Origin of the sequence: Duganella sp., assembly GCF_039595735.1 — a bacterium.
Taxonomy (GTDB): Bacteria; Pseudomonadota; Gammaproteobacteria; order Burkholderiales; family Burkholderiaceae_D; genus Rugamonas.
Map to the genome: position 1 here is coordinate 1 of NZ_JBCNLB010000013.1, position 57,671 is coordinate 57,671.

At 63.8% G+C, this 57,671-nt stretch carries 35 protein-coding genes (1 of these 35 running past the window's edge); 27 read left to right on the plus strand and 8 right to left on the minus strand.

Annotated elements, in window-relative coordinates:
* Positions 1-430 precede the first annotated feature (430 nt).
* Genes ABDW57_RS19515 through ABDW57_RS19565 form a run of 11 tightly spaced genes read left to right on the plus strand, consistent with a single transcriptional unit; the run spans position 431 to position 9,752 of the window.
* The gene (locus tag ABDW57_RS19515; RefSeq protein ID WP_343731842.1) at positions 431-985 is read left to right on the plus strand and encodes a hypothetical protein; all 555 of its coding nucleotides are present in this window, start codon (positions 431-433) and stop codon (positions 983-985) included.
* Positions 978-1,502 (plus strand): hypothetical protein, encoded by a 525-nt coding sequence (locus ABDW57_RS19520; RefSeq protein WP_343731843.1) that lies wholly within the window; start codon positions 978-980, stop codon positions 1,500-1,502. Before ABDW57_RS19515 ends, ABDW57_RS19520 begins: the two co-directional genes overlap by 8 nt.
* A gap of 3 nt (positions 1,503-1,505) precedes the next feature.
* On the plus strand, positions 1,506-3,860 hold the full coding sequence (locus ABDW57_RS19525; protein WP_343731844.1) for a cohesin domain-containing protein: 2,355 nt from the start codon (positions 1,506-1,508) through the stop codon (positions 3,858-3,860).
* A 5-nt stretch (positions 3,861-3,865) separates the two neighbouring features.
* Positions 3,866-4,360 (plus strand): prepilin-type N-terminal cleavage/methylation domain-containing protein, encoded by a 495-nt coding sequence (locus ABDW57_RS19530; RefSeq protein WP_343731845.1) that lies wholly within the window; start codon positions 3,866-3,868, stop codon positions 4,358-4,360.
* A 1-nt stretch (position 4,361) separates the two neighbouring features.
* Positions 4,362-4,733 carry a prepilin-type N-terminal cleavage/methylation domain-containing protein gene (locus tag ABDW57_RS19535; protein WP_343731846.1) on the plus strand — a complete coding sequence of 124 codons (372 nt, stop codon included), beginning with the start codon at positions 4,362-4,364 and terminating at the stop codon, positions 4,731-4,733.
* Between the two features lie 2 nt (positions 4,734-4,735).
* Complete coding sequence (locus ABDW57_RS19540; RefSeq protein ID WP_343731847.1) at positions 4,736-5,227, plus strand: type II secretion system protein; 492 nt, start codon at positions 4,736-4,738, stop codon at positions 5,225-5,227.
* A complete protein-coding gene (gspG, locus tag ABDW57_RS19545) occupies positions 5,224-5,646 on the plus strand; it encodes a type II secretion system major pseudopilin GspG (protein WP_343731848.1) in 423 nt (140 codons plus the stop codon). The genes ABDW57_RS19540 and gspG overlap by 4 nt, the downstream gene beginning before the upstream one ends.
* A 15-nt stretch (positions 5,647-5,661) precedes the next feature.
* A complete protein-coding gene (locus ABDW57_RS19550; RefSeq protein ID WP_343731849.1) occupies positions 5,662-6,843 on the plus strand; it encodes a type II secretion system F family protein in 1,182 nt (393 codons plus the stop codon).
* Between the two features lie 8 nt (positions 6,844-6,851).
* Positions 6,852-8,498, plus strand: coding sequence for a GspE/PulE family protein (locus tag ABDW57_RS19555; RefSeq protein ID WP_343731850.1), 1,647 nt, complete (start codon positions 6,852-6,854; stop codon positions 8,496-8,498).
* Positions 8,479-9,237 (plus strand): hypothetical protein, encoded by a 759-nt coding sequence (locus ABDW57_RS19560; protein WP_343731851.1) that lies wholly within the window; start codon positions 8,479-8,481, stop codon positions 9,235-9,237. Before ABDW57_RS19555 ends, ABDW57_RS19560 begins: the two co-directional genes overlap by 20 nt.
* The gene (locus ABDW57_RS19565) at positions 9,237-9,752 is read left to right on the plus strand and encodes a hypothetical protein (RefSeq protein ID WP_343731852.1); all 516 of its coding nucleotides are present in this window, start codon (positions 9,237-9,239) and stop codon (positions 9,750-9,752) included. Before ABDW57_RS19560 ends, ABDW57_RS19565 begins: the two co-directional genes overlap by 1 nt.
* Positions 9,753-9,978: 226 nt before the next feature.
* Here the strand turns inward: ABDW57_RS19565 and ABDW57_RS19570 are convergent, their stop codons facing one another.
* From ABDW57_RS19570 to ABDW57_RS19580, 3 genes are all read right to left on the minus strand, one after another.
* Positions 9,979-10,503 carry a PEP-CTERM sorting domain-containing protein gene (locus ABDW57_RS19570; protein ID WP_343731853.1) on the minus strand — a complete coding sequence of 175 codons (525 nt, stop codon included), beginning with the start codon at positions 10,501-10,503 and terminating at the stop codon, positions 9,979-9,981.
* Between the two features lie 123 nt (positions 10,504-10,626).
* Positions 10,627-10,902, minus strand: coding sequence for a zf-TFIIB domain-containing protein (locus ABDW57_RS19575; RefSeq protein WP_343731854.1), 276 nt, complete (start codon positions 10,900-10,902; stop codon positions 10,627-10,629).
* 1 nt (position 10,903) lies between these two features.
* Entirely contained in the window at positions 10,904-11,869 is a 966-nt protein-coding gene (locus ABDW57_RS19580) for a TerC family protein (protein ID WP_343731855.1), read from the minus strand.
* A gap of 111 nt (positions 11,870-11,980) precedes the next feature.
* Here ABDW57_RS19580 and nhaR point away from each other — a divergent pair, with 111 nt between their 5' ends.
* The 11 genes from nhaR (at position 11,981) to ABDW57_RS19635 (ending at position 42,845) form a co-directional block, all read left to right on the plus strand.
* Positions 11,981-12,877, plus strand: a complete 897-nt coding sequence (gene nhaR / locus ABDW57_RS19585) for a transcriptional activator NhaR (RefSeq protein WP_343731856.1) — start codon at positions 11,981-11,983, stop codon at positions 12,875-12,877.
* A 143-nt stretch (positions 12,878-13,020) separates the two neighbouring features.
* The gene (locus tag ABDW57_RS19590) at positions 13,021-13,533 is read left to right on the plus strand and encodes a sigma-70 family RNA polymerase sigma factor (protein ID WP_343731857.1); all 513 of its coding nucleotides are present in this window, start codon (positions 13,021-13,023) and stop codon (positions 13,531-13,533) included.
* Positions 13,534-13,624: 91 nt separating this feature from the next.
* Positions 13,625-13,843, plus strand: coding sequence for a DUF4880 domain-containing protein (locus ABDW57_RS19595; protein WP_343731858.1), 219 nt, complete (start codon positions 13,625-13,627; stop codon positions 13,841-13,843).
* A 105-nt stretch (positions 13,844-13,948) separates the two neighbouring features.
* The gene (locus ABDW57_RS19600) at positions 13,949-14,179 is read left to right on the plus strand and encodes an MbtH family NRPS accessory protein (protein WP_343731859.1); all 231 of its coding nucleotides are present in this window, start codon (positions 13,949-13,951) and stop codon (positions 14,177-14,179) included.
* Between the two features lie 5 nt (positions 14,180-14,184).
* Positions 14,185-14,916: an alpha/beta fold hydrolase gene (locus ABDW57_RS19605; RefSeq protein ID WP_343731860.1), complete on the plus strand. Its 732-nt coding sequence runs from the start codon at positions 14,185-14,187 to the stop codon at positions 14,914-14,916.
* Positions 14,894-15,571 carry a 4'-phosphopantetheinyl transferase superfamily protein gene (locus ABDW57_RS19610; protein ID WP_343731861.1) on the plus strand — a complete coding sequence of 226 codons (678 nt, stop codon included), beginning with the start codon at positions 14,894-14,896 and terminating at the stop codon, positions 15,569-15,571. The genes ABDW57_RS19605 and ABDW57_RS19610 overlap by 23 nt, the downstream gene beginning before the upstream one ends.
* A gap of 4 nt (positions 15,572-15,575) precedes the next feature.
* Positions 15,576-16,553, plus strand: a complete 978-nt coding sequence (locus ABDW57_RS19615) for a TauD/TfdA family dioxygenase (RefSeq protein ID WP_343731862.1) — start codon at positions 15,576-15,578, stop codon at positions 16,551-16,553.
* A 56-nt stretch (positions 16,554-16,609) separates the two neighbouring features.
* On the plus strand, positions 16,610-27,331 hold the full coding sequence (locus ABDW57_RS19620) for an amino acid adenylation domain-containing protein (protein ID WP_343731863.1): 10,722 nt from the start codon (positions 16,610-16,612) through the stop codon (positions 27,329-27,331).
* Positions 27,324-30,233, plus strand: coding sequence for an amino acid adenylation domain-containing protein (locus ABDW57_RS19625; protein ID WP_343731864.1), 2,910 nt, complete (start codon positions 27,324-27,326; stop codon positions 30,231-30,233). Before ABDW57_RS19620 ends, ABDW57_RS19625 begins: the two co-directional genes overlap by 8 nt.
* A gap of 3 nt (positions 30,234-30,236) precedes the next feature.
* On the plus strand, positions 30,237-36,710 hold the full coding sequence (locus ABDW57_RS19630) for an amino acid adenylation domain-containing protein (protein ID WP_343731865.1): 6,474 nt from the start codon (positions 30,237-30,239) through the stop codon (positions 36,708-36,710).
* 3 nt (positions 36,711-36,713) lie between these two features.
* Complete coding sequence (locus ABDW57_RS19635; protein ID WP_343731866.1) at positions 36,714-42,845, plus strand: amino acid adenylation domain-containing protein; 6,132 nt, start codon at positions 36,714-36,716, stop codon at positions 42,843-42,845.
* A 45-nt stretch (positions 42,846-42,890) separates the two neighbouring features.
* Here the strand turns inward: ABDW57_RS19635 and ABDW57_RS19640 are convergent, their stop codons facing one another.
* Positions 42,891-45,050 (minus strand): TonB-dependent siderophore receptor, encoded by a 2,160-nt coding sequence (locus ABDW57_RS19640; protein WP_343731867.1) that lies wholly within the window; start codon positions 45,048-45,050, stop codon positions 42,891-42,893.
* A gap of 50 nt (positions 45,051-45,100) precedes the next feature.
* Complete coding sequence (locus ABDW57_RS19645; RefSeq protein WP_343731868.1) at positions 45,101-46,570, minus strand: diaminobutyrate--2-oxoglutarate transaminase; 1,470 nt, start codon at positions 46,568-46,570, stop codon at positions 45,101-45,103.
* Positions 46,571-46,723: 153 nt separating this feature from the next.
* Between ABDW57_RS19645 and ABDW57_RS19650 the strand changes: the two genes are divergently transcribed.
* Positions 46,724-49,054 (plus strand): penicillin acylase family protein, encoded by a 2,331-nt coding sequence (locus ABDW57_RS19650; RefSeq protein ID WP_343731869.1) that lies wholly within the window; start codon positions 46,724-46,726, stop codon positions 49,052-49,054.
* On the opposite strand, the gene fhuF is transcribed toward ABDW57_RS19650, so the two are convergent.
* A complete protein-coding gene (gene fhuF, locus ABDW57_RS19655; RefSeq protein WP_343731870.1) occupies positions 49,032-49,796 on the minus strand; it encodes a siderophore-iron reductase FhuF in 765 nt (254 codons plus the stop codon). The genes ABDW57_RS19650 and fhuF overlap by 23 nt on opposite strands.
* Positions 49,797-49,942: 146 nt before the next feature.
* On the opposite strand from fhuF, the gene ABDW57_RS19660 reads away from it, so the two are divergent.
* Positions 49,943-51,595 carry a cyclic peptide export ABC transporter gene (locus tag ABDW57_RS19660; RefSeq protein ID WP_343731871.1) on the plus strand — a complete coding sequence of 551 codons (1,653 nt, stop codon included), beginning with the start codon at positions 49,943-49,945 and terminating at the stop codon, positions 51,593-51,595.
* Complete coding sequence (locus tag ABDW57_RS19665) at positions 51,592-52,848, plus strand: PepSY-associated TM helix domain-containing protein (RefSeq protein ID WP_343731872.1); 1,257 nt, start codon at positions 51,592-51,594, stop codon at positions 52,846-52,848. The genes ABDW57_RS19660 and ABDW57_RS19665 overlap by 4 nt, the downstream gene beginning before the upstream one ends.
* Here ABDW57_RS19665 and fahA read toward each other — a convergent pair.
* Complete coding sequence (gene fahA / locus ABDW57_RS19670) at positions 52,845-54,155, minus strand: fumarylacetoacetase (protein ID WP_343731873.1); 1,311 nt, start codon at positions 54,153-54,155, stop codon at positions 52,845-52,847. The two genes, ABDW57_RS19665 and fahA, sit on opposite strands and share 4 nt — an antisense overlap.
* Positions 54,152-55,423: a homogentisate 1,2-dioxygenase gene (hmgA, locus tag ABDW57_RS19675; protein ID WP_343731874.1), complete on the minus strand. Its 1,272-nt coding sequence runs from the start codon at positions 55,421-55,423 to the stop codon at positions 54,152-54,154. Before hmgA ends, fahA begins: the two co-directional genes overlap by 4 nt.
* A 95-nt stretch (positions 55,424-55,518) precedes the next feature.
* Here hmgA and ABDW57_RS19680 point away from each other — a divergent pair, with 95 nt between their 5' ends.
* Both ABDW57_RS19680 and ABDW57_RS19685 read left to right on the plus strand, forming a co-directional pair.
* A complete protein-coding gene (locus ABDW57_RS19680) occupies positions 55,519-56,430 on the plus strand; it encodes a LysR family transcriptional regulator (RefSeq protein WP_343731875.1) in 912 nt (303 codons plus the stop codon).
* 201 nt (positions 56,431-56,631) lie between these two features.
* Positions 56,632-57,671: the 5' portion of a hypothetical protein gene (locus ABDW57_RS19685; RefSeq protein ID WP_343731876.1), read on the plus strand. 373 nt of this gene lie beyond the right edge of the window; the window shows 1,040 of its 1,413 coding nt (coding positions 1-1,040); the start codon lies at positions 56,632-56,634; its stop codon lies off the right edge, out of view.

Here is a 57,671-nt window from a genome sequence, read left to right on the forward strand (position 1 = left end):
CGTGGCGTTTTGACGCCCAAGGTCCGCCCAGACCACCGGAATCTGCACACAAAGCGCCTCAAAGGACCTGGAGCCTGGGGTGATCAGCAGCCGATCCGCTGCCCATGTCGCTATTTTTCAGCGCCACGTCCGGGATCTCTAGTTATTCGAGGTGCCCAACACAGAGGGAGCGGGGCAGATACGGCACAGTTACTGAGGCAGATGCCGTTTTGCCTCTCGAGTTCAGGCTTGCGGCTCCGCGCTCGGACTGCTGTGCGAGTCCAAGTCGCATGCAACTCAACAGGCCGTTGTTTTAATCCCAACCCGAGTTGCGTTGAGTTACGGCGCAATGTAAGCTGGCAAGGTTTTTAATTGATTTATTTCTAACCGTGATCGGTCGCAGTCATCGGTGAGCCCTGTCCGGGATTCGCTGGCGGCAGTTTGAATTTGAATGATGGCCTCACCGATTTTTTCCTTTTGCTCATTTCACGCTGCCCGCCTGTGGCGTACTCAACCACGGGTATTCTCCGCAGTCGCTGCGTCCTTGGTGGTAGTGTTGCTGAGTGCTTTCGTGTTCTTCCAGCAATGGCAGCAGGCCGACGCCGCAATGAGCAAGCTGCAGCAACTGGCTTCCGAGGTTCGGCGCAAGCCGGTTGCGGTGGTATCCGAAAAAAAAGTCAGCGTGGCAGCGCTTGACCTGCCGTCATTTTCAAGCGCGGAGCTGGTGGACACGATTAATCAGGTTGCGCTCGATACCGGTATACCCGTCAACGAGGTTTCCTATCGCCTCGATGAAGGTGCTAACTTTCCTTATTTGCGCTACCGCGTGACGCTGACGATCACGGCAAAGTACCCATTGATGCGCGGCTTTATTGATCAGGTGGCGACGAGTCTGCCCCATTCGGCCTTGGACGAGGTCACCTGTGCGCGAAATGATATCCAGGCCGCGATGCTGAATTGCGATCTCTCGTTTTCCGCCTTTTTCCGCAAGGATGGGCATGGATAAGGCTGCAAAGTTGCGCTGGGCTTTTTTGCTCACCGCGTTGATCGGGACGCTCGCTGCCGCATTTTACCCCGTCGATGACCGGACCTTGCCGAGCGCCCCGCCATCCGGGCCGGCCCCTGTTCAACCGCACCTATTGGTGACGCCGACGGCGCCAGGTAAGGTCATTGAGGACGATGACTCCGCGGGCGACCCGGATCCATTTGCTCCACGCGGTTGGCAAGCCGCGCCAACTCCATCGCCTGTAGCGACTACCGTGCAACCTGTTACTGCCGTGTCCGCGGAGCCGGCGCCACCACCGGGGCCGCCACCGCTGCCGTTCCGGTTTGTCGGCAGCCTCAAGGATGGCAATGACCAACTTGTGTACCTGGCGCGCGGTGACGAGGCAATGGTCGCTCGCATGGGTGAAGTACTGGAGGGTACTTACAAGGTCACGCTTATTAGCGCCACTCACATGGAATTTGAACACGTGCCCACCGGCCAGAAGCAGGTGCTGGCCTTCCCACTTCGGGATAACTGATTTATGCGCCAACTGATGACACTTCATTTTCCTATTTCCTATCTTGCACTGGCGATGTGCCTGCTGCTGGCCGGCTGTGCGGCGGACTTGAAACACCGCGAGGGCATGAAGTCCATGGAACGGCGTGATTATGCCGCAGCCGTCAAACAACTCGCAGAGGCGAGCGAGATGAAGCCCGGTGATCATGAGTATCGCAAGGACTGGTTGCGTGTCCGTGAAATGGCCACGGGAAAATTGCTGGAGGAGGCGAATAACGCTTTGCTCGATCAAAAGGTGGCCGAAGCTGAGCGTGCCTACCGCACCGTTTTGAAGTACGACCGTGATAATGCGCGCGCGCAGGCTGGTCTGGAGCAGGTGGAACGCCTCGGGCGAGCCAACGAAGAGGTTGCGCAAGCTGGAGAAGCATTCAAGCGGGGTGAGACCGCGCAGGCGTACGAGTTGCTGTCCCGGGCACTTAAGAATGCCCCTAACCACGTCGCGGGGCGCGCGCTCAAGCGTGAGATCGAGACCTTGCAAGCACAAGAGATGCTGGTCGTGCCTAGCTTGGGTGCGATGTACAAGCGGCCGATTAATTTGGAGTTCCGCGACGCCACTATCAAGATGGTGTTCGATGCCTTGTCGCGCACGACTGGCATCAATTTCATTTTTGATCGTGACGTGAAGGGCGACCAGCGCACGACCGTTTTCTTGAAACAGACCACGCTGGACGATGCCATCGACGTGATCCTGTCGACCAGCCAGCTGGACAAGAAAATCCTCAACGCTAGCAGCGTGCTCATCTATCCAAATACGCCGGCCAAGAACCGCGAATACCAGGATTTGATGGTGAAGGCTTTCTACTTGTCGAACGTGGAAGCGAAGCAGGCGGCAAACTTGCTGAAGACGGTGCTTAAAATCAAGGACGTGTTCGTCGACGACAAGTACAACATGCTGGTCTTGCGCGAGAATGCGGAAACTATCGTGCTGGCTGAAAAGTTGATTGCCTTGCATGACTTGGAGGAGCCAGAAGTGATGCTGGAGGTCGAGGTATTGGAAATCAATCGCTCGCGCCTGCTCAATCTTGGGGTGCAATGGCCCAACCAGCTCACGGTTGCTCCGCTCACGAACTCCGGGGCCTTGCCCAGCACCGGTACGAATGGTAGTTCGGCAATGAAGATCAGTGATCTGAAGGCGCTGAACTTGGATACCTTGGGCATTACCATGCCAAGCGCGACCTTCAATTTGCAAAAGACTGACGGCGATGCCAATTTGCTTGCCAATCCGCGTATCCGCGTGCGTGATCGCGAAAAAGCCAAGATCCTGATCGGCGATAAGGTGCCGGTCGTTACCACTACCAGCAGCGGTACGTTTGTAACCGAGAACATCCAGTACCTGGACGTTGGTCTCAAGCTTGAAGTGGAGCCGGATATTCATTTGCGCGATGAGGTGGGACTGAAGGTGGCGCTCGAGGTGAGTTCGCTGGTATCGAGCATCAAGACCAGCAATGGCTCCTCGGCTTACCAGATCGGCACGCGCAATTTCAACAGCGCGTTACGGCTGCGCGATGGCGAAACACAGGTCCTTGGCGGTTTGATCAGCGATGAGGATCGTTCGTCGGCAAACAAGATCCCGCTGGTGGGCGAGTTGCCGATTCTTGGGCGGTTGTTTGGGAGCCAGAACGACAATCACCAGAAAACTGAGATCGTGCTGTCCATCACGCCGCACCTGGTCCGGAATATCCGGCGCAAGGATCCGGCTGCCGAGTCGTTCTGGTCCGGTACTGAAGCGAGCTTGCACAACCGCCCTTTGCAGCTGCGTAATTTCGATGCGGTTGCCGCCGCCACGGCTCCCAAGCCAAGTCAAGCTGCCCCGGCCGGGGGCGCGGTCCCGCCGGCTGGCAATGCCGGCGGCGAATCTATTCCGCCTGTCGCGCCTGCATCGCCGGTTGCACCAGCTGCGTCTAACGCGCCCAAACTTACGTGGGCAGGTCCTGCGCAGGCTAAGGTGGGCGAGGTGGTGACGCTGACCCTGGATATGGCCAGTCAGGAGCAATTGCGATCTGCATCGTTGCAATTGGGCTTCAATCCTGCCGAGTTCGAGGTGCTCTCTGTGCAGGAAGGCGACTATTTTGGCAAGACAGGAAAAGGGAGCTTTAGTCAGGCAATCGATAATCGTGGTGGCCGTGCCTCTGCGAGCGCCAATGCCAGTGACCCAGCTGGCGTCAAGGGAGCTGGCCGTATGTTGACCATCACGGCACGGGCGCTGGCACCATCACAAGAGGCGACGGTCAGCCTGATGAGCATGATGCCCGTTGGTGGACAGCGCGCGGTCAGCCGCCCTGGCTTGCCGCTGGTGCACCGGATCACGATAGCGCGCTAAGCACGATGATGCGTATCCCGTTCCTTCAGCACCGCAGCCGTGGCTTCAGTTTGTTAGAGCTGCTCGCCGCTGCTGCCATCATTGGACTGCTCGCCAGCGTAGCCGTGCCTTTCGTCGAAACCACGGTCAAGCGGCAGAAAGAGCGCGAGTTGCGGACTGCCTTGCGCGAGATCCGGCAAGCGATCGATGCGTACAGGCAGGCGGTGGCGACGGGGCACATCGAAACCAAGCTGGAACTGAGCGGCTATCCTCCTAGCCTGACCGAGCTGGTGGGCGGCGTTACTGACTTGGCAAACAAGAGTGGCCCGAAACTCTATTTTTTGCGGCGCATTCCGCGCGATCCGTTTGCCACGGACCCAAGCGTAGCGGCAATCGACACTTGGGGTAAGCGCAGCTTTGCCTCCGAGCCCGAGACGCCGGTGGCTGGCGACGACGTATTCGATGTCTATTCGTTGTCTGCCAAGACGGGCCTGAACGGCGTTCCCTACCGGGAGTGGTGAGATGCGCAACCGTGGATTTACCATGATTGAATTGCTGGTAACGCTGGCGATCGTAGCGATGATTCTGACGCTGGCGGTGCCACGCTATTTCGGCAATGTCGACCGTACCAAGGAAGAAGTACTGAAGGAAGACTTGTTTATTTTGCGCGACGCGATCGACAAGTATTACGCCGACAAGAATGTTTACCCCAAGGAGCTGAAGGATCTGGTAACAGAGAAGTACTTACGCGGCATTCCGGTCGATCCGTTCACCCAGAGTGCGGTCAGCTGGGTGGTCGTGCCTCCCGATGATCCGTCGTTGGGCGCTGTGGCCAATGTGCATAGTGCCGCGCCGAACACAGCGCGCGACGGTACCTGGCTGAAGGACTGGTAGCAATGCGCCGCCCACAAGGATTCAGCTATGTTGTTGTGATGTTCCTGGTCGCGTTGGTATCGCTCGTCTCGGTGCGGGCGATGGAGAACACCCAGATGACCCTGCGCCGGGAAAAAGAGGCCGAGTTGCTCATGGTCGGGCAAGCCTATCGCAATGCCATTCGTAGTTATTACGAAAACTCACCGGGTTCGACGAAAACTTATCCGCAGAGGATAGACGGCCTGGCCCCCCTGGTCAATGACGCCGGGCGGACGACTCGGCCGCAGCGCCATCTGCGTCAGTTATGGCGAGACCCCATCACCGATAGCAAGGAGTGGGGACTGGTCTACGCCGGCGACAATGTGATCGGGGTTTACTCGCTCTCGACGTTGGAACCGATCAAGAAAGATGGCTTCCCGCCGGAGCTGGCCAGCTTTAAGAATGCGAAGACTTACTCTGCCTGGCGGTTTATTTACCAACCGGTAGCGGTGGTCCCGCCGCCGAAATCGCCATGAGTGTACCCAAACGCGGAGGAGGATTCACCTTGCTAGAGCTGCTGGTGGTGATCACGATCATCGGCATGCTGGCAGCTTTCGTGGCGCCGCGCTACTTCAGTCAGATCGGCAAATCGAAATCGCAGATCGCACGGGCACAAATCGAAGCTTTCGACAAGGCGCTGCTGCAGTTCCGACTCGACACCGGTCACTATCCGAAGAGCGAGATTGGCCTGGTGGCGCTATTTGTCGAGCCGCCGGATGAACCGTTGTGGCGTGGTGCTTACCTGAGCGAACAGCTACCGCTGGACCCATGGGGACATCCGTATATCTATCGTATGCCCGGCGGCGAAGGGCGCGATTTTGAACTCTTGTCTTTCGGCGCGGATGGCCAGCCAGGCGGTGGCGGTGAAGATGCCGACGTGACTAACTGGAACTAAATAGGGATACGAGGGATGCGATTTCGTGCCAAGGTATTGAACAGCGCCATGCAAGTGGAACTGGTCGACATTGATGCCTCGTCACCGGATGAGGCGAGGCGAGTTGTTGCCTCAACTGGTGCGCGCCTGCTCGACCTGCGCGCCGTAAGCGGCACGAGGCGTCGTGCTTCACAGAAGGCTTTCAACTTGTCGATCTTCAATCAGCAACTCTGCTCGTTGTTGGAGGCTGGGCAAACCGTGGTCGATGCGATTGAAGTGCTAGGTCGCAATGACAGGCGTGGCCGTCACCGGGCAATCTATGACACGGTCCTGCAGGGATTGCAGCATGGTAACCAGTTGTCAGATGCGATGGCCAGCTTGCCCTCGGTATTTCCGCCACTGTATGTGGCCATGGTGCGCTCCAGTGAAACCACTGGTACGGTGCGGGTGGCAATTCGTCGCTTCATGCAATACCAGCGGCAAATCGACGAAATACGCGGCAAGCTGGCAGCCGCGGCGACGTATCCAGCGGTGCTGCTCGGGGTCGGCTTCTTGGTCATCTCGTTCTTGATGCTGTACGTGCTCCCGCGGTTTAGCGCGGTCTATGATGATGCAGGTTCGTCCCATCACGGGGAGGCTGGGTTTGTGCAGTTGTGGGGCACCTTCGTCCGCGAAAATACCACGCTGGCCTGGGGCAGTTTTTTCATCTTTTGCGCCACGGTGCTAGCGCTGGTCCTTCATCCTTCAGTTCGCAACTGGGTGTATCGCCGCATGCTGGTGACGCCATGGATCGGCGAGAAAGTCTGGGTGCTGCAGTTGGCGCGCCTTTACCGCACACTGGGCATGCTGTTGAGTAGTGGCGTTAGCGTCCTGGCTGGCATGCGCATGACCCAGGCGTCTTTGCCTGAGGCCATGCAGTCCGATTTGACAAAGGCGGTGCAGTCAGTCAGCGAGGGCAAGGCGATGTCCAGCGCAATGGGCGACGCCAATCTCAGCACGGACATTGCTCAGCGGCTGTTGCTGGCCGGTGAATCGTCCGGCAATTTGGCGGAGATGATGGAGCGTATCGCTGATTTTTATGACCAGGAGACCGCGATCTGGATCGACGCGGCGGGCCGATTGATCGAGCCTGCGCTGATGCTCGGTATAGGCTTCATCGTCGGCGCCATCGTGCTGATGTTGTATAGCCCTATTTTTGACTTGGCCAATATCGTATGAGTTCCTCCATGTTGAGTTTGCAAATATTATCCGAGGTGCAGGTCAACGCCATGCCGGCGTTGACCTGGCTTGAGCGCTTGTCTGAACAGCTCACTACGTCTCATGAAGCTGCGCTGGCTGCAGTCGCGGAACTACTGGCTTATCCCTTGTTGTCCGCAGAACGCGTGCATGATCTGGAGCCTGCTTTCGAACTGGCTAGCTACGCAGAGATGGCCAGTCGCTTGCTGGTAGTGGGCAAGACCAGTGACGGCCGCGTAGTCGCGGTGCTTGGCCTGCCGCTCGATCCGCGCAACGGCGCCTGGCTGGCGCGCTTGCCGATTGAAGAGATCTACCTCGCGGATCCGGTAGTGGTGCAAGCCAAGCTTGAGGCTCATGAGTCGGGCTTCAGTGCAGTTGCCGATGCCGTTGGCGTGGACGAAACAATTGAACTGGTGCGCGACGCCAGCGCTGACTTGACCTTGACGTCGATCCAGGGCGAGGTCAGTCCGGCCGTGCGCCTGATCAATTCCACGGTGTTCGATGCGCTACGTCTTGAGGCCAGCGATATTCACCTTGAATCGCTTCCACAGGCACTGGTCATCAAGTTTCGGATCGACGGTGTGTTAAACCGCATAGCCACGGTCAACAACCCGGCGCTGGCCGAGCAGGCGATTGCCCGTCTCAAGGTACTGGCGGAGCTCGACATCGGGGAAAAACGCGTACCACAGGACGGGCGCTTCCGCGTTGCTGCAAAAGGGCGCGATATCGATATTCGTGTCTCGATCATGCCGAGTATTCACGGCGAAGATGCCGTGCTGCGGGTGTTGGACAAGAAGGCCTTGATCGACAGCGTGCAGCGATTGACGCTTGACTCGCTGGGGTTTGACGGGCAGACGATAAAGCTGTTGCGCAGGCTGGCCGCGGAGCCCTACGGCATGATGCTGGTCACGGGCCCCACAGGTAGCGGCAAAACGACGACCTTGTATGCGGCACTCACCGAGATCAACCAGGGGGAAGACAAATTCATCACGATTGAGGATCCGGTCGAATACCAGTTGCCTGGTGTGCTGCAAATTCCCGTGAACGAAAAGAAGGGGCTGACGTTTGCCGTGGGCCTGCGGTCGATCTTGCGCCACGACCCGGACAAAATCCTGGTGGGGGAAATCCGCGATCCGGAGACAGCACAGATCGCTGTTCAATCTGCGCTGACCGGCCACATGGTTTTTACATCGGTTCACGCCAACAATACCTTTGACGTTATCGGCCGCTTCATGCACATGGGCGTCGATCCGTATAACTTCGTGTCGTCCTTGACGGGCGTGGTTGCGCAGCGCTTGCTTCGACAAAACTGCCCGCATTGCAATGTCCCAGTGGAGGTAGATGCGGCCTTGCTGCTCGAATCGGGGATTCACGATCCAGAGACGTTCAGTTTCCACGCTGGTAGCGGCTGCGTCCACTGCCGCAATACAGGGTACAAGGGGAGGCGCGCTATCGCGGAGGTGTTGAGGCTAACGGATGAAATCCGCGAAATGATTGTCGCGCGTGCGTCTATCCGGGCCCTGAAAGAGCAAGCGCGTAAAGAGGGAACGCGATTTTTGCGTGATGTCGCGCTCGACCTTGTGCGCTCGGGGCGGACCACTTTGCAGGAGGTAAACCGTGTTACGTTTGTGGCCTGATACCGTGCAATTGGGCTTGTTCCCAGATTGTTGTTGGCTGACGCGCAGCGGCATGGATCTTCAAATACCTGGCGATGTCCAGCCGGTGCTTGATGCGCGCAATCTTTTAGTCTCGCTCGAGGCCACACTGGCAGCCCATGCTGACGTGCTGCGTAGCGGTAGCCGCGTGGACATCGTTGTTTCTGATAGCGTTGCCATGACCGCAGTGTTGCCATGGCAGGAGCACTTGAGGGCACCTGCAGAATGGCAGGCCTATGCGCAGGCGTGCTTTGAGCAGCAAGGTCTTGAGGTGACTGGCGATTGGACCGTGCAAACTGCATTCCGCCACCATCGGGCTGCGGGCTTGGCCTTCGCCGTGCGCACCGACTGGTTGAATCAATTGCTCTCCGTTGTGCAACAAGCCGGGCTGCGGCTGCGCACTCTGCTGCCGCTATCCGCGGCGGCGTACTGGCGCTTCCGCCCATCGATGCGGACTCACCAGACCATGCTGTTGATCAGGGAGCATCAGCGTACCACGGCGCTGCGTTTTTCCGACCGTGGTTTGCAAGCCTTGGATATCGAGCCGGTCATCGCGTCCTCCGTTTCGTGTGAGCGCCTGATTAAGCGCGTGCAGGCCAATCACGGCCCGATTTCTAATGTGCATCTTTGGGACGCCTGTAAAAGTGGCGCGGCCGATGATGTCTCCGCCTGTCTGCCAGACGTTGATCTGACAGTTTTGCCGCGCGATTGCTGGAGTTAATGTTGAACCCTCTTACTGACTACATGCTGCCGAGGCCACGCTATGTGGGACCGGCGATTTGCTGCTGCATAGCGATGCTTGGCTTCTCGGTGTGGGTTACAACACAAGCCTATATGCAGTACCAGCAGCGGATGCGCATCAATCTACGTTACGAGGCGCTGCTGGCGGCGCAAGTTGTACTGCCGCCACCCAAAATCAATCCGTCCGAACTAGAGGATCAGAAAAAATGGTTGGCTTTGAAAGCAGAGCGTGACTTTGCTTGGTCGGCAATTTTCTCCGCCATCGAGCGAGCGAGTTCAAAAGAAATCGAATTGCTCGAGTTTGTGCCAGCGAAACAGGAGTTCACGATGTCTTTGCGGGGCGAGGCGCACGATACAGAGGCACTGATCGATTTTCTTGCGGCGCTGTCCAGGCAGCCAGCACTTCAAGCTGTGCATCTCACCCGTCAAAAGAAAAAGGTGAGAGGGGCATTGGAGACCATTGAGTTTGAGCTTCACGGAACGATCATTCACTAAATATCATTTAATCACTTACAAAAAAGCTGATCTTTAACAGCTCGGCGGTTTAACTGGGAAGTCAGCTTCACTTACACACCTGCGGCAGCTTGCCGAGCGCGTCTGCACTTCTAAATGGTATCCGCAGTGTCTTGGTCATTCGTTCTACTCCGCATTGCACGCATCTTATAAAGATAAGATGAATGCTGATAGCGGAAACCGGCGCCACACAGGCGCCGGCGGTGTGTCACGCAGCAGTGCGTTTGCGGCGAACTGCGAAGCCGAGGATGCCCAGCCCGGCAAAGAGCATGGCGTATGTTTCAGGTTCAGGAACGGCAGCAACCGAGACTGCCAGCGTCGCCGCGCCAAGCTGCGAATCAAGGGACCGGACATACCAGCCGAAGTTGTCGCCCGAATGCAGGGAAACGGAAACAGTTCCATTGGTGGTGATCGGGCCGTAGATACCGACGGGGGAGAGCTGGTACATCTGGCCGTTCAGCAGGTAGCCTGCCGGATCGAAATCGGCGCCATCCTCATCGTACGATGTGTAGGTGTAATTGAACGTTAACAGCTGATCGGCATCGATCACCCCGGTGTAGGTGGTGAGTGAAACGCGGGAGCCGATGGCGTTCGCTCCCGTCAGGGTGAAATCGGGGTAGGCGCCGCTGAGGGTGCCGTTACCAACATCGTTATACAGCGTGTAGGTGGTCGCGTTTGCGGCGGCGGCAGAAAAAGCGAGCGCGAGTACTGCTGATTTCAAGATTGTTCCCATTCCATTCTCCTCGTAAATGACCTCAGGTAACCGCTTTGCTTCACCTAGTACCGGACGGGATTGCTTTCTTTGAATGTAAAAATGACATTCTATCCGATATCCAGCTGCACATCGTCGCCATCTTCAATCAAAGTCAAAGATATCGGCCAAGAAGCCCTCGCGTTTCTTCTTGTGCTGCGGGTAGTGACCATGGCCGGAGTGCTGCTGCTGGTAGCGCGGGTCCGGCATCCGTGGCGGGGGCGCGGCCATCGGCGCGGCGCCGCCCACAGAGCGCTCGATGATCTTGTCTAGCTCCCCGCGGTCCAGCCAGACGCCGCGGCAATTCGGGCAGTAGTCGATTTCGATGCCTTGGCGCTCACTCATGACCAGGGCGACGTTCTTGCAGACTGGGCAATCCATTTCATTCTCCTTTCGTCTTACGGGTTGAATACAGGCTGGCCACCACGCTACCGGCGATCAGCGTGACCACCACCGTCAGCGAGATGTGCACCGGCACGTGGATCCACGGCAGCAGCAGCATCTTGGCGCCAATGAAGCACAGCACCATGGCCAGGCCGTACTTGAGCAGGTGGAAGCGGTTGGCCACGTCCGCCAGCAGGAAGTACAGCGCACGCAGACCCAGGATCGCGAACAGGTTCGAGGTGAACACGATGAACGGATCGTTGGTGATGGCGAAGATCGCCGGGATCGAATCCACCGCGAAGATAACGTCGGTCGCTTCAATCAGGATCAGCACCAGCAGCAGCGGCGTGACATAGCGCTTGCCGTCTTTCCAGACGATGAATTTCTCGCCATGGTCGCCCTCGGACACCGGCAGCGTGCGGCGGGCCAGTTTCAGCACCGGGTTGTTTTTCACGTCCGGTTCTTCGTCCACGGCCTTGAGCATGCGCACGCCGGTGTACAGCAGGAAAGCGCCGAACAGGTACAGCACCCAGCTGAATTCGCTCACCACCCAGGCGCCGGCCAGGATCATGACGGCGCGCATCACGATTGCGCCCAGCACGCCGTAGATCAGCACGCGACGCTGGTATTCCGGCCGCACCTGGAACGCCGAGAAGATCAACAGGAAGATGAACACATTGTCGACCGACAGCGCTTTCTCGATCAGGTAGCCGGACAGGAATTCCAGCGACTTTTGCTCGGCCAGTTCCGGGCCGACCGTCCCTTGCAGGTACCACCACAGGCCGCCGTTGAAGGCCAGTGCCAGCGAGAACCAGCCAAGCGACCACAAGCCCGCCTCGCGGGCCGATACCTTATGGGCCTTGTTGCCGCCAAAGACCCACAGGTCCAGCGCCAACATGACCAGCACAAAGGCGATGAAGCCAGCCCACATCGGGCCGCTGGCGATGCTTTCTATTCCATTCATGGTTGTTCTCCGGCTTCAGATTGAAATGACAAGGGCTCATGATAGGAGCGCACGATACATCGCACAATTCGAATATACTTGATTAATTCATCCAAAAAATCGATGTATAAAATGTCCAAGCTCAACTACAAGCACTTACGTTACTTCTGGATGGTGGCACGGTCGGGCAGCATTGCCAAAGCCGCCGAACAGCTGCACCTGACACCGCAATCGGTTTCCGGCCAGCTTACCGAGTTTGCCGAAACCCTGGGCGTGGAGTTGTTCCGGCGCGTGGGCCGGCGGCTGGAGCTGACCGACACCGGCAGCCGCGTGTTGCGCCACGCCGACGATATCTTCAGCGCCGGCGACGCCTTGCTGGACCTGGTGCGCGACCAGGCCGCAACCCAGGTCAGCACCTTCCGGGTTGGCGTGTCGGATTCAGTGTCAAAGGCGGTGGCGTGCCGGCTGGTGGCGCCGGCCCTGGCGCTGGACCAGCCGACGCGGCTGGTGTGCCGCGAAGGGCGGTTGTCGGCGCTGCTGGCGGACATGGCCGTGCACCGGCTGGATCTGATCATCACCGACCGCGCCATGCCCAGTCACCTGAGCGTGCGCGCCTATAGCCATTTGCTGGGCGAGAGCGAACTGGGCGTGTTTGCCACGGCGGCGCTGGCCGATACGCTGAGCGGTCCCTTCCCGGAATGCCTGAACCACGCGCCGCTGCTGTTGCCGGGCGAAGACGTGGCGGTGCATGCCCGGCTGATGCAGTGGCTGCACACCCATGTGCCGCGTTTGCGCGTGGTGGGGGATTTCGACGACAGCGCCATGATCAAGGCGTTCGGCCAATCCGGCGCCGGCCTGTTTTTCGCGCCGGCGGCGATTGCGTCGGCCATCTGCGCCCAGTACGGGGTAATCATGCTGAGCACGATTCCAGCGCTGCGCGAGCAGGTCTATGCGATTACCACCGAGCGGCGTATCAGCCACCCGGCCACGCAGGCGATCCGCCAGGCGGCGCGTGAAGCGCTGAACTAGGCGCCGCGTCAGGGCATGGCTGATCGCGGCCGTGCGCAGCGTCCGCGCCCGTCTTCCAAAAAAAGCAACATCAATCTTAATTTAAAGGTAAAATTAAATAATAATGATTCTCATTCCGAGATTTATGCCCTTGGAGTACGACTGTGTCCTCAGAAGCAACTTTGTCGGATTATTTCCTGCAGCATCGGCAGCAGCTGCGGCAGCTGGCGATCAGCATCGTGCGCACTGCCGATCTGGCTGACGAAATCATGCAGGATGCCTATCTCAAGCTGGCGGATGGCTGCTGCATGCGCAGCGTGCAAAAGCCGCTGTTTTACTGCTGCCAGGTGGTGCGCAACCTGGCCATGGATCACTTCCGCCGTCATTCCACCGAGGCCAGCTACCGCAGCTTCGGCCTGGATGTGGAACAGCTGGAGCGCCCGTGCGCGGTGACGCCGGAGAAAGTGCTCAACGAGCGGCGCGTGATCACGGCCATCGAGCAGGCGTTGGGCCGCCTGCCGGAGCGCACCCGCCGCGCCTTTGAACTGTACCGGCTGCAGGACATGACGCAACGCGATATCGCGGCTGTGCTGGGCTGCTCGGCTACGCTGGTCAACTTCATGATCCGCGATGCTCTCGACGCGTTGCAGGGCTGCCGCGATTTGCTCGACGATTGATTGCGGCCGCCAGTGAAACTGGTGTTCCCGGCGGTTCTGCAATATGCTTGCAGAAAAGGAGCGGCATCGGCCGCCAATGTCGGGAGCAAGCATGAACAATAACAACCCCGCGGACCCGGTCTGGGATACCGCATGGGCATGGGTGGTGCGCGAGCACGAACGCGCCAATTTCGATGCGGCCAGCCGCGAGGAACTGGCGCATTGGCTGGCGGCCGATGCGCAGCATCGCAAACAATACGACAAGGCTTGTCGTCTGTGGCTGCTCAGCGGCCTGATTCCACCGTCGTTCGACGACGAAACTGCAAAATAATCCCATCTCGCACTAAACAATTCAGTACGCAGCGCGTCTTTGTGACAGAGGCATGGAGCTTGAAGCTCCTGCCAAGCTTCTGTTCACTTCTTATAAGGACGCCGCATGTCTACCAGCTGTTTTGATCGCGACGACGAAACCTTCATCGTCCTCAAAAATCACGAAGACCAATATTCGATCTGGCCGCAATGGAAGGCGGTGCCGGGCGGCTGGACCGCCATCGAGGGCATCCAGGGCGACAAGCCCACCGTGCTGGCTTACGTCGAGCAGGCCTGGACCGATATGCGTCCCCGTTCGCTGCGCGAGTGGATGGCGTCGCAAGGGCTGTCCACCTGATCGTCATGACTGCGATTCATCTTCTGTGCCTGCCCAACGCCGGCGCCAGCGCCACCATGTATCTGCGCTGGAAGCGCCTGATGCCGGCGTGGGTCAACCTGGTGCCAGTGGAATTGCCGGGACGTGGCCGCCGCTTGTCCGAAGCCTGCTGCGAGGATTTCAACCAGCTGGTGGCGCAGCTGTGCCGCGAGCACGCCGCGCTGATGCAGCAGCCGTACGCCCTGTTCGGCCATAGCATGGGCGCGCTGCTGGCGTATGGCATGGCCAGCCACCAGCGCGATCAGGGCAGGGCGCTGCCGCGCATCCTGTTCGTCTCCGGCACCGCCGGCCCGTCGCGCCGCGACGGCGACCGCTTTGCCGGCATCACCGATGCGGAACTGATTGCCGATATGCGACGCCAGGACGGCACGCCGGAGGAAGTATTCGAGAGTCCCGAACTGCTGCGCATGACGCTGGACATCCTGCGTGCCGACTATCAGCTGTGCCGCAGCTTCACCTACCGCGCCTCCGAGCGCTTGCCGATGCCGCTGGAGGTGCTGGTCGGCCGCCAGGATGACATAGGCGGCGAGCGTGTGCTGTCGTGGCAGCGCGAGGCCGGCAACGCCTTCGCACTGCACTGGTTCGAGGGCGGCCATTTTTATATTCGCCAGCAGGAAAGCGCAGTACTGCAAGCCATCTTGCGGGGGCTGAAGTATCAGCTCGCGGGAGCCGCTGATGCAGCCGTTAGCCCTGCCTGACTGCGTGCCTGCCGCTATCTCGGTGTGGCAACTGGCGCTGGATCTGCAGGCGCCGCTGGCGCCGGCGGATCTGCAATTGCTCAGCGACGAGGAACGCGCGCGCATCGGGCGCCTGCACCATCCGGCTGACCGCATGCGCGCGGTGGCTGGCCGTGCCGCCTTGCGCCGCTTGCTTGGCGCCGCGCTGTCCTGCGCGCCGCAGCACTTGCGGTTCGGGGCCGGCCAGCATGGCAAGCCGCACCTGCTGGGGCCGCAGCGCCTGGCCTTCAACGTCTCCCACGCCGGCGAGTATGTGTTGATTGCGCTGGGCGGCGATGGTATCGACGCGGTTGGCGTCGATGTCGAACGCCGCGATCCGGTAGCCGATGTCGCCGCGCTGGCGCCGTATGCGTTGACGGCACAGGAGCGCCAGGCGCTGGAACACGAGGCGCAGCCGGCAGCCACCTTTTTTGACATCTGGAGCGCCAAGGAAGCCGCGCTGAAAGCGCTGGGCGTCGGCGTCTCCGAGCATTTGCTGCAGCTGGGCGTGCAGCACCGGCCCGGTCCGGGTCTGCAACTACGTCACCGGGTGGCGCATTGGCCCGCGCTGCGGGGCTGCCAGCTGCCCGCTCCCTTCCAATACAGCGCCGCACTGGCCTGGCATACAAAGGATTGAAACCATGATGGAACTGATGACACGATTTGAACGCAGCGCGCCGCATGGCAGCGCGCTGCCGGTACTCATGACGCCAGCCTACGCGGGCGAGACGCTGCTGGACGCGCAACCGCGCCTGGCTGCGGAAATTGACGCGCATCTGAAGCAGACCGGCGGCGTGCTGCTGCGCGGCTTCAGCGTGCCAACGGTGCAGGATTTCCAGCGCTTTGCGGCCGGCTTCGGCCATCCGCTGCTCAACTATGAGTTCGCATCGACGCCGCGCAGTGCCGTCGGCAGCGGCGTCTACACCTCCACCGAGTATCCGTCGCACCAGCACATCCCGCTGCACAACGAACAGGCTTACACGCGCGAGTGGCCAATGAAAATCTGGTTCCACAGCGTGATCGCTGCGGCCAGCGGCGGCGAGACGCCGATTGCCGACAGCCGCGCAATCTATCGCCGCATGCCGGAGCACATCCGCGCACGTTTCGCACCGGGTATCCGCTACGTGCGCAATTATGGCGAGTTTGATTTGCCCTGGCAGCAGGTGTTCAACACCGAAAGCCGGGCCGCGGTCGAGGCCTTTTGCCGCCGCAGCCACATCGCATGGGAGTGGAAGGAGGATGACGGCTTGCGCACCACCCAGCTGTGCCAGGCCATTGCCAGCCATCCGCATACCGGCGACACGGTGTGGTTCAACCAAGGGCATTTATTCCATGTGTCGAACCTGCAGCCGGAGGTGCGCGAATCGCTGGAAGAGTTATGCGGCATCGACAACCTGCCGCGCAACGTCTTCTATGCCGACGGCAGCACCATCCCCGACGCCGTGTTCGACGAAGTGCGCGCCGTGCTGGCGGCGGAGACGGTGAGCTTCCCGTGGCAGAACGGCGATGTGCTCATGCTCGACAACATGCTGGCGGCGCATGCGCGCTCGCCATTCAAAGGCCCGCGCAAGGTGGTGGTGGCGATGGCCGAACCGCATGGCAACCTGAATCAGTTTTAAGCGAGTAAGCGACGATGAATTCACCGATCCAGATTCCCCTGCAGGCGCCGGCTAGCATGGTTGAACAACTGAGGGCGCTGGCAGACCAGCGTCCGGATGCGACCGCGCTGATTGCGGTCGGGCGTGAGGGCGAGCGCCGGTTCAGCTACGCCCAGATCGATCTGCGCGTGCGCGCCCTGGCTGCGCAACTGCAGGCCAGCCTGACGCCCGGCGACCGCGCATTGCTGGTGCTCGATAATGACGAACATTACGTGGTGGCTTTCTTCGCCTGCCTGTATGCGGGTGTGACGGCGGTGCCGGTGTTCCCGCCGGAGTCGGTGCGCGAGCAGCATCTGGCGCGCCTGTCCGGTATTGCCGCCGACTGCGCAGCCGCTTGCGTGCTGGCCAGCAGCGCGGTGCTGGCATTGCTAGAGGAGCACCGCATCTTTGGCGCTGCGCTTACCCTGGCAGTGGACGCTGTCGATGTTCTGCGTGCGCCGCATTGGCGTCCATATGCGCCGCAACCTGACGATGTCGCCTTTTTGCAGTACACCTCGGGTTCGACCTCGTCGCCGAAAGGGGTAATGGTCAGCCACGCCAACCTGATGGCCAACGAACGCGCCATCGAGGAAGCCATGGCGATCACCAAAGACGATGTATTCGTCAGCTGGCTGCCGCTGTACCACGACATGGGATTGATCGGCGGGCTGCTGCAGCCATTCCACCGAGGGATTCCGGTGGTGTTGATGAGTCCCGCATTTTTCCTTGAGCGGCCGGTGCGCTGGCTGGAGGCGATTTCCACCCACCGCGGCACCATCAGCGGTGGCCCCGACTTTGCGTTCCGTTTGTGCCTGGAGCGCGTGCGGGAGGCGCAACTCGCTGGCCTGGACCTGTCCAGCTGGCGCGTAGCGTTTTCCGGCGCCGAGCCGGTGCGGCACGACACGCTGGCATCTTTTATCGATTACTTCGCGCCATGCGGCTTCGATGCCGGCGCAGTCTATCCTTGTTACGGCCTGGCCGAGGCAACGCTGCTGGTCAGCGGCGGCCAGCGCGGCGCGGGCCTGATCGCTTGCGCGTTCGACGCCGGCAGCGTGGCTGCCGGCCAGCCGCGCCCAGACGCCGACGGTCAACTGCTGGTCGGCTGCGGCGTGGTGCCATCGGCCCATCGGGTTGCGATCGTTGATCCGCAGACTGGTGACACCTTGGACAGCGCGCGCGTTGGCGAGATCTGGGTGTCCGGGCCGAGCATCGCGCAGGGATACTGGCAGCGTGCCGACGCCACGGCAGCGGCCATCACCATACGTGATGGCGCGCGCTGGCTGCGTACGGGGGATCTGGGCTTTTTCCATGGGCAGCAGTTGTATATCGCAGGACGCATCAAGGATGTGATCATCCTGCGCGGCCAGAACCTGTACCCGCAGGACATCGAACGCGCCATCGAGAGCGAAGTGGAGGCGGTGCGCAAGGGGCGGGTGGCGGCGTTTTCGGTCGCCCTGCCGCATGGCGGGGAAGGCGTCGGCGTGGCAGTGGAGGTGTCGCGTGGCCTGCAGAAGCTGGTGCCGCCGCAGGCGCTGGTGGATGCGCTCAGTCAGGCGGTGAGCGCCGTGTGCCGCCAGCCGGTATCGGTGGCGCTGTTGCTGCAGCCGGGCGCCTTGCCCAAGACCTCCAGCGGCAAGCTGCAACGCGGCGCCTGTCGCCACGGCTGGATGAATGGCACGTTGGATGCGTACGCCATTTACGCACATGGCAGCTTCCAGGATGGTGCGACCGGCACCACGGCGCCAGCCAGCGCCGCCTTGCCGGAAGATGAGGTCGGGCGTGAACTGGCTGCCATCTGGCAGCAGGTGCTGGGCGCCGCAGCACCGCTGGCGCGAGACGCGCATTTCTTCGTCGCCGGTGGTAATTCACTGGCCGCCGTGCAGGCGGCGGCGCTGGCTGCGCAGCGCTGGAACGTCGCATTCCCGGCGCGTCTGATCTTTGAATTCCCGGTACTGGAAAGCTGCGCTGCGCAACTGCGGGCTCTCCTGGCTGGCGCCGCTGACGAAGCAGATTCGTCTCTGACGCGGCTGCCGCGCGACGGCGCGGCTCTGCTGCCGTTGTCGTTATCGCAACGCAGCCTGTGGTTGACGTGGGCGCTGGCGCCTGCGAATCCGGCCTACAATCTTGCAGTCCGCCTGCCGCTGCCAGCCAACGTGCAACTGCCTGCCTTGCGGGCCGCGCTGCAGGATCTGGTGGAGCGCCATGAACCACTGCGCACTATCTTCGTGACCGACGCCAGCGGCGAACCCGCGCAGCAGATTGCGCCAGCCAGCCGATTTGCGCTGGCGGTTCAGGAAATCGGTGCGGACGGGGACGCCGCCGCTACGGCGCAAGCCCTGGCCAGCGCACCTTTCGACCTGGCGGCAGAACTTCCATTCCGCGCCACACTGCTGCGCAACGCCGATCGGGCGGAGTTGATCCTGTCTGCTCATCACATCGCGGTCGACGGCTGGTCGCTGCAGATCGCCATCAGCGAACTGGCGGCCGCCTACGCGGCGCACGCGGGCGGCCACGCCACGCCATTGCGCCCGCTGCCGATCCAGTTTGCCGACTTCGCACACTGGCAGCGGCAGCAACTGCAAGGGGCGCCGCTGGAACGGCAGATCGGCTATTGGCGCGAACGTCTGGGCGACGAGCACGAAACACTGAGCTTGCCGCTGGACCGGCCGCGGGGCGCGTCGCCAGGCGCCGCGTTGGCCGGCGTGCATGCTGAGGTCTGGCCTGAAGCACTCAGCGTGGCGCTGCGCCAATACACCCGTACACAAGGCGTCACGCTGTACATGGTGATGCTGGCGCTGTTCAAAACGCTGTTATACCGCGTCAGCGGCCAGGCTGACCTGCGCGTTGGCGCACCGGCCGCCAATCGCCAGCATGCCTCCACCCACGGCATGATCGCCTACCTGGTCAGCCTGACGGTGCTGCGCACGCGGATCGATCCACGCCAGCAGTTCAGTCATCTGCTGCAGCAGGTACGCCAGGCGGTGATGGAAGCGCAGGCCAACAGCGATGTACCGTTCGACATGCTGGTCGATGTGTTGCAGCCGCAACGGCGGCCCGGCGTTCACCCACTATTCCAGGTCAAGTGCACCGAACTGCCCGCTGTGCCGGGCGGGCTGGCCATCGGCGGCCAGGCCGTGGCACCGGAAGAAATCCAGGCCGGACCGGCCCACTTTGACCTGAGTCTCGATTTCACCGACCACGCCAGCGGTATTGCCACGCGCTGGGTCTACGATGCCGCCATCCTGGATGAATCCACCGTGGCGCGCCTGGCGACCGCCTTGCGGGACTTCGCCAGCCAGTTGGTGGCGAAGCAGGAAATTACGCCAATGGCGCTTCAGTGGCCCGGGCCAGTTTCCCGCCTGCGTGGCGCCAGCGACAGTTTTGACGCCTCCGACGTACTGACCTTGTGGCGGCGCGCGGCTGCCATCGATCCGCAGCGCACGGCCGTCCGTCATGAGGAACAGACGCTGGATTACGCGCAGCTGGACCGCCAGTCCGACCAGTTGGCGCACATGCTGCGCGCGCGTGGCATTCGTGCTGAGAGCAGGGTCGGACTGCACGCGGAGCGGAGTTGTGCTTTCGCGCTGGGCGTGCTGGCGGTGCTGAAAGCCGGCGGTGTGTACGTGCCGCTGGACCCGGCATTGCCGCAGGAACGGCTGACGTGGCAGTTGAAAGACAGCGGCGCCGTGCTGTTGCTGAGCACAGGTGATGCGGTCTGGAATACCGCCGTTCCGCTGCTGTCGCTCGATGCATCGGATGAGACGCCGCACAGCGGCATCGCACCGCAAACGGTCCATGCGCGGCAGGGCGCTTATCTGATCTATACCTCCGGCTCCACCGGCCAGCCCAAAGGCGTGCTGGTCACCCACGGCGCGTTGGCCAACTATGTCCAAGGCGTGTTGAGCAAGCTGGCATTGCCGGCGCCGGGCGCGCAATTGGCCATGGTTTCCACCGTAGCAGCGGACCTGGGCCACACAACGTTCTTCGGCGCGCTGTGCGGCGGTCATACACTGCATCTGATCAGCGGCGAACGGGCCTTCGATCCGGACCGCTTTGCCGCCTACATGCGTGAGCAGGCGATCGACGTTCTGAAGGTCGTGCCCAGCCACCTGCAAGCGTTGCTTCACGCGGCACAGGCGCAAGATGTGCTGCCGCGCCAGCGGCTGGTGCTGGGTGGCGAAGCCACCTCGCCGCCGCTGCTGAAGCGCGTGCGCGCGCTGCGCCCGGGATGCGCCGTCATTAATCACTACGGCCCCACCGAAACCACGGTCGGCATCCTGACCCATGCGGCCGCAGACGGCTTCGATGGCGGCGCCACGCTGCCGATAGGACTGCCTCTGCCGAACAGCGAGGCATGGGTGCTGGATGCCGAGCTGAATCCGGTGCCGGCCGGCGTGGCCGGCGAGTTGTATCTGGGTGGGCGCGGTGTCGCGCGTGCCTATATCGACCGCCCCGGCCTGACGGCGGAACGCTTCATCGCCCATCCATTCGACGCGGCCGGCGGCCGCCTGTATCGCACCGGCGACCGGGTGCGCCAGCTGCCGGGCGGCGCCATTGAATTCCTCGGCCGCGGCGATGACCAGGTCAAGATACGCGGCTACCGCGTCGAGCCGCGCGAAGTGGCCACACTACTGGCGGCGCTGGACGGCGTTGCTGCCGCCGAAGTGCTGCCCGTTGCTAGCGAAGACAATCGCATCACGTTGCATGCCTACGTGGTGCCATCGAACGGAACTGCGCTGGCTCCCACACATCTGTTGGCGCAGCTGAAGCAGCACCTGCCTGACTACATGGTGCCGTCCAGTGTGACGCTGCTGGCGGCATTGCCGCTGAACGCCAACGGCAAGCTCGATCGCCGCGCCTTGCCGCAACCGCAGACAGCCCAGGCCGAGGCTTTCCAGCACGCCCAAAGCGAGACCGAAGCCGCGCTGGCGCTGATCTGGACGGATCTGCTGGGTGTTGAGCAGGTCAGCCGCCACGCCAACTTCTTTGAACTCGGCGGCGACTCTATCCTCAGCCTGAAACTGATGGCGCGCGCGCGCAAGGCTGGGCTGCGTCTGCATGGCCGTCAGGTGTTTGAGCACCCGGTGTTGTCCGCCCTGGCCGCGTCAATTGACACGGCATCCGCGCCGCCCGTCACCGGCATCACCGCGCTGGCCCCGGACGACAATATGACGGTGTCGCACGCGCAGGACCGCCTGTGGTTCCTGTGGCGTCTCGACCCCGCCGGCAGCGCCTATCATATTGCCGGAACACTGGTATTGCGCGGTGTTCTGCAGCTGCCGGCGCTGCATGCCGCCTTCAACGCGCTGGTACAGCGGCACGCGTCGCTGCGCACCGTGTTTGAGGAAGATGCCCGGGGTCAGGCGCACCAGCGCGTGTTGCCATCGCTTGCGCTGGAGTTGCCATTGATCGATCTGAGCACGCTGGCCGAATCGTCGCGTGGCGAGCACGCCGCGGCCGCGGCGGACCACCTGCGCCGCGAACCGTTCGACCTGAAGGCCGGGCCGTTGCTGCGCGTCGCCGTCATTCGCACCGGCGAGCAGGCTTACCAACTGGTGCTGTCGATGCATCACATCGTATCGGATGGCTGGTCTATGCAGCTGTTGATCGAGGAATTGGTGCAGCTGTACCGCGACCAACTGAGCGGCCAAGCCACGGCGCTGCCCGCACTGCCATACAGCTACGCCGACTATGCCGCATGGCAGCGCAGATGGCTGGCCGCCGGAGAAGGCGAGCGGCAGCTAACCTACTGGAAGCGGCAGCTTGAAGGCGAACAGCCAGTACTGCAATTGCATACCGATGCGCCGCGCGCCGCACAAACCACCGGCTACACCCTGGCGCACCACCGCGTGACACTGACGCCGGACCTGGCGCAAAAACTGCAGAACGCCGCACGTGCACATGGCGCCACGCCGTTTGTGGCGATGTTGGCAGCCTTGCAGGCCTTGATGCACCGCTACACCGGGCAGCAGGATATCCGCATCGGCACGCCGGTGGCGAATCGCCATCATGCCGACACTGCCGGCATTGTCGGCCTGTTCGTCAACACCCAGGTGCTGCGCGGCCACGCTGCACCACATACCACCTTGCGCGAGCTGCTGGCGCAAGCCAGGACAGTGGTGGAGGGCGCGCAGGCGCACCAGGACCTGCCATTCGATCAGTTGGTGGAAGCGCTGCAGCCAGACCGTAGCCTCGACAGTCATCCGCTGTTCCAGGTCATGCTGAACCATCAGCGCGACAAGCTTGGACTTCTGTCATCATTACCCGGCCTGACGCTGGATCGGTTGGAGCTGGGAGCGCAGACGGCGCAATTTGAACTGGTCGTGAACACCACCGAAATGGATGACGGCGGGCTTGCTGTCGCCTTTGGCTACGCGCGCGAGCTGTTTGCGCCGCAGACCATCGCGCGCATGACCGATCACTACCTGGCGGTCCTGCAAGCCCTTGTCGCAGATCCGGATATGCCGCTGCGCGCAGTGCCGCTGCTGGCTGAGGAGGAAGTGGCGCAGTTGCGCGAACTGTCGCGCCAGCGGGATTACTTTGCAGGTGAGGGCACGCTGCAGCAGCGTATCGAAGCCCGGGCCGCTGTCAGCCCCAATGCAATCGCATTGACCGACGGCGACGCCAGCCTGGATTACGCGACCTTGAACGCCCGCGCCAACCAGTTGGCACATTACTTGATAGCCGCTGGCGTTGGGCCGGAACAGCGTGTCGGCCTGGCTTGCCGGCGCGGCACGGACCTGATTGTCGCCATGCTGGCGGTGCTGAAGGCCGGTGCGGCCTATGTGCCGCTGGATCTGGATTATCCGCCAGAGCGTCTGGCCTACATCGCCGCCGACAGCGGCATCGTCATGCTGCTCGCACACAGCAGCGCAGAGCGTGATTTACCTCCGCTGACGGCGCACACTGTGACCTTCGATACGCTGGATCTGAGCGGTTTCAGCGCCGCCAATCCGCAGCCGCGCTGCCATGCGGATAACCTGGCCTATGTCATCTATACCTCCGGTTCGACCGGCAAGCCCAAAGGCGCGCAGCTCACGCATCGCAATGTACTACGCCTGCTCGATGGCAGCGAGCACCTGTTCCGTTTCGGACCTCAGGATGTGTGGACGTTGTTCCACTCGCACGCCTTCGATTTCTCGGTTTGGGAGATCTTCGGCTCGCTGTGCTACGGCGGCCGGTTGGTGCTGGTGCCTTTCATGATCAGCCGCGCACCGCAGGATTTCCTTGCCTTGCTGCGTCGCGAGCGCGTCACGGTCCTGAATCAGACACCATCGGCGTTCGCGCAACTGATGCAGGCGCCTGGTCTCTACGACGGCGCTGCGCCCGGCCTGCGGGTGGTGATATTCGGCGGCGAGGCGCTGGACCCGGAAAGCCTGCGGCCTTGGATGGACCGCTTCGGAGATGAGGCGCCACAGTTGGTCAATATGTACGGCATTACCGAAACCACAGTACACGTTACGTACCGCCGCATCACCCGCGCCGACTTGGGCGCCGGCCGCAGTCCGATTGGTGAAGCCTTGCCAGATCTGGGACTGCATGTGCTGGATGCGCAGCTCAATCCCTTGCCACTCGGCGTAGCCGGCGAACTGTATGTCTCGGGCGCCGGCCTGGCTCGCGGTTATCTGCGCCGTGCCGGACTGACGGCCAGCCGTTTCGTCGCCAATCCGTTTAGCACCGATGGCGGACGACTGTACCGCAGCGGCGATCTGGCACGCTGGAATTTGCAGGGACAACTGGAGTATCTGGGCCGTGCGGACGACCAGGTGAAGATCCGTGGCTTCCGCATCGAGTTGGGCGAAATCGAGGCCCGTCTGCGCGCGCTGCCCGGTGTCGGCACTGGCCTGGTCATGGTGGACCAAGGGCAGGGCGGCGCGCGGCTGCTGGCCTACGCCGTGCCGGCGTCGGGCTGCCGCCTGGACGGCGCTGCACTGAAAGCTGACTTGGCCGAAGGCCTGCCAGACTACATGGTGCCTGCCGCCGTGGTTGTGTTGCCATCGATGCCGCTGAACGCCAACGGCAAGATCGATCGCAAGGCACTGCCGTTGCCGGAAAATCTCAACACCATCCGGAGCGGCGAGCTGCCGCGTGGGGAGCAAGAGCGCATGCTGGCTGAAGTCTGGTCTGAAGTGCTGGGCCTGAAGGAGGTGTTCCGCGGTGACCATTTCTTCGAGATCGGCGGACACTCCCTGCTGGCGATCGCCATGACAACCAGGCTGCGGGTCGCCAGCGGCATCGATCTGCCGCTGCGCAAGGTGTTCGAATATCCGCTGCTGGCCCATATGGCGGCGCAACTGGAGCAGGTCGCTGCCGAGTGCGATGAACCAAAGTTGACTCGTGTGCCGCGCAACGGAACCGTGCAGCTGCCTCCTGCGCAGCGCCGCCTTTGGCTGGTGGACCGCATGGCCTCCGATGCGGAGCGCCGCGCCTACAACATGGCGGCGACGCTCAATCTCGATGGTGAGCTGGATATCGACGTGCTGCGCGGCGCCTTGCAGGCGTTGGTCGCACGGCACGAGGTACTGCGCACCGTGTATCGGGAAAATGACGATGGCGATCCGGTTGCTCATATCCTGCCGCTGGTCGAGGTGGCGCTAAACGAAGAAACGCTGCTGCCGGAGCAGCTGCAACAGGCAGCGCAGGACCATGCCGACGCCTTGTTTGATCTGGCTCACGGCCCGTTGCTGCGCGTCAGAATGGTTCGACTGGAGGCGGACCGGCACGTGCTGCTGCTCGCAGTCCACCACATCGCGTTTGACGGTTGGTCGCTGTCGGTCTTCATCCGTGACTTCGTCGAAAGCTACCGTGCATTGGCCGCCGGCGTGGCCGCACCTGATGCGCTGGACATTCAATACGCTGATTACGCCGACTGGCACAGCCGTCAATTGGCAGCGCACGCTGCGCGCGATCACGCTTTCTGGCGCGAGACCCTGGCGGAGGCACCTGCTGTATCGACGTTCCCGCACGACCGGCAGGGAGAAGCCGCACTGGCGTCAACCGAAGGTGAGTCGTTAACCATCAAGCTTGATGCGGAACTCACGCAGACTTTGACGCGGCTGGCGCACGCCCGGAAAACATCGTTGTTCATCGTGCTGTTGGCGTCTTTCCAGTTGCTGCTGCATCGTGCAAGCGGTGCGGGTGATCTGGTGATCGGCACCGACGTTGCCGGCCGTGGCCACCCGGCACTGGAGGCCTTGATCGGCTTTTTCGTCAACGTGGTGCCGCTGCGTTCACGCCTGCAGACGGATCAGAGTTTTGCAGAATGGCTGGCGCGAACGCACGACTGCAGCCAGGCGGCGTTTGCACATCAGGATCTGCCTTTTGACCAGATTCTTGGGGCTGCCGGCTTGTCGCGTGGACGCCAGCGCAGGCCGCTGGTGCAGGTGCTGTTCGTGATGCAGAACCTTCCTGAATCCAGCTTCGACATCCCTGGTCTGCATATCGAGCTGAAACCACAGGCGACCACGCAATCCAAGTTCGATCTGGCGGTATTTGTCCAGCAAGGACAGGACGGGTTGACTGCGCAATGGGTATTTTCCAGCGCGCTGTACACGCGTGACCACATCGTGGGCGTGGCAGCACAGTGGCGCGAATTGCTCACGCAAGTTGCAGTCCGGCCGCACGACGCGCTGGCCAGCTTTGCACCGATACCAATAAAGGACAGCAGTATGAACGACACCTCCAATGTCAGATTGAACAAGTTGGAAAAACTCAAAAAGCTGGGTACACGCGACGGCGCCAAGGCTGCGCCGCGTGCAGCGGTCCGCACCTCGTTGCTGCATCCCGATCGCCAGTTCCCTTTGGTGGTGGAAGCCAGCAGCGATATCGACGCGGTAGCGTGGGCCCGTACCCAGCGCGATTTCATCGACAGCGCGCTGGCACGTCATGGCGGTATCTTGTTCCGCAACCTGGGCCTCGACACGCCGCAGCAGTTTGAGAATTTCGCCGAGGTCATTGAGCCGGAATTGTATGGCCAGTATGGCGACCTGCCGAAGAAAGAGGGCGGCCGTAACACCTACCGCTCCACGCCGTATCCGGAACGTCAGATGATCCTGTTCCACAACGAGAGTGCGCACCTGGACCGCTGGCCGCGCAAGCAATGGTTCTACTGCGAACTGCCATCGCCGGTTGGCGGTGCGACGCCGATTGTCGATTGCCGTGAAATGCTGCGCCGCCTGCCGGCCACATTGGTGGAGGAGTTCGAACGCAAAGGCCTGCTGTACGTCCGTACCTTCACCGACAGGCTGGACGTGCCATGGCGCGAGTTCTTCAAAACCGACAGCCGCGTGGAAGTAGAGCAGCGTCTGGCGCAGGCCGGCATCGAGTGGCGATGGCTGCCGAACGACGAGCTGCAGACGCGCACCCGCTGCCCGGCCGTGATCACACACCCGGTCACCGGTGAGCGGGTGTTCTTCAATCAGGTGCAACTGCATCACGTCAGCTGTCTGGAGGAGGAAGGGCGCAACGACCTGCTGTCGCTGGTTGGCGCCGAGCGCATGCCGCGGCAGGTGTATTTCGGCGACGGCAGCATCATCCCGGACCAAACCATGGCCATCATCGGACAGGCCTATGAGGATTGCGCGGTGCGCTTTGAATGGCGCAAAGGCGACGTGGTCATGCTCGACAACATGCTGGCCGCCCATGCGCGCGACCCGTTTGAAGGCCCGCGCAAGATCGTGGTTGCCATGGGCGCGATGTTCGATCGCGCGGATCTGGCAACTGCCGAAATCCCTGCAACACAAGGCGAATCGAATGACTGAACTGATAAAACTGCACGATGACAGCATGCCGCTGTCGCCCGAACAGCGCATGATGCCGGTGGATGCGCGAGACATCAAGGCCTCCGTCCTGATTCATGCGTCCCGGAAGGACATTGCGGATTTGCGGATTGAAGTGCCGAAGGTACTTGCGCGTCATGACGTCCTGCGCCATACCTTTAGCCAGGTGGAGGGCTATCGTGGCCTGCGCCAGAAGATAATGGACTCCGCCGGGCCGGAAACCCAATATTGGGATTTACGCGAACACGATGACACCTCCGTCACACTGAGCTTGACAGTGCCGGCATTGATGGCGGATGGCGCCAGCCTGCAAGCACTGCTTGCGCAAATCGAAGCGGGGTGCAATGGCAGTCTGCAGCATGCCGATGAACCCTTCCAGTACGCCGATTTCGTCGAATGGCGTCAGGATCTGGAAGACGATCCTGACAGCTCGGCTGCGCGCCAGTACTGGGAAAAGGTATTGCGCGACATCGCGCCCATGTCCGCTCCACGGCTGTCCTATCGCGGCTTGCATCCATCGCCGGAGACATTGCAGATCCAGACGCGCATCGGAGCGGAGTTGGTAGGCAAAGTCAACGCACTGGCCACAGCTCATGGCTGTTCCGTTGAAATTGTGCTGATGTCGGTGTGGATGCTGTTGTTGGCTCGCCTGACCGCTTGCGAAAATAGCACAATCGGCTGGCGCCACGACTGCCGCCTGGATTACGAGCCTATGCGCGGCGCGGTTGGTGTCTACGAGAAGACTTTGCCGTTCCTGCTGGACGTCACTGCAGGGGACAGCTATGCGGACTGGATTCGGCGGTGCATCGCGCGCAGTGAGCAGCACCTGGACGCTCAGGAAGGGTGGACAGCGGAGCATGCGGCAACTGTCACGCCGCTGCACGTCGGCTTTACCTACAGCGAAGCTTCGCCATCGTCATGGACGGTGCAGCGGCAGCCGACGCCGCCGGGTTTTGAACTGGCGCTGCAAGTAGTGTGGCGCGACAACGCGGCCAGCATCGTGCTGCATGGTGCTGGCTACGGACAGGTGGTGCTGGAGCGCCTGTCCGAGCAGTTCTCAACGCTGCTGAACGCCGTGTTGACGGCACCGGACGCGCATGTCCACGATTATGATCTGATCGGCCCCGTTGAACGCGCCACAATGGCGCAATGGCAGCGCGAGGCCGACTTTGGCACGCGCAGTCTGGGCAGCCAGATAGCCCAATGGGCGCAAAACACGCCTGAAGCCGTTGCCGTGGTGACGTCTGACGTGTGCTGGACCTACGCGGAACTTATCGCGCGTGCCAACCGTCTTGGCAACTGGCTCAAATCGCGCGGCGCGGCGCCGGGGACCCTGGTGGCCCTGAACCTGCCACGTTCGCCCGACATGGTACTCGCCATCCTCGCGACGTGGTCTGCCGGCGCAGCCTATGTGCCGCTGGAACCGGAGTGGCCCGCCGTGCGCCGCGCGCGCGTGCTGGCGGATGCCCGGCCAGTGCTGGTGCTGCACGCGCCAGGATGGTCGGCCCCGCTGACCGAAAATGAGGTGATATTGGACCGCATCGACCTGCAGGCATATCCGTCCACGCCGGTCGTGGCGCCTGGCAGCGGCGATGCGCTGGCCTATGTGTTGTACACCTCCGGTTCAACCGGCCAGCCGAAAGGTGTGATGATTACGCACGGCGCCTTGCACAACTACGTGGCGGCTGTATCGCAGGCTTTGGATCTTCACTCCGTGCGGCGCTGGGGGCTGACCAGCACCATCGCCGCCGATCTTGGCAACACGGCCTTGTTCGGTGCCCTCTACAACGGCGCATCGCTGGCCGTGGCCAGCGATGCCGAAACCCGCGACGGTGAATCCTTCAGCCGCTTCATGGCGCAGCACGGGATCGATGGATTGAAAATGGTGCCTTCGCACCTGGAGGCTTTGCTCGACTGCGCCCAACCACGGCTGCCGCGTACCCTGGTGCTTGGCGGTGAGGCCACTCCACGCGCACTGATTGGACGAATCCAGGCATTGGCGCCCGAATGCGCGGTGTACAACCATTATGGCCCGACCGAGACCACGGTTGGTGTTCTGGTCCATGCCGTCACGCCGGAAGATGCGCAGGCAGATACGCTGCCGTTGAGCGCGCCGTTGACGAACAATCGTATTCTCGTGCTGGATGAATCCTTGCGGCCAGTACCGGCGGGCGCCATGGGCGAGGTGTACGTCGGTGGTGCCCAGCTTTGTGCCGGATACCTGAACCGGGGGCGAACCGACGCCTTTGTCGACGACCCAATGCTTCCGGGCGACAGCCTTTACCGCACCGGCGACCTGGTTTACGTGCTGCCGCAAGGCGGCCTGCGGCTGGCGGGGCGCGTGGACCATCAGCTCAAGATCCGCGGTTATCGCGTCGAACCCGGTGAGATCGAGGTGGCGCTCATGAATCAACCCGGTGTGCGCCAGGCCGTGGTGCTGCCGGTGTCCAATGCCCAGGGCAGCCACGATCTTGCCGCCTTCCTGATCGGCGACATGGCCGACCTGCGCACCTCGCTGGCAGCCCTGCTGCCGTCGCACATGGTGCCCGCGCGGTTCACCTGGCTGGCGGAGTTTCCGCGTCTGGCTAATGGCAAGATCGACCGCATGGCATTGGTTCAGCAGCTTGACACGATCGGATCCGTTGCCGACGAACCGGCCGACGACCTGGAAGCCTGCCTGGCTGGCTGCATGGCAGAGGTGCTGAGGCGCGAACGCGTGGGCGTGCACGATGACTTTTTCGACCTTGGCGGCCATTCGCTGCTGGTCATCAAACTGGTGGCGCGCATCCGCAAGCACCTGCAGATAGAGCTGGCTGCTGCTGTGATCTTCGACCACCCCAGCGTGAGCGCATTGGCCGCCGCGCTGCGTAAGCAACAAGGATAAGCAATGACTGATAAAAATCGGGCGGTGCCGCTGTCTCTCGCCCAGCAACAACTGTGGTTTTTGCAGAAACTGAACCCCGCGCTGACCGCATACAATCTGCCGCGCGTGCTGCGATTCAGCGGAGCGTTGGATGCCGATGCGTTGGAACGTGCTTTCCGTGCTGTCATCGTGCGCCATGCTGTTCTGCGCCACCGCTTCTTTGAGTATGACGGCGTGCCGATGCAGCAGGCACAGGATACCAGTGACTTTGTGCTGGAGCGTCTTGATTTTTCCTCGCTGAGCGAGGAAGAATATCAGCACCAGCTGAATCAGCAGATTGCGCGGATTGCAGGGCATGTGTTTGACCTGGAGAACGGCGCAACGCTGGTCGCCTGCCTGATGCGCAGGAGCGGCCAGGAACATGTGCTGGCATTGTGCTTGCACCATATCGTATCGGACGCGTGGTCGAATCGTATCCTGGCGCGCGATCTGAGCGCAGCTTATCGGACTGGCAGCCTGCCGGCGTTGGCGCTGCAGTATGCCGACTACGCATTGTCGCAATCGCAGTTGGAGGGAAGCGAAGCACAGCTGGCGGACATCGCGTACTGGAACAACTACCTTGGCCAGGATGTGCCATCGCTGGACTTGCCGACGGACCGGGTGCGGCCGGCGCGCCAGAGCTATCAGGGGGGCGCTGTCTACTTCGATCTGGCGGCCGATGTGTCGTCGGCGCTGCTGCGCTTCTGCCGCGAGGAGAAAAGCAGCCCGTTCATGGTCTTGATGGCAGCGTGGCAGGTGCTGCTGGCGCGCTACAGCGGTCAGTACGACTTTGCCGTTGGCGTGCCTAATGCAGGCCGCCAGCGCGAGGAAGTGCAGGAAATGATCGGCTACTTCATCACAACGCAAGTGTTCCGCGCGCGGCTGTCGCCGCATATGAGCTTGCGCGACACGCTGCGCCAGGTGCGGGCCGATGCGCTGGCGGCGTTGGAGCACGCGGAACTGCCGTTCGAGACACTGCTGGAAAGCCGTGCCGAGCGCCGTGATCCTGCGCGCAGCCCGCTGTTCCAGGTGATGCTGGGCGTGCAGATGGATGACGCCCTCGCGGAGCTGGATTTTGGTGCGGTGCGCTGCGCTGCGATGGCGTTCGCTGAATATGGCGCCAAGTTCGATCTGTCGCTGGACGTCAGCCTGAGTGCGCAGCGGGTACGCGGCCGCCTGGAATATAACAGCCGCCTGTTTGACGTCGCCACAGCTGAGCGGCTGGCTGGCTGCTTCCAGCACGTGCTGGCGCAGCTGGCGACCAATCCGGCGCAGCATATCGCCGATCTTGCGTTGCTAGATGACGATGACCGCGCGCAGTTGGCGCGTTGGGGCGTCAACGCCCGTCGCTATCCGGACCAGGAAACCGTGTTGCAGTTGTTTGAACGCGAGGCGGCCACGCATCCAGATGCGCCGGCGCTGCTGCACGGTGATGAAACGCTGAGCTACGCGGAACTGAACCGGCGCGCCAACCGTCTGGCGCAACACCTGATAGCGCAGGGCGTGCGGCCGGAGACGCCGGTCGGCGTGGCATTGGAACGCTCCACCGGCATGATCGTCGGCCTATTGGCCATTCTCAAAGCCGGTGGCGCCTACGTGCCGCTGGACCCGGACTATCCGCAAGAGCGCCTGGCTGCGATGATTGCCGACAGCGGCATGCCACTGCTGCTGACGCAATCATCGGCCGCGGCGCGCATTCCAACGCCGGCCGGCCTGCGGGTGCTGAACACGGACACGATCGATCTGTCGTCGTACGGTGATCACAATCCATCGGTGGTGCTGCATGGCGCGGCGCTGGCCTACATCATCTACACCTCCGGCTCCACCGGCAAGCCGAAAGGCATCGGCATCACCCACGCCACGCTGGCGGAGCACAGCCAGGTAGCGCAGGGCTACTTCGGCCTGACGCGCAAGGACCGCATGCTGCAGTTCTCGACAATCAATTTCGATGGCTTTGTGGAGCAGCTGTTCCCGGCGTTGACCTGTGGCGCGGCCGTGGTGCTGCGCGGCCCGGCACTGTGGGACAGCGCTACCTTCCGCCACGAGCTGCTGGCGCGCGGCATCACCATCGCTGATCTGCCGACCGCCTATTGGCATATGCTGGCGCAGGACTTCGCGCGGCTGCCGGCATCGCAGCGCCAGTACGGCGCGCTGCGTCAGGTCCAGGCAACCGGTGAAGCGATGCCGCCGGATGGCGTGCAAGCCTGGCGCGACGCTGGTCTGGCGCACGTCAAACTGCTCAACAGCTACGGCCCCACCGAGGCCGTGGTGACGGCGGTAACGCAGGACTGCCACGGCTATCTGCACGGCGATGCGCCGCTGCCGGCGCAGATGCCGATCGGTCAGCCGCTGGCTGGACGTCACTGCTACGTGCTGGATGCGAATCTGGCGCTGTCGCCACCGGGCGCGCCGGGCGAGCTGTATATCGGCGGCGCGCTGCTGGCGCGGGGATATCTGGGCCGCGCCGGACTGTCGGCGGAACGCTTTGTGGCCGATCCGTTTGACCATGCGGGCGGACGTCTGTACCGCACCGGCGACCTGGCGCGCTGGAACAACGCCGGCCAGCTGGAGTACCTCGGCCGCACCGACCATCAGGTCAAGATACGCGGCTTCCGCATCGAGCTGGGTGAAATCGAAGCACGCCTGCTGGCGCTGCCGCAGGTGTCGGCGGCGGTGGTGGTGGCACTGGCCGCACCGGGCGGCAGCCAGCAACTGGCGGCCTACGTGGCCGCTGCTGAACTGGACGCGCAGGCCGTGCGGTCTTCGTTGTCCGCACACCTGCCGGATTACATGGTGCCGGCATCGGTGACGGTACTCGATGTGCTGCCGCTCAACGCCAACGGCAAGATCGACCGCAAGGCGCTGCCGCCGCCCGACTGGAACGCGGGTGCGCAGTACGAAGTACCTCAGGGCGCAGCAGAACAGGCACTGGCCGACATCTGGGCTGATGTGCTGGGCCACCAGCGCGTCGGCCGTCACGACAACTTCTTTGAACTGGGCGGCCATTCATTGCTGGCCATCCGCCTGCTTGAGCACATGCGCCGGGCCGGATGGCATGCAGATGTGCGGCTGCTGTTCCAACATCCTGAGCTGGCGGCATTCGCCCGCGCTGTCGAGGCGCAGAGCACCGCCACAGGAGAAAAGGAAGCAAGGCTTACCGCACCTGCAAATGGCATTCCTGATCACTGCACCGCCATCACCCCATCGATGCTGACCATGGTGTCGCTCACGCCGGCGCAGATATCCGTACTGGAACAGGCGGTACCAGGTGGTGCGGCGAACATTCAGGATGTGTATCCACTGGTGCCGCTGCAGGAGGGTATCCTGTTTCACCACCTGCTGCAATCGGCAGGTGACGCCTATGTCACCCGCTGCCTGCTCAGCTTTGACAGCGAAACGGTGCTGCAGCGCTTTATCGCCGACCTGAATCAGGTGATTGCCCGTCACGACATCCTTCGAACGGCGATTCTGTGGGAGGGCTTGCCGGCCCCTGTACAGCTGGTGTACCGCCAGGCACCGTTGACGCTGGAGTGGTTGCAGCCCGGAAGCGATGCGCATGCACGCCTGCAGGCGTATGTCGATCCCGCGCACTATCGAATCGACGTGCGTCAGGCGCCGTTACTGCGCGCCATCGCTGTCCACGACGTATCAGAACAGCGCTGGCTGTTACAGCTGCCGAGCCACAATCTGGTGCTGGATCACACTACGCAGGAACTGCTGATTGAAGAAATCGCGCTGATTCAGCAGGGCAGGGCAGCAGAGCTGCCGGTCCCGGTGCCGTTCCGCGACTTTGTCGCCCGCGCACGGCAGGGTGTCAGCGAGGCTGAACATGAGCGGTTCATGCAATCGCTGCTGGGTGACGTTGAGGAACCCACCGCACCATTTGGCATACTGGATGTGCAAGGCGACGGCATCGGTGTGGAAGAACTGCGGCTGCCGCTGGATGCCAGGCTGGCGGCCGATGTGCGGCGTCTGGCGCAGCAACTGGGTGTCAGTCCGGCGGCGATTTTCCATCTGGCCTGGGCGGCCGTACTGGCCAGAACCAGCGGCAAAGATGATGTGGTGTTTGGCACGGTGATGTTCGGCCGTATGCAGGGTGGTGCGGGTATCGAGCGGGCACTGGGCATGTTTATCAACACGCTGCCGGTGCGCGCCCGCCTGCGCGGGGTCAGCGTTGGCAGGGCGCTGCGCGACATGCACGCGCTGCTGACGGATCTGCTGCGCCACGAGCATGCCAGCCTGACGCTGGCGCAGCGCTGCAGTGGCCTGGCCGCGGGAACGCCCCTGTTTTCCGCATTATTCAACTATCGTTACAGCCCGCGCGCGGAAGAGGGCGCGCAACCTGTACTGCAGGGGATGCAGGTGCTTGGCGGTGGCGAGCGTACCAGTTACCCGTACACCCTGTCAGTGGACGATCTGGGACGTGGCTACGGTCTGGTGCTGCAGGTAACGGAGCGCGTCGGCGCACAGCGCATGGCCGATTATATGGTCGCTGCGCTGGCTGCACTGTCCGAAGCGCTGGAACACGCGCCAACGCTGCCGATCGAAGCACTGCCGCTGGCGCCGCTGACGGAAGCGGCTGCGTTGCTGCGGCTGGGAGTCAATGGCCGGCGCTATCCGGACCAGGAAACCGTGTTGCAGTTGTTTGAACGCGAGGCGGCCACGCATCCAGATGCGCCGGCGCTGCTGCACGGTGATGAAACGCTGACCTACGCGGAACTGAACCGGCGCGCCAACCGTCTGGCGCAACACCTGATAGCGCAGGGCGTGCGGCCGGAGACGCCGGTCGGCGTGGCATTGGAACGCTCCACCGGCATGATCGTCGGCCTATTGGCCATTCTCAAAGCCGGTGGCGCCTACGTGCCGCTGGACCCGGACTATCCGCAAGAGCGCCTGGCTGCGATGATTGCCGACAGCGGCATGCCACTGCTGCTGACGCAATCATCGGCCGCGGCGCGCATTCCAACGCCGGCCGGCCTGCGGGTGCTGAACACGGACACGATCGATCTGTCGTCGTACGGTGATCACAATCCATCGGTGGTGCTGCATGGCGCGGCGCTGGCCTACATCATCTACACCTCCGGCTCCACCGGCAAGCCGAAAGGCATCGGCATCACCCACGCCACGCTGGCGGAGCACAGCCAGGTAGCGCAGGGCTACTTCGGCCTGACGCGCAAGGACCGCATGCTGCAGTTCTCGACAATCAATTTCGATGGCTTTGTGGAGCAGCTGTTCCCGGCGTTGACCTGTGGCGCGGCCGTGGTGCTGCGCGGCCCGGCACTGTGGGACAGCGCTACCTTCCGCCACGAGCTGCTGGCGCGCGGCATCACCATCGCTGATCTGCCGACCGCCTATTGGCATATGCTGGCGCAGGACTTCGCGCGGCTGCCGGCATCGCAGCGCCAGTACGGCGCGCTGCGTCAGGTCCAGGCAACCGGTGAAGCGATGCCGCCGGATGGCGTGCAAGCCTGGCGCGACGCTGGTCTGGCGCACGTCAAACTGCTCAACAGCTACGGCCCCACCGAGGCCGTGGTGACGGCGGTAACGCAGGACTGCCACGGCTATCTGCACGGCGATGCGCCGCTGCCGGCGCAGATGCCGATCGGTCAGCCGCTGGCTGGACGTCACTGCTACGTGCTGGATGCGAATCTGGCGCTGTCGCCACCGGGCGCGCCGGGCGAGCTGTATATCGGCGGCGCGCTGCTGGCGCGGGGATATCTGGGCCGCGCCGGACTGTCGGCGGAACGCTTTGTGGCCGATCCGTTTGACCATGCGGGCGGACGTCTGTACCGCACCGGCGACCTGGCGCGCTGGAACAACGCCGGCCAGCTGGAGTACCTCGGCCGCACCGACCATCAGGTCAAGATACGCGGCTTCCGCATCGAGCTGGGTGAAATCGAAGCACGCCTGCTGGCGCTGCCGCAGGTGTCGGCGGCGGTGGTGGTGGCACTGGCCGCACCGGGCGGCAGCCAGCAACTGGCGGCCTACGTGGCCGCTGCTGAACTGGACGCGCAGGCCGTGCGGTCTTCGTTGTCCGCACACCTGCCGGATTACATGGTGCCGGCATCGGTGACGGTACTCGATGTGCTGCCGCTCAACGCCAACGGCAAGATCGACCGCAAGGCGCTGCCGCCGCCCGACTGGAACGCGGGTGCGCAGTACGAGGTGCCGCAAAACGTCGCCGAACAGGCATTGGCCGACATCTGGGCTGATGTGCTGGGCCAGCAGCGCGTCGGCCGTCACGACAACTTCTTTGAACTGGGCGGCCATTCTCTGACCGTCATGACGCTGGCCGCGCAGCTGCGGCAGCGCCATGGCATCAGTATACCGCTACGCGCGGTCTTCGAAATGCCAACCATCGCCGCGTTGGCGGCCATTCCTGCCTTGCAGGGGCTGAACGGCGGCGTTAATGAAGACCTGGCCGCTATCGACGCTTTACTCGCAGAACTGGAATCCTGAAACATGCAATTTGATCCTCTCCAACTGGCAGGCCGGGTTGCCGCGCTGCCCATCGATAAGCGCAAGCTGCTGCTGCAACGGCTGACCGCGCAAGGCGTCGACGTCAGTGCCTTGCCGATCGTCCGCGCCGCGCGTAACGGCAAACTGCCGCTATCGCACGCGCAGCGCGGCGTGTGGCTTACCTGGCGGCTGGCGCCGTCCAGCGCCGCCTATAATATGGAAGGCACGCTGATACTGCGCGGCCCACTGGATCAGGTCTCCATGGCGCGCGCGGTCGACGCACTGGCGCAACGTCACGAAGTGCTGCGCACCGTATTCCGTGCGGTTGATGACAGCGAGGCCGAACAGGTGGTGCTGGAGCAGCCGCCTTCGGTGCTGCAAAGGATGGACTTGTCCGCGTTGCCCACCGACCTCCGTGCTGTCCGCGCGGCCGGGCTGACCGCAGCATACAGCACCGCACCGTTCGATCTGGAGAACGGCCCCGTATGGCGCGTGCAGTTGCTGCGGCTGGATGAGCAAACCCACTGGCTATCGATCGTGGTGCACCACATCGTGGCCGATGGGTGGTCCGCCTCGGTGCTGATGCGTGACCTGGGCACGCTGTATGCCGCGCATGCCAGCGGCGGCGATGCATCTCTGCCGGAGTTGCCGATACAGTTTGTTGATTACGCGCTTTGGCAGCGCGACTGGATCGAGGCCGGTGAGCTGGATCGTCAACTGGACTACTGGCGCCGGCAGCTAGGCGACGACCACGCGCCATTAGCGTTGCCGCTGGATCGCGCGCGTCCGCGCGAACGCTCCGACGCGGCTGCGCGCCACAGCTTCGTCCTGCGCGGCGCCAGCGCGGCGGCCGTGCAGCAACTGGCGGAAAAGCATGGCTGCACGCGTTTTATCGTCATGCTGGCGGTACTGAAGCTGACACTGGCGCATCTGAGCGGCGCCCGTCATGTGGCGGTCGGCGCACCGGTCGCCAATCGCCAGCGCGCGGAAACGCAGCATCTGGTTGGCTACCTGCTGAACGTGCTGGTACTGCGCACCCAGGTCGATCTGGCCGGCAGCTTTGATCAATTGCTGGAGCAGGTGCGCGCCACCATGCTGGATGCGCAGTCACACGCCGATTGTCCATTCGATTTGCTGGTGTCAGCGCTGGATGTGCGGCGCGAGGCCGGGGTACATCCGCTGTTCCAGGTCAAGTGCACCGAACAGCAGCAGATTGCGGGCGTGGCCGGTTTTGGCGGTCTGGAGACCACCGTGTACGGCGGCGCCGCCAAGCTGGCGCATTTCGACCTGAGCCTGGACTTCGCCGCCAAGGATGGCGACATCGTGTGCGGCCTGGCTTATGCCTGCGACATCTTTGATGCCGGCACTGTATCCGGCATGGCGCAGCTGTTTGAAGCGCTGCTGCTGCGGGTAGGCGTAGATGCCAGCGCGACGCTGCGCAATCTGCTGCCTGCACGGCTGACAGCACAGAGCGCGGGCGAGCTAGTGCCGGGCAATCCGGAAGACGATGTGCTGGCATGTTGGTCGCGCGCCGTCGCCGCCAACAGCAACGAGCCGGCCGTGCGTTATGAGGATGAGGTGCTGAGTTTTGCCACGCTGGATCGCCTCAGCGACCGCCTGGCGCAGCGCTTGCGTGCACAGGGCGTTGCGGCGGAGGTGCGGGTAGGTGTGCATGCGCCACGCTCGATCGAACTGGTTCTGGGGCTGCTGGCGGTTTTCAAGGCTGGTGGCGTTTACGTACCGCTGGACCCGGCACTGCCAGCCGAACGGCTGCGCTACCAGGCTGCTGACAGCGGCATTGCCTTGCTGTTGCATGCGGGCTTGCCGGCGTGGAGCAGCGGCTTGCCCCTGCTGGATCTGACGGAGGCGCTCGCCGATGCAGGTGACGGACCGGCGCAGGTGCCGGCGCCGTGGTCACCCGGGCAGGCGGCGTATGTGATCTACACATCCGGCTCCACCGGCCAGCCCAAGGGTGTTGTGATCAGCCGGGGCGCGCTGGCAAACTACGTGCGGGGCGTGCTGTCGCGTCTTGGTCCGGAGGTGGGCAGCATGGCGATGGTGTCGACGGTGGCTGCGGACCTGGGGCACACCGTGCTGTTTGGCGCGTTGTGCGGCGGCCGGCTGCTGCATCTGATCGCGGCCGAACGGGCTTTCGACCCGGACCGCTTTGCGGAGTACATGGCGCGTCACGAGGTGGGCGTGCTGAAAATCGTGCCGAGCCATTTGCAGGCCTTGTTAAGCGCCGCTGATCCGGCTGCCGTACTGCCGCGTGACTGCCTGGTGGTGGGCGGTGAAACCACACGCTGGCAATTGCTGGAGAAGCTCGGTCAATTACGGCCAACGATGCGGGTGCTGAATCACTACGGGCCAACCGAGACCACCGTCGGTATCCTGACGCAAGCGGCGGCCGATGCCAGCCAGGCGGCGACCACACTGCCGCTGGGCCGTCCGCTGCCCAACAGCGAGGCCTGGGTGCTGGACGAACAACTGGAGCCTGTCGCACGTGGTGTGGCCGGCGAGCTGTATCTGGGCGGCGAGGGCGTAGCCCGCGGCTACCAGGCGCGCGCGTCGCAGACTGCGGAGCGCTTCGTCGCCCATCCGTTTGGCGAGGGCCGGCGTCTGTATCGCAGCGGCGACCGCGTACGCATGCTGGCCGATGGCGCGCTGGAGTTCCTTGGCAGGGTCGACGACCAGATCAAGATACGCGGTTATCGCGTGGAGCTGCGTGAAGTTGCACAAGCCTTGTCGGCTCTGCCCGGGGTGGCGGTTGCGGAAGCCATCGCGCGCGATAGCGACGATGGCCGCACCAGACTCTATGGGTACGTCGTGCCGCATGCCGGCGGCACGCTGAATGGGACCGCGCTGCAGGCGCATCTGGCGGAGCGGCTGCCGGACTACATGGTGCCGGCGTCCATTATGGTACTGGAGGCGATGCCGCTCAATGCCAATGGCAAAGTGGACCGCCGCGCGCTGCCTGAACCGGCCCGCATCGGAGCCGATGGCGATGCACCGCAAGGCGCCACTGAGCAGGCGCTGGCGGCGGTGTGGTGCGAGGTGATGGGGCTGGAGCATGTAGGCCGCCACGATAACTTCTTTGAGCTGGGCGGCGATTCCATTCTTAGCCTGCAGATCGTCGCGCGCAGCCGCAAACGCGGCTACAAGATCGCGCCGAAACAGCTGATGGAACGTCAGACCATCGCCGCACTGGCAGCGCTGGCGCAACCGCTTGCGGTCAGCGCACCGGCACAAATCACGCCTGTAGCATTGGCGCAGGGCGGGGGAGGACTGCTGCCGGTCCAGCATTGGTTCTTCGAACAGCAGTTCGCCACGCCCACGCACTGGAACCAGTCGATACTGCTGTCCTGCGCTGAACCAGTGGCGCCAGCCCGCATCGGCGCCATCATCACGCAGCTGGTGCAACACCACGAAGCGCTGCGTACCCGCTTTTCGCCTGGACCGCGCGGCTGGCAGCAACACACCGGTGCAACCGGCGATGTATTCGCCAGTGTTGATCTGAGTGGCGAACCGGATACCGCCACCGCCATCACGCGCGTGGCTGCAGAGGCGCAGCGCAGCCTGACTTTCGACCTGCCGTTTCGCGCAGTGTGGATGACGCTGGGCGAAGGACGCGCCGCGCGCTTGCTGCTGGTGGCGCACCATCTGGTGGTGGACGGCGTGTCCTGGCGCGTGATGCTGGAAGACCTGCAGGCGCTGTACGCCGATGCGGCCTTGCCGGCGCCCACCAGCAGCATGCAGGCGTGGTCGGAAGCGCTGCACCGCTATGCCGGCAGCGCTGCATGCACTGCACAGTTGCCATATTGGCATGCGCTGGACGCGGAACCGGCACTGCCTGCCGATCATCCGCAGGGTTCAAACACACTGGCCGACGCCCACACCCTGCAGCTCCATCTGGACGTGGAACTGACTACCCAGCTGCTGGGACCCGCTCACAAAGCCTATCGCACGCAAATCAACGATCTGCTGCTGGCTGCCCTGACGCGCACCCTGTGCGACTGGGCGCAGCGCGACGCTGTGTTAATCGAGATGGAGGGCCATGGCCGTGAAGACTTGTTCGAAGGTCTGGATCTGAGCCGCAGTGTGGGCTGGTTCACGGCGCTATATCCGTTGCGGCTCACTGCATCGCAAGCCCGCGGGGGCGCCTTGATTCAGTCGATCAAGGAGCAACTGCGCGCCGTGCCGGAACACGGCATCGGTTACGGGGTTCTGCGCTATCTTGGTGGCGATACCGGCCTGGCGGCAGTGCGTCCGCTGGTGACCTTTAACTATCTGGGCCAGACCGCACAGACGCTGGCGCCGCAGGCGATCTGGCAACTGGCGCCGGAAAGCGCTGGTGCCAGCCGCGCCGCCGACAGCACGCGCCGCAGCTGGTTTGACGTGGGCGCCATCGTGCGCGACGGCCGCCTGCAATTGAGCTGGACCTTCAGCCGTGCATTGCATCGTGCAGAGACGGTCTCGGAACTGCTCGACAGTCTGCATAAGAATCTCACTCTGTTGGTTGAGCATTGCGGCAGCGGCGCGGCCGGCATCACCCCCTCTGACGTGCCGCTGGCAGGACTGAATCAGGCCCAGTTGAACATGCTGGAGTTGCCCGCATCGCTCATAGAAGATCTGTATCCGGTGTCGCCCATGCAGGCCGGAATACTCTTTCACAGGGAGCTGACGCCGCGCGGCAATGCTTACGTCAATCAGCTGTGCGTGGATATCGATGGCCTGGACGGCGAACGCTTCGTCCAGGCCTGGCGCGCGGCGGTGGCACGTCACGCCATTCTGCGCACTGGATTCATTCTGCATGAGCAGGGGCCGATGCAGTGGGTTAGCCGCGATGCCGGCCTGCCGGTGACAATGCTGGACTGGCGCGGCCAGGCAGACCTGAGGCCAGCGCTGGACGAACTGGAGGCGCAGGACCTGGCACGCGGCTTCGATCTGGCGCAGCCGCCGCTGATGCGCCTGACGCTGGTGCGCACCGGCGAGCAGCGTCATCGCGTGATCTGGACGCGTCACCACCTGTTGTCGGACGGCTGGAGCAGTTCGCGCCTGCTGACCGAAGTGCTGAGCCATTACGCCGGGCAGCCGCATCCCGGGCAGCCGCCGCGTTACCGCGACTACATCGCCTGGCTGGCCGCGCGCGGTGAATCGGTGCAGCGTTCGGCCCGGTCCTACTGGCAGCAATTGCTGGAAGGGCTCGGGCAGCCGTCGCTGCTGGCGTCCGCAGTGCGTCCGCCGGCGACCGCCCAGGCTTACAGCTATCACGTGGATGTGCTGGACCCGCAAGCCACCGCTGCGCTGGCGGCATACGCACGTGCCGAGCGGGTGACGGCCAATACGCTGATCCAGGGCGGCTGGGCTTTGCTTTTGCAGTTATACACCGGCCGGCGGCAGGTCGCGTTTGGCGCCACCACCGCGGGACGGCCGCCGGAACTGCCGGGCATCGAACAGATGATGGGTTTATTCATCAACACACTGCCGGTATTGGCCGCGCCGGACGACGAGCAGACGCTGGGTGACTTCCTGCGCCAGTTGCAGGCGCAGAACGTGGCCTCGCGCGAGCATGAGCAGACGCCGTTGTACCAGATCCAGCGCTGGGCCGGGCGGGCGGGCCAGGCGCTGTTCGATAGTTTGCTGGTGTTTGAAAACTATCCGGTCGACCGCGCGCTAAGGCAGGTCAGCATGAGCGGCCTGACGCCAGGCGCGATGGTCAGCCGCGAGGAGGTCAGCTATCCGATGACGCTGACAGTGGACATGGGCGCCACGCTGAGCATCGAGTACGCCTTCCAGGGAGACGTTTTCGATGCGGCGACGGTGAGCCAGATGGCAGCGCAGCTGCGCACCATGCTGCTGGCGATCGCCAACCGGCAGGCGGTGACGGTAGCCGCGGCGCGGCTATGCTGCTCGGCACCGCAAGGTGAGGTCGAGCAGGGGCTGGCGGCATTGTGGTCGGAGCTGCTGGGTGTGGAGAACGTCGGCCGTCACGACAACTTCTTCGAGCTGGGTGGCCACTCGCTGCTGGCACTGCGCCTGATTCAAATGGTGGCAAACCGTCTGCCGCAGCTGCGCCTTGGCCTGGCTGACCTGATGCGCGCGCCAACGTTGGCGGAGGCGGCGCGGCAGGCGTAAAAAATGGCCGTGGCATCAAGCCACGGCCAACTAAGGATAAGTACCTTACCAGCGATAAGTGGCGGTGACCAGCACCTGGCGCGGATCGCCGTAGTTGCAGTAGCCGCTGCCGCACTCGGAGATGTAGTTGCGGTCCGCCAGATTCTTGACGTTCAGCGCATACTTCCAGTGCCCTTGCTGATAATTGAGGCCGGCGTCCAGCACCGTGTAATCGGGCACGGTGTAATTGCCGCCCGAAGACAGCGTCGAGCCGACATAGCGCACGCCGCCGCCGAGGCGCAGGCCTGGCAGGCCTGCTGCCGTGAACTGGTAATCGGCCCAGGCCGAGGCCATGCTGCGCGGCGTATTCGGCTGGCGCAGCCCTACTGATGCCTGGTCGGCCGCACTGGCCTTGGTGATCTTGGCGTCGGTGTAGGTATAGGACGCAATCAAGCGCAGATCGCGGCTCACATCAGTGCGGGCTTCCAGTTCCACGCCGCGCGCGCGCACTGCGCCCAACTGCACCGAATAATCGTTATCGACCGGATCGGGCGACAGCACATTGCTCTGCGTGAGCTGGTACACCGCCGCCGACAGCAGCGTGTTGCCCTGTTTCGGCTGATAGCGCACGCCGGCCTCGTATTGCTTGCCCTTGGTCGGCTTGAAGCGATTGCCCAGACGATCGCTGTCGCTCTGCGGCTGGAACGACTGGCTGTAGCTCAGGTAGGGCGCCACGCCGCCATCAGCCAGGTAGACCAGGCCTGCGTTGCCAGTGTTGGCACTGGTTTTTTCCTCGGCCCAGCCGGTGACGAAGTAGTCGCTGTTCTTGTATTTGACATCGTCATGGCGCGCGCCGGCGACCACCACCCAGCGCTCGTCGATCTTGATCTGGTCCTGCGCGTACAGGCCCACCAGACGTTCCTTGCGCTTGTAGCCGTCGGCGCCATCGTCGCCATAAGGCTGGGCGCCATACACCGGCGCGAACAGGTCGAGCGATGCGAGGAACTGGTATTTGCGCAGGCGGCGGTTGTCGGCATCGCTGCCATCCATCCCCAGCACCACCTGGTGCGTGGCGGCGCCGGTACGGAAGGCGGTCTGCAGATAGGCGTCCATGGTCCAGGCCTTGACGTGCTCCATGCGGTTGACCTTGAAGCGGTTCAGGGTGCGCAGGTCGTCTTCCAGCGAGCCGCGTCCGGCGTAGTCCCAGTGCATCAGCGCATCGCTGTGGCGGGCGGCGAAATTCAGGCTGGTCTGCTCGCCCAACTGGCGCGAGATCAGCAGCGCGATATTTTTGTGCGTGTCTTCCTTCTTGTCGGTCGGCTCGCCGATGTTACGGCCGCGCGGCAGCGTGCCGTTCGGGTTGGGCAGCAGTGACCCTTGCGGCGCCACGCCCCATTGACGGTTGTAGCGCGATTTCTGGTATTGCGCCAGCAGCGTGACGGCGGTGCCGGCCATCGGCTTCCAGGTCAGCGCCGGCGCCAGGTACAGGCGGTTGTCCGGCACGAAGTCGATGAAGGTGTCGCTGTTGCGCTTGAGCGCCGTGAAACGGTAGGACAGGCTGCCATCGTCGTTGAGGGCGCCGCCGAAGTCGCCGGTGACCTGCTTGCGCTGGTGGCTGCCCAGTTCCACGCCGATTTCATGCAGGCTGTCGGTGGTGGGGCGCTTGGTCACCAGATTGACGATGCCGCCCGGCTCGGCGGCGCCATACAGCAGCGACGATGCGCCGCGCAGCACGTCCACCCGTTCCAGGCCGAACGGCTCCTGGGCGCCGGTGAAGGTGTTGCTGGGCGAGCGCAGGCCGTCGCGGCGGATGCTGCTGTTGTCAACGGCGAAACCACGCAGCACCACATTGTCGGCATCGCGGTAGCCATTGCCCTGGATGCCGACGCCTGGCGTGTAGCCCAGCGCTTCGCGCAGCGAGGTCGCGCCCTGCGCTTCGATCTGGTCGGCGGTCACCACCGATACCGACTGCGGCGTTTCGATCAGCGGCGTGTCGGTTTTGGTGGCGCTGGCGCTGCGCCTGGCCACGTAGCCATCGACCTTGCCGCTGGCGGTCTGCTCGACGGCGCCGCTGACGGTGACGGTGGCCATGGTTTTTTCCTCGACCGCTTCGGCATGGGCGTATGGCGCGCTGAAGGCGGCGCCCAGTACGGCAGCCTGCAGGGAGCGCGACAGCACGTGGCGCTGGGGAAGAGTTGGACGCTGGGGATTATGCTTGTTTTTCATGGAAAATTGCTTGGTCATGCTGGTTGATAAAAAAGGACATGCCGGCGCGCTCACGCGGCCAGCGAAGATGGCTGGCTGCTGCGGCGCAGCGCCCGCTCGGCGGCCGCGACGGCGACGGCAAAGATGTCAATCACATGGTCGAGCTGCGCTTCGGTGATGATCAGCGGCGGCAGGAAGCGCACCACGCTGCCATGGCGGCCGCCCAGTTCGATGATCAGGCCATGCCGCAGGCATTCGGCCTGGATGGCCTTGGCCATGGCGGTGGCGGCGGCCGGATGGCCGAGACGGTTCGGTGCGGCCTCAGGATCGATCACCTCGACGCCCACCATCAGACCGCGGCCGCGCACGTCGCCCAGTTGCGGGTGCAGTCCCTGCAGCTGACGCAGGCCGCGCATCAGACGCTGGCCCATGCGCTCCGCATGCGCGGGCAGCGCCTCGCGCCGCAGCAGGCCGATGGTGGCGGAGCCGGCTGCCATCGCCATCTGGTTGCCGCGGAAGGTGCCGGCGTGGGCCCCGGGCTGCCACAGGTCCAGCTCCTGGCGGTACACCACCACCGACAGCGGCAGGCTGCCGCCAATGGCCTTGGACAGCACCACCACGTCGGGGATGATGTCGCCGTGTTCAAAGGCAAACCATTTGCCGGTGCGGCCAAAACCGCTTTGCACCTCATCCAGCAGCAGCGGCACGCCGGCCTCGCGCGACAGTTCGCGTACACCTTGCAGCCAGGCCGCCGGCGCCGGGATCACGCCGCCTTCGCCCTGTACCGCCTCAAAGATGATGCCGGCGGGCGCCGGTACGCCGCCCTCCGGGTCGGTCAGCACGGTTTGCAGATAATTCAGGCCGGCCTGGACGCCATCATTGCCGCGCAGGCCGAAGGGGCAGCGGTAGTCGTAGGGGTAGGGCATGAACTGCACGCCCTGTTGCAGACCGCCCAGCGGCTGCTTCGGTCCGAGCGAGCCCATCAGCTGCAGGGCGCCCTGGGTCATGCCGTGATAGGCGCCGTGGAAGGCCAGCATGGTGCTGCGGCCGTTGGCGGTCTTGACCAGTTTGAGCGCGGCTTCCACCGCATCGGCGCCGGTGGGGCCGCAGAACTGGATGCGGGCATTGGCGGCAAAGGCTGGCGGCAGGATGTCGAACAGATCCTGCACGAAGCGGTCTTTTACCGGCGTGGTCAGATCCAGCGTGTGCAGCGGCACGCCGTCGTCCAGCACCTGGCGGATGGCCTCCAGCACCACCGGGTGGTTATGGCCCAGCGCCAGCGTGCCGGCGCCGGCCAGGCAATCGATGAATACCCGGCCGTCGATGTCCTCGACGTAAATGCCATGCGCCCGCTTGAGCGCCAGCGGAATGCGGCGCGGGTAGCTGCGCGCGCTCGATTCGCGCGCATCCTGGCGTTCCAGCAGCGGATGGCGGGTAAAGGTATAAGGGGCGCTCAGCGCCTGGTGGCGGCTGGCCAGTTCGCGGCCCAGCGCGGCGCCTGAGGCGGCGCTGCCGCCGTGCAGAACGGATGAGATGGACATACAGGTCTCCATAAGAAGTAGGTGCTGCGGGCGGAGGTTCCGGCCGTATCTGTGGCATAGACGGGCGGGGCGGCCTGCTGTTTAATCGGGCGCGATTAAACAGCGGCGCTGCTGCGGCGTCTGGCATTGATCGATATGGATGAGGAATACAGTATGGGCATCAGGCATGTGTGGCTGTGGGTGGCGTTGGCCGCCGTTTTGGGGTTGCTGACGGCGCCGGCATCAGCGGCGGAGGTGCGTTTGCGCCGGACCGCCGATGGTGTGGTCCACGTGCGCGCCGCCGACTGGCGCGGGCTGGGGCTGGGCGCTGGTTACGCGCAGGCGCAGGACGCGCTGTGCACGCTGGCGGACGCCTTTGTCACCTTTGAAGGCCGCCGTTCGCAGTATTTCGGTCCGCAGGCGCGGCCGGCGCACCCGTCCACCTTCGGCCGTGCGCCGAATCTGGAGCTGGACGTGTTTTTCCGCGCCGAGGCGGACGACGCCCTGGTACAGCGCTATCGCGACGCCCAGCCGCCGGCCCTGCGGCAGATGGTTGACGGTTATGTGGCGGGCTACAACCGCTATCTGCGCCAGGCCGGCCGTCTGCCGGCCGCGCGCGCCCCGGCCTGCCTCCGGCAGCCTTGGGTGAGAGCGATCAGCGACGCCGACCTGTACCGGCGCATGTTCGCCGCCAGCATCGCCGGCGGCTATGCGCGCTTCATCCCGGAACTGGCCAAGGCGGCGCCGGCAACCACGCCGCCGCCGCAGACGGGCGAGGGCGGCGACAGCGGCCGGCTGGCCGCGCTGCTGTCGCACAGCATCGGCGAGTCAGCCGGGCTGGGCAGCAATATGCTGGCTTTTGGCCGCGAGGCCAGCGGCGCCGACGGCGTCTTGCTGGGCAATCCACACTGGTACTGGGGCGGTCCGGACCGCTTTTACCAGATGCACCTGACCATCCCCGGCAAGATTGATGTGGCCGGTGTGGCTTTCCTCGGCATACCGGTGGTCATGCTGGGCTTTAACCAGCAGGTGGCATGGAGTCACACGGTGTCGGCGGCACGCCGCTTCGGGCTGTTCGAACTGGCGCTGGACCCGGCCGATCCAACCCGTTACCTGGTTGACGGCCGCTCCGAAGCCATGCAGCAGCGCGAGATCGTGGTGCCGCTGGCGGACGGCGGCAGCGTGCGCCGGATGCATTACCGCAGCCGCTATGGTCCGCTGATCGACCTCGCAGGACGCCACCCGGCCTTCGGCTGGAACGGCCAGCGCGCTCTGGCGCTGCGCGACATCAACAGCGACAACTTCCGCATCTTCAGCAATTTCCTGGCCTGGGGACAGGCGCGCTCGCTGGATGAATTCATCGCCATCCAGCGGCGCGGCACTGCCACGCCGTGGGTCAATACCGCCGCCATTGGCCGTGGCGACCCGCGCGTCTGGTACGCCGACATGGGCGCCGCGCCCAATGTGCCGGACGCGCTGCGCAGCGCATGTGCCGGCAAGCTGGCCGGCGCCTTTGCCACCGTCGACCGGTTGACGCCGTTGCTGGACGGCAGCCGCAGTGCCTGCGACTGGCAGGTCGATACGCAGGCGGCGCAGGCGGGCGCACTGCCTGCAAGCGCCATGCCCAGTCTGCTGACCGAACGCTACGTGGCCAATATGAATGACAGCTACTGGCTGACCCAGCCGGCAACGCCACTGGAAGGCTATCCGCTGGTCTTGGGCGGCGAGCGCAAGCCGCTGTCGCCGCGCGCCCGCCATGGCCATCGGCTGGCTGCGGCGCTGATGCAGGAGCAGTCCGGCTCGCCAGCCGGACTGGCGCAGCGCCTGATGCGCGCCACGCTGGAACCGCGCAACGAGGCGGCCCTGTTGTTCAAGCAGGCCCTGCTGGACCAGGCTTGTGGTTCGGCCGACCTGGAACAGGCCTGCGGCGTGCTGCGGCGCTGGGGCGACAACGCCGATCCGGATGATCGCGGCGCCTTGTTGTGGGATGCCTTCTGGTCCGAGCTGGATGCGATCCCGGCGGCCGAACTGTACGCCACGCCGTTCGCGCCGGCGGCGCCGTTGCAGACGCCGGCGGGCATACGTGCCGGCGACCGGCGCGTGGCGCAGGCACTGCAGCGGGCGGTGGCCCAGCTGACGCAAAAGGGTTGGGCGCTCGACGCGCCGTTGCGCAGCCAGCTGACTGTGCGGCAGGGCGGCGCGGCGTTGGCGCTGTTCGGCGGCTGCCACGACAGCGGCTATTTCACCGTGATGTGCCAGCCCGGCGGCGGCTATGCCATGGATGCCAACACCCATGGCAACAGCTATCTGCAGGTGGTGTACTTTGGCAAGGATGGCGTGCACGCGCACACGCTGCTGGCCCACGGGCAGGGCGAAACGGCGCTGGACGGCAGCAGTAGCGATCCAGCCATCGCCCGCTATGCGCGCAGGGACTGGCTGCGCTTTCCGTTCACCGAACAGCAGATCATGAACGCGCCGGGCGTCACCCAGGTGCTGCGCGAATGACGCGGTAACGCCGGTCAAGCGGGCAGCACTCGCAGTATTCCCGCCCCGGCAGCAGATAGACCAGGCAGCACTGCCGGTGCAGCGTGTGCGTGACGGTGGCGCCGTTCGCTGTCAGCGTTGCCCGCCGCGGACGCGTATAGAGTGGATTGATCCTGCCGTCCGCGTGCTGCGGACTGTCAAGCAGCGCATGGCGGTCGCTGGCGGCCAGGCCGGGCTGGCCGAGCCGCGGCTCCAGCGGGGCGGCATGCGACAGCACGCTGTCGATGTAGCGGGCGGCGTTGCCCCACAGTATTTTCATCGGCACGCCGCTCAACCGCGTCAGCGCGCCGAACAGCGGCGCCAGATGCATTTCAAGCAATTGCTGGTAGCGCAGGGTGAACTCGGCGCCGCCATGCGGGCGTCCCTGGTCGGGCAGGTAGAAGCGCTGCACGGCGCCCGTGGCGTCCAGGGCCACCGACAACCGCTCCGGTGCCAGCTCAAAGCGATGGCGCAGCAGCGTGGCGGCCACCACCACCGGCGGCAGCAAGGCTTCCAGGTAGCTGCGGCTCCAGGCCGACGCCACCGGCCGCAGGGCGTCGCTGCCGCAATGGCGCGCGTGCGCGGACAGTGCCTCCCGCAACAGTTGCGGGCGGGCGATCAGGTCGGCCAGCGGCACGGCGGATGGCGGCGGACTGGCGCAGCGCAGGGCGGCGCCATACGGCTCCCATTCGCCGCGGAAAATCGGGGCCAGCACCGGCATCATGGCCGGCCCCCGGGGTATCGGATTGCTTGCATGCCCTGTTAGACGGCTGGCAGGCCGCAAAAATTAGTAAACATCCGGCCCGGCCGGGCGTCTATAGGGGCAGGATGGGCAGGATGCCCGTTTTTCACGCTTTAACGGGGATTGACATGCTGTCTTATCTGATCAGGCAATCGCGCCGGCTGTTGTTGGCTGCCGCGCTGGCCAGCACGGTGTCCGGCATTTGCAGCGTGCTGCTGCTGGTGCAGGTTAACACGGCGCTGACCGCCGAGGCCGGCGAACGCGCGGCGCTGGCCTGGATATTTGCCGCGGTAGCGGTGCTGACCATGGTGGCGCGAATGATCGCGGCAGTGCTGTTCGAACGCCTGAGCCAGCACGCACACGCCGAGTTGCGCAGTTATATTTCAGCGCGCGTGGTGGACACCGACTACCGCAAGCTGGAGGCGCTGGGCGGGGCCCGGGTGCAATCGGCGCTGGCCGAGCACAGCGCGCGGGTGGCGGAATTCTTTGTCAGCGTGCCGTCGATCATCATCAACGGCATCGTGGTGCTGGGCTGCCTGGTCTACATGGCCTGGCTGTCGTGGCAGGTGTTCTGCGCGGCGGTGCTGGTGATCGGGCTGGGCTGCCTGGGCTATCATCTGGCGCACCTGCGCGCCATCGGCCACCTGGACGCGGCGGCCCGCGAGCAGGACCGCCTGTTCGACTACTTCCGCGCGCTGGTCGATGGCGCCAAGGAATTGCGGCTGCATCGCGACAAGCGCGCGGTATTCTCCAGGGCCGTGCTGGGAAACTCGATCGACACCGTGCGGCGCGAGCGCACGCTGGGCGCATCGATCTTCGTGATTTCCGCCAGTTGGGGCAACTTCCTGGTCTATGCCTTCATTGGCCTGGTGCTGTTTGTGCTGGTGGGCGACACGCCGGACCGCGCGCGCATCATGACCGGCTTTGCGCTGATGTTCCTGTATATGATCACGCCGCTGGAAAACCTGTTGTTGAACGTCCCCCGGATTAACCTGGCGCGGGTGTCGGCGCGCCGCATCGAGGCGATTGCCGAAGACCTGCCGCCCGCGCCGCAGGCTGCCAGCGCGCCGCCGGCGCCGCTGCGCCGCCTGGCGCTGGAGAACGTGCGGCACAGTTATTACCACGAAGTGCATGACGATATTTTCTCGCTGGGACCGGTCCGGCTGGAGTTTTCGCCCGGCCAGATTACCTTCCTGGTGGGCGGCAACGGCAGCGGCAAGACCACGCTGGCCAAGCTGCTGGTGGGCCTGTATGTGCCGGAAGAGGGGCGCATCGTGGTCAATGGCGACACGGTCGATGACGCCGGACGCGACCGCTATCGCCAGCATTTCAGCGCGATTTTTTCCGACTTTTACCTGTTCGGCAGTCTGCTGGACGGCGCCAGCGCCGCGCTGGATGCGCGGGCCAACGCGCTGATCGCCAAACTGCACCTGCAACACAAGGTGCAGGTGCGGCAGGGCGCGTTTACCACGCGCGCGCTGTCGCAGGGGCAGCGCAAGCGACTGGCGCTGGTGGTGGCCTACCTTGAAGACCGTCCGTTCCTGGTGTTCGATGAATGGGCCGCCGACCAGGACCCGGTATTCAAGGACGTGTTCTATCGCGAAGTGCTGCCGGAGCTGCGCGCGCAGGGCAAGGCGGTGCTGGTGATTTCGCACGATGACCGCTATTTCCCGCTGGCCGATCGTCTGGTGCGGCTGGAAAACGGCCAGGTGGTGGCAGTGGAGGAGCGCCGCGCCCCGGCCATGCAGTCCGACAGCGCACTGGCGGCTGATCCGGCATGACGCTGATCGGACGTCTCTGGCCGCAGCGCGGCCTGCTGGTGCTGCTGCACCGTTACGTCGGCCTGGTGCTGGCGCTGTTTCTGCTGATCGCCGGCGTCAGCGGCACGCTGCTGGCCTGGAATGATGAACTGGAAGCGCTGGCCGCGCCCGAACTGATGCTGGCGCCAGCGCCGGCCGGCGCCCAGCCGCTCGACCCCTTGCTGCTGCGGCAGCAGGTGCTGGACCGTTTCCCCGGACTGGAACTGCCGTACGCCGCGCTGCATATCGAGCCCGGCCGCAGCCTGATGTATTCCATCAAACGCCGTCCGCCGGCGCCGGATGGCGCGGTGCGCGACGACCAGGCCTTCATCAACCCCTATACCGGCGAACTGCTCGGCACGCGCAAATGGGGCGACCTGTCGCAGGGCCGCAAGAACTGGATGCCGTTTATCTACCGGCTGCATACCTCGCTGCTGCTGGGCGTGGTTGGCACCTACCTGTTTGGCGTGATCGCGCTGCTGTGGACGCTGGATTGCTTTGTCGGCGCCTGGCTGACGTTGCCGCCGCGCGCGCAGCGCCAGCCTGCCAAATCCTGGGTGGCGCGCTGGTGGACGGCATGGAAGCTGCGGCCGGTGGCTGGCTACAAGCTGGTGTTCGACCTGCATCGCGCCGGCGGCCTGTGGCCGTGGGCGGTGCTGCTGGTGATTGCCTGGAGCAGCGTGGCCTTCAATCTGAAAGAGGTGTACGAGCCGGTGATGCGGGCGGCGTTCGCGCACCAGCCTGGCGAAGAGCATTACCCCTTGCTCGATCAGCCACGGCTGCGGCCGGCGCTGGACTGGCACGCAGCGCGCGCCACTGGACGGCGGCTGATGGTGGACCAGGCCGCGCAACTGGGCATCCACATCCACAGCGAAGATTCGCTGGCCTACGTGCCGGCGCTGGGACTGTATATCTATGACGTCCAGAGTTCGCTGGACGTGATGCGCACCCACGGCGTGACCCGCCTGGCTTTCGATGGCGATACCGGCGCCTTCAAGGGCCGCTGGCTGCCCACCGGTGGCGCTGCCGGCGACACCATCCGTTCCTGGATCACGTTGCTGCATCGCGCGGCGATCGGCGGCGCTCTCGGCGGCTGGCCGATCAAGCTGCTGGTGAGCGCAGCCGGCGTGCTGGTCAGCGTGCTGAGCGTCACCGGCGTCTGGATCTGGGCGCGCAAGCGGCGCGGCAGGCTGGCGCAAGCGCGCTGCGCCCACGCTGAGCGCAACGCGGCTTAACGCGCCGCCAACACCGTGCCGCTGACGGCGCCGAAGCCGATGCGCGGATGGCGGCCGGCCCTGGTCCAGCCGCGCATTTCAATGGTGTCGCCGTCTTCCAGGAAGACGCGCTGTTCGCCGTTGGGCAGCGTCAGCGGCTGCTTGCCGCCGGCGGTCAGCTCCAGCAGCGAGCCGGCTTCCTCCGGCTGCGGACCGGACTGCGTGCCCGAACCCAGCAGGTCGCCCGGCTGCATGGCGCAGCCATTCACGGTGTGGTGCGCCAGCAGTTGCGCCACGGTCCAGTAGGAATGACGGAAGTTGGACAGCGAGATGCGCGCCGGCGCCATGCCATCGCGGCGCATGGCGGCGGTCTGCAGCAGCACTTCGAGCTCGATGTCAAACCCACCGCTGTCGCGCAGCGATGGGTAGTCGAGGTAGGGCAGCGGCTGCGGATCGGCGGCGTCGCGCTGCCAGGCTGTGCGGTACGGCGCCAGGGCTTCCAGCGTCACGATCCACGGCGAGATGGTGGTGGCGAAGTTCTTCGACAGGAACGGCCCCAGCGGCTGATATTCCCACGCCTGCAGATCGCGCGCCGACCAGTCGTTCAGCAGGCACAGGCCGAAGACGTGCTGTTCAGCGTCGGCCGCTGCGATCGGCTCGCCGCGCGGGTTGCCGCCGCCGACAAAGATGCCTACTTCCAGTTCATAGTCCAGCCGCTTGCTTGGGCCGAAGACCGGTTCGGCCTCGGTCGTGCCGCGGGTCTGGCCGCGCGGCCGGTGGAAGGACTGGCCCGAAACGCCGATGGTGGAGGCGCGGCCGTGGTAGCCGATCGGCACCCATTTGTAGTTGGGCAGCAGCGGATGGTCCGGCCGGAACAGCTTGCCTACCGCCGTGGCATGGTGGATGGAGGTGTAGAAATCGGTGTAGTCGCCGATCTGCGCCGGCACGCCAAATTCCGCTTCGGCCTGGGGCACCAGAATGTCCGGACGCGGCGTGGCGTCGCTGCGCAACAGGCGCGACAGGGCCAGGCGCAGGGCCGACCAGGCGGCCGGGCCGGCATCCATCAGCGCGTTGAGGTTGGAGCGCGCGCCCAACACCGCAGCCGAACGCGCCAGCGGATCGGCATCTTCCAGCACGCGGCCCAGCGCCGCCAGCGAGACGATCTGGTCGCCGATGGCGACGCCGCCGCCAAACACCGCATTGCGGCCGGCGCGGCGGAACAGGCAGAACGGCAGGTTCTGGATCGGGAAGTCGGTGTCCGGCGTGTTGGCCGATGCCACCCAGCTGCGCAGCGCCGGGTCGTGGGTTTCGTTCAGTTGCGTGCTCATGCCTGGTTCCCGGTGAAGTGTTTTTTGAAGCCTTGCCAGCACTGATAGTAGTCCGGCTGCAGTAGCGGCGAGGCCAGCGCGTGGGCGGTAGGCTGGATCACGTTGATGGTCTCGAACATGAAGGCCATGGTGTTGTCGACCTTGTGCGGCGTGCTGGTGTCGATGGCGCTGGCTTTTTCAAAGGTCGGTTCATCCGGGCCGTGGCCGCTCATGCAGTTGTGCAGGCTGGCGCCGCCGGGACGGAAGCCGGCCGATTTGGCGTCGTACTGGCCTTCGATCAGACCCATGAACTCGCTGGCGACGTTGCGGTGGAACCAGGGCGGCCGGAAGGTGTTCTCGGCTGCCAGCCAGCGCGGCGGGAAGATCACGAAGTCCAGCGTATCGACGCCCGGCGTGTCGGAAGGCGAGTGCAGCACCAGGAAGATCGACGGGTCCGGATGGTCGTAGCTGATCGAGCCGATGGTGTTGAAGTGGCGCAGGTCGTATTTGTACGGCGCATAGTTGCCGTGCCACGCCACCACATCCAGCGGCGAATGGCCGATTTTTGCGCTCCACAGGTTGCCGCTGAATTTGGCCACCAGTTCAAAATCGCCTTCCTGGTCTTCGTAGGCCGCCTGCGGGGTGAGGAAATCGCGCGGGTTGGCCAGGCCGTTGGAGCCGATCGGCCCCATGTCCGGCAGGCGCAGCAGGGCGCCAAAGTTCTCGCAGATGTAGCCGCGCGCGGCGCCGTCCGGCAGGCTGACCTGGAAGCGCACGCCGCGCGGAATCACGGCGATCTCATGCGGCTGGATGTCGATCACGCCCATTTCGGTGGCGATGTGCAGGCGGCCTTGCTGCGGCACGATCAGCAGTTCGCCGTCGGCGTCGTAGAAGTAGCGGCCTTGCATGTTGCGGTTGGCGGCGTACAGGTGGATGCCGCAACCGGTGTTGCCGGCCATGGTGACCCAGCCTTCGATGAAATCGGTGGGCGCCTCGGGCATGGGCAGCGGATCCCAGCGCAGCTGGTTCGGCGGAGTGGGCACCTCATTGAAGTTGCTGACGATGCGGCCGTTGCTGATCTGCCTGAATGGCTGGTGCATGGCCGACGGGCGGATGCGGTACAGCCAGCTGCGGCGGTTGTGCGCGCGCGGCGCGGTGAACGCGGTACCGGACAATTGTTCCGCGTACAGGCCGTAAGGCGCGCGTTGGGGCGAATTCTGGTGGGCGGGCAGGGCGCCGGGCAGGGCTTCCGTGGCGAACTCATTGCCGAAGCCGGACAGGTAGCTCATGGTGTCTCCTTGTTGATGTCTAGCGCTCAATGTAGTGCAAACTCATGGAATTTGCGATATAAATGCCAAAATGTAGACTATTTACAGTGTGAATAATGGATTTGCGCGACCTGGATTTGAATCTGTTGCTGGTGTTCCGCGAGATCATGCGCGAACGCCAGATTTCCGCCGCCGCCAAGCGTTTGCGGCTGACGCAGTCGGCAGTCAGCAACGCCCTGGCGCGGCTGCGGCTGAGCACTGGCGACGACCTGTTCGTACGCACCGCCGACGGCATGCAGCCGACGCCGATGGCCGAAGGCATGGCGGATGCCGTCAGCGCGGCGCTGTCGCAGCTGGAGCAAGCCTTGCGTCCGCCGCCGGCGTTCGAGCCGGGCAGCAGCCGTCGCCGGTTTACCCTGGCCATGACCGATGTCGGCGAAATCCATTTCATGCCGCGGCTGATCGAGCGCTGCGCCGCCCTGGCGCCCCAGGTGGAAATCGGCACGGTGCGGCTGGGCGCGGTCCACCTGCGCAACGAGCTGGAGGAAGGGCGGATCGATCTCGTGCTGGGAGCGTTTGAGGACGCCCCCGAGGCCTGGTTTCAGCGTCGCTTGTTCAGACAGTCGGTGGTGACGCTATTTCGTTGCGGCCATCCATTGGCCGAGGGCCGGCTGACGCAGGCGCGTCTGGCGGCGGCCCGGCATCTGGTTGTCACTGCGATGGACAGTCCGTATGACGCCATCAATCAGGCCTTGACCAATGCCGGCGTTGATCTGCGGCGTGCCTTCAGCGTGCCGCATTTTGCGGCCGTGCCCTACATCCTCAGCACGACCGACATGGTGGCTACGGTGCCGCAAAAGCTGGCCGAGCGGGCGGCCGGGCCGTTCCAACTATGTCAGGCGCCGTCGCCGCTAGGCCTGCCGCTGTTGCAGACCAATATGTTCTGGCACCGGCGCTACCATCAGGACCCTGGCTTGTGCTGGCTGCGCGAGTTAGTCGCAGATAATTTTGGTGAACAGGATGGTTGATTGTTCAAAAGAAAGTCGTCTGATGATATTGCCAATGTGGCACGCAAACTACAGATATTTGTAGGATAAATCTGTTTTAACGCTAGTTTTTCGTTAATGTTTCCTTCTGGTTGTATGATGACATTGCAGTCAGGTCATTCCAATAACAATCTAGAGGGGACAATGATGGCGTTCAAACATACAGTAATTTTTGGCGCGGTAGTGGTTTTGTGCAGTGCTGGCGCGGCGGCGGCGGACTGGCCCAGCGGCTATTCCAAATGCGCCGACAGCGGCGGCACCTGCAAGGTCGGCACCAGCAGTCGCCAGGTTTCATTCGGTATCAAGGACAAGTGGGTGATCGGGACGTTCTCCGGCAATATCTTGTGTGATGTGACCACTTTTGGCAGCGATCCGTATCCGGGGCTGGCGAAGAAATGCGCGCTTGGGCCGCTGGCTACGCCGACCCCGACGCCGACACCAACGCCAACGCCAACGCCAACTCCGACCCCAACGCCAACGCCAACGCCAACGCCAACCGACGCCAGCCTCGAAGCGGCCCCGTCCACTGGCTGGGCCGGCCAGAACGGCGGCACCACCGGCGGCGCGGCGGCGCCGGCCACGGCCATCTACACGGTCAACTCGGCAGCGCAGCTGGTCGCCGCCATCAAGCAGCAAGGCGATAATCCGAAAATCATCAAGCTGTATGGCACCATCGATCCGACCGCGGCAGATAACGGCGGCCCGTACAAGGACACCACCGATCAGGCCGCGCGCCTGCAGATCAAGCTGGGCAGCAACACCACCTTGATCGGCATTGGCAGCGACACCAGGCTGGTCAACGCCAACATCGTCATCAACGGCAAGCAGAACGTCATCGTCCGCAACCTGAATATCGTGATGCCCTGCGATATCGCGCCGGTGTGGGACCCGAACGACGGCAGCGCCGGCAACTGGAATTCGGAATACGACGGCATTACCGTGCTGGCATCGAAAAATGTGTGGATCGATCACAACGCGTTCACGGACGCGCCGAAAACCGACGATAAGCTGCCTATCGAAAACGGCAAGATCAAGCAGTGCCACGATGGCGCGCTGGACGTCAAGAATGGCTCGGACTATGTGACCATCTCCAACAACCGGTTCGAGCTGCATGAGAAAAACAACCTGATCGGTTCATCCGACAGCAAGACCACCGACGATGGCCACTTGACCGTCACCTTCAACAACAATTACTTCCTCAACGTGGCGGAACGCGCGCCGCG

Bases quoted from the DNA above. Each gene is read 5' to 3' on its own strand.
- ABDW57_RS19660 (WP_343731871.1), top strand. From the start codon at position 49,943: ATGCTGTCTTATCTGATCAGGCAATCGCGCCGGCTGTTGTTGGCTGCC.
- fahA (WP_343731873.1), bottom strand. From the start codon at position 54,155: ATGAGCACGCAACTGAACGAAACCCACGACCCGGCGCTGCGCAGCTGG.
- ABDW57_RS19645 (WP_343731868.1), bottom strand. From the start codon at position 46,570: ATGTCCATCTCATCCGTTCTGCACGGCGGCAGCGCCGCCTCAGGCGCC.
- ABDW57_RS19680 (WP_343731875.1), top strand. From the start codon at position 55,519: ATGGATTTGCGCGACCTGGATTTGAATCTGTTGCTGGTGTTCCGCGAG.
- ABDW57_RS19635 (WP_343731866.1), top strand. From the start codon at position 36,714: ATGCAATTTGATCCTCTCCAACTGGCAGGCCGGGTTGCCGCGCTGCCC.
- ABDW57_RS19605 (WP_343731860.1), top strand. From the start codon at position 14,185: ATGACTGCGATTCATCTTCTGTGCCTGCCCAACGCCGGCGCCAGCGCC.
- ABDW57_RS19570 (WP_343731853.1), bottom strand. From the start codon at position 10,503: ATGGGAACAATCTTGAAATCAGCAGTACTCGCGCTCGCTTTTTCTGCC.
- ABDW57_RS19565 (WP_343731852.1), top strand. From the start codon at position 9,237: ATGTTGAACCCTCTTACTGACTACATGCTGCCGAGGCCACGCTATGTG.
- ABDW57_RS19540 (WP_343731847.1), top strand. From the start codon at position 4,736: ATGCGCCGCCCACAAGGATTCAGCTATGTTGTTGTGATGTTCCTGGTC.
- nhaR (WP_343731856.1), top strand. From the start codon at position 11,981: ATGTCCAAGCTCAACTACAAGCACTTACGTTACTTCTGGATGGTGGCA.
- ABDW57_RS19515 (WP_343731842.1), top strand. From the start codon at position 431: ATGATGGCCTCACCGATTTTTTCCTTTTGCTCATTTCACGCTGCCCGC.
- ABDW57_RS19610 (WP_343731861.1), top strand. From the start codon at position 14,894: ATGCAGCCGTTAGCCCTGCCTGACTGCGTGCCTGCCGCTATCTCGGTG.
- ABDW57_RS19630 (WP_343731865.1), top strand. From the start codon at position 30,237: ATGACTGATAAAAATCGGGCGGTGCCGCTGTCTCTCGCCCAGCAACAA.
- ABDW57_RS19520 (WP_343731843.1), top strand. From the start codon at position 978: ATGGATAAGGCTGCAAAGTTGCGCTGGGCTTTTTTGCTCACCGCGTTG.
- fhuF (WP_343731870.1), bottom strand. From the start codon at position 49,796: ATGATGCCGGTGCTGGCCCCGATTTTCCGCGGCGAATGGGAGCCGTAT.
- hmgA (WP_343731874.1), bottom strand. From the start codon at position 55,423: ATGAGCTACCTGTCCGGCTTCGGCAATGAGTTCGCCACGGAAGCCCTG.
- ABDW57_RS19525 (WP_343731844.1), top strand. From the start codon at position 1,506: ATGCGCCAACTGATGACACTTCATTTTCCTATTTCCTATCTTGCACTG.
- ABDW57_RS19625 (WP_343731864.1), top strand. From the start codon at position 27,324: ATGACTGAACTGATAAAACTGCACGATGACAGCATGCCGCTGTCGCCC.
- ABDW57_RS19555 (WP_343731850.1), top strand. From the start codon at position 6,852: ATGTTGAGTTTGCAAATATTATCCGAGGTGCAGGTCAACGCCATGCCG.
- ABDW57_RS19550 (WP_343731849.1), top strand. From the start codon at position 5,662: ATGCGATTTCGTGCCAAGGTATTGAACAGCGCCATGCAAGTGGAACTG.
- ABDW57_RS19575 (WP_343731854.1), bottom strand. From the start codon at position 10,902: ATGGATTGCCCAGTCTGCAAGAACGTCGCCCTGGTCATGAGTGAGCGC.
- ABDW57_RS19595 (WP_343731858.1), top strand. From the start codon at position 13,625: ATGAACAATAACAACCCCGCGGACCCGGTCTGGGATACCGCATGGGCA.
- ABDW57_RS19600 (WP_343731859.1), top strand. From the start codon at position 13,949: ATGTCTACCAGCTGTTTTGATCGCGACGACGAAACCTTCATCGTCCTC.
- ABDW57_RS19535 (WP_343731846.1), top strand. From the start codon at position 4,362: ATGCGCAACCGTGGATTTACCATGATTGAATTGCTGGTAACGCTGGCG.
- ABDW57_RS19530 (WP_343731845.1), top strand. From the start codon at position 3,866: ATGATGCGTATCCCGTTCCTTCAGCACCGCAGCCGTGGCTTCAGTTTG.
- ABDW57_RS19580 (WP_343731855.1), bottom strand. From the start codon at position 11,869: ATGAATGGAATAGAAAGCATCGCCAGCGGCCCGATGTGGGCTGGCTTC.
- ABDW57_RS19615 (WP_343731862.1), top strand. From the start codon at position 15,576: ATGATGGAACTGATGACACGATTTGAACGCAGCGCGCCGCATGGCAGC.
- ABDW57_RS19665 (WP_343731872.1), top strand. From the start codon at position 51,592: ATGACGCTGATCGGACGTCTCTGGCCGCAGCGCGGCCTGCTGGTGCTG.
- ABDW57_RS19640 (WP_343731867.1), bottom strand. From the start codon at position 45,050: ATGAAAAACAAGCATAATCCCCAGCGTCCAACTCTTCCCCAGCGCCAC.
- ABDW57_RS19620 (WP_343731863.1), top strand. From the start codon at position 16,610: ATGGTTGAACAACTGAGGGCGCTGGCAGACCAGCGTCCGGATGCGACC.
- ABDW57_RS19650 (WP_343731869.1), top strand. From the start codon at position 46,724: ATGGGCATCAGGCATGTGTGGCTGTGGGTGGCGTTGGCCGCCGTTTTG.
- gspG (WP_343731848.1), top strand. From the start codon at position 5,224: ATGAGTGTACCCAAACGCGGAGGAGGATTCACCTTGCTAGAGCTGCTG.